The sequence below is a fragment of the Streptomyces sp. BE303 genome (assembly GCF_036290945.1).
GTDB lineage: Bacteria > Actinomycetota > Actinomycetes > Streptomycetales > Streptomycetaceae > Kitasatospora.
Map to the genome: position 1 here is coordinate 1 of NZ_JAQYWZ010000705.1, position 57,187 is coordinate 57,187.

General features: G+C 74.5%; 47 protein-coding genes and 1 riboswitch (1 of these 48 cut by a window edge). Of the genes, 28 read left to right on the forward strand and 19 right to left on the reverse strand.

Annotated features, from left to right (window positions below; translation table 11 throughout):
- The 5 genes from PUR56_RS17070 to PUR56_RS17090 all read left to right on the forward strand — a co-directional run.
- A partial coding sequence (locus PUR56_RS17070) for a class F sortase (protein WP_329949559.1) occupies nt 1-818 on the forward strand: 818 nt, incomplete at its 5' end.
- Between the two features lie 264 nt (nt 819-1,082).
- A complete protein-coding gene (locus PUR56_RS17075) occupies nt 1,083-2,009 on the forward strand; it encodes a hypothetical protein (RefSeq protein ID WP_329949560.1) in 927 nt (308 codons plus the stop codon).
- A 71-nt stretch (nt 2,010-2,080) separates the two neighbouring features.
- Nucleotides 2,081-2,824 (forward strand): response regulator transcription factor, encoded by a 744-nt coding sequence (locus tag PUR56_RS17080; protein ID WP_329949601.1) that lies wholly within the window; start codon nt 2,081-2,083, stop codon nt 2,822-2,824.
- Complete coding sequence (locus PUR56_RS17085; protein ID WP_329949561.1) at nt 2,821-4,095, forward strand: sensor histidine kinase; 1,275 nt, start codon at nt 2,821-2,823, stop codon at nt 4,093-4,095. Before PUR56_RS17080 ends, PUR56_RS17085 begins: the two co-directional genes overlap by 4 nt.
- A gap of 481 nt (nt 4,096-4,576) precedes the next feature.
- A complete protein-coding gene (locus tag PUR56_RS17090) occupies nt 4,577-5,920 on the forward strand; it encodes a hypothetical protein (protein WP_329949562.1) in 1,344 nt (447 codons plus the stop codon).
- Nucleotides 5,921-6,005: 85 nt separating this feature from the next.
- Here PUR56_RS17090 and PUR56_RS17095 read toward each other — a convergent pair whose 3' ends face one another.
- On the reverse strand, nt 6,006-6,626 hold the full coding sequence (locus PUR56_RS17095) for an acyl-CoA-like ligand-binding transcription factor (RefSeq protein WP_329949563.1): 621 nt from the start codon (nt 6,624-6,626) through the stop codon (nt 6,006-6,008).
- A gap of 115 nt (nt 6,627-6,741) precedes the next feature.
- On the opposite strand from PUR56_RS17095, the gene PUR56_RS17100 reads away from it, so the two are divergent.
- Nucleotides 6,742-7,782 carry an oxidoreductase gene (locus PUR56_RS17100; RefSeq protein ID WP_329949564.1) on the forward strand — a complete coding sequence of 347 codons (1,041 nt, stop codon included), beginning with the start codon at nt 6,742-6,744 and terminating at the stop codon, nt 7,780-7,782.
- Between the two features lie 20 nt (nt 7,783-7,802).
- Here PUR56_RS17100 and PUR56_RS17105 read toward each other — a convergent pair whose 3' ends face one another.
- The 7 genes from PUR56_RS17105 to PUR56_RS17135 form a co-directional block, all read right to left on the reverse strand.
- Complete coding sequence (locus PUR56_RS17105; protein ID WP_329883390.1) at nt 7,803-8,279, reverse strand: OsmC family protein; 477 nt, start codon at nt 8,277-8,279, stop codon at nt 7,803-7,805.
- A 377-nt stretch (nt 8,280-8,656) separates the two neighbouring features.
- The gene (locus tag PUR56_RS17110) at nt 8,657-10,135 is read right to left on the reverse strand and encodes a M6 family metalloprotease domain-containing protein (protein WP_329949565.1); all 1,479 of its coding nucleotides are present in this window, start codon (nt 10,133-10,135) and stop codon (nt 8,657-8,659) included.
- A 204-nt stretch (nt 10,136-10,339) separates the two neighbouring features.
- Nucleotides 10,340-11,740, reverse strand: a complete 1,401-nt coding sequence (locus PUR56_RS17115) for a cobyrinate a,c-diamide synthase (protein WP_329949566.1) — start codon at nt 11,738-11,740, stop codon at nt 10,340-10,342.
- A gap of 16 nt (nt 11,741-11,756) precedes the next feature.
- Nucleotides 11,757-12,362 carry a cob(I)yrinic acid a,c-diamide adenosyltransferase gene (cobO, locus tag PUR56_RS17120; RefSeq protein WP_329883393.1) on the reverse strand — a complete coding sequence of 202 codons (606 nt, stop codon included), beginning with the start codon at nt 12,360-12,362 and terminating at the stop codon, nt 11,757-11,759.
- A 6-nt stretch (nt 12,363-12,368) separates the two neighbouring features.
- A complete protein-coding gene (locus tag PUR56_RS17125; RefSeq protein ID WP_329949567.1) occupies nt 12,369-14,510 on the reverse strand; it encodes a putative cobaltochelatase in 2,142 nt (713 codons plus the stop codon).
- Between the two features lie 9 nt (nt 14,511-14,519).
- Nucleotides 14,520-16,034, reverse strand: a complete 1,515-nt coding sequence (locus PUR56_RS17130; RefSeq protein WP_329883395.1) for a cobyric acid synthase — start codon at nt 16,032-16,034, stop codon at nt 14,520-14,522.
- Entirely contained in the window at nt 16,031-16,999 is a 969-nt protein-coding gene (locus PUR56_RS17135; RefSeq protein WP_329883396.1) for a cobalamin biosynthesis protein, read from the reverse strand. Before PUR56_RS17135 ends, PUR56_RS17130 begins: the two co-directional genes overlap by 4 nt.
- Before the next feature lie 76 nt (nt 17,000-17,075).
- A riboswitch (cobalamin riboswitch) is annotated at nt 17,076-17,283 on the reverse strand.
- Between the two features lie 210 nt (nt 17,284-17,493).
- Here PUR56_RS17135 and PUR56_RS17140 point away from each other — a divergent pair.
- A complete protein-coding gene (locus tag PUR56_RS17140; protein ID WP_329949568.1) occupies nt 17,494-18,609 on the forward strand; it encodes an alpha/beta hydrolase family protein in 1,116 nt (371 codons plus the stop codon).
- 247 nt (nt 18,610-18,856) lie between these two features.
- Nucleotides 18,857-20,359 carry a hypothetical protein gene (locus PUR56_RS17145; RefSeq protein ID WP_329949569.1) on the forward strand — a complete coding sequence of 501 codons (1,503 nt, stop codon included), beginning with the start codon at nt 18,857-18,859 and terminating at the stop codon, nt 20,357-20,359.
- Between the two features lie 96 nt (nt 20,360-20,455).
- On the opposite strand, the gene PUR56_RS17150 is transcribed toward PUR56_RS17145, so the two are convergent.
- From PUR56_RS17150 to PUR56_RS17190, 9 genes are all read right to left on the reverse strand, one after another.
- Complete coding sequence (locus tag PUR56_RS17150) at nt 20,456-21,334, reverse strand: CDP-alcohol phosphatidyltransferase family protein (protein ID WP_380353877.1); 879 nt, start codon at nt 21,332-21,334, stop codon at nt 20,456-20,458.
- Nucleotides 21,321-22,013 (reverse strand): phosphatidylserine decarboxylase, encoded by a 693-nt coding sequence (locus PUR56_RS17155; RefSeq protein ID WP_329883399.1) that lies wholly within the window; start codon nt 22,011-22,013, stop codon nt 21,321-21,323. Before PUR56_RS17155 ends, PUR56_RS17150 begins: the two co-directional genes overlap by 14 nt.
- Nucleotides 22,014-22,480: 467 nt before the next feature.
- Nucleotides 22,481-23,683: an acyl-CoA dehydrogenase family protein gene (locus PUR56_RS17160; protein ID WP_329883400.1), complete on the reverse strand. Its 1,203-nt coding sequence runs from the start codon at nt 23,681-23,683 to the stop codon at nt 22,481-22,483.
- 149 nt (nt 23,684-23,832) lie between these two features.
- Nucleotides 23,833-24,336 (reverse strand): MaoC family dehydratase, encoded by a 504-nt coding sequence (locus PUR56_RS17165; protein ID WP_329883401.1) that lies wholly within the window; start codon nt 24,334-24,336, stop codon nt 23,833-23,835.
- Nucleotides 24,337-24,358: 22 nt separating this feature from the next.
- A complete protein-coding gene (locus PUR56_RS17170) occupies nt 24,359-25,330 on the reverse strand; it encodes an HpcH/HpaI aldolase/citrate lyase family protein (RefSeq protein WP_329949570.1) in 972 nt (323 codons plus the stop codon).
- Between the two features lie 25 nt (nt 25,331-25,355).
- Entirely contained in the window at nt 25,356-27,431 is a 2,076-nt protein-coding gene (locus PUR56_RS17175; protein ID WP_329949571.1) for a protein meaA, read from the reverse strand.
- The gene (ccrA, locus tag PUR56_RS17180) at nt 27,431-28,768 is read right to left on the reverse strand and encodes a crotonyl-CoA carboxylase/reductase (RefSeq protein ID WP_329949572.1); all 1,338 of its coding nucleotides are present in this window, start codon (nt 28,766-28,768) and stop codon (nt 27,431-27,433) included. Before ccrA ends, PUR56_RS17175 begins: the two co-directional genes overlap by 1 nt.
- 376 nt (nt 28,769-29,144) lie before the next feature.
- Nucleotides 29,145-30,053: a TetR family transcriptional regulator gene (locus PUR56_RS17185; RefSeq protein ID WP_329949573.1), complete on the reverse strand. Its 909-nt coding sequence runs from the start codon at nt 30,051-30,053 to the stop codon at nt 29,145-29,147.
- A 185-nt stretch (nt 30,054-30,238) separates the two neighbouring features.
- On the reverse strand, nt 30,239-32,014 hold the full coding sequence (locus PUR56_RS17190) for a 3-hydroxyacyl-CoA dehydrogenase family protein (RefSeq protein WP_329883406.1): 1,776 nt from the start codon (nt 32,012-32,014) through the stop codon (nt 30,239-30,241).
- 507 nt (nt 32,015-32,521) lie between these two features.
- Here PUR56_RS17190 and PUR56_RS17195 point away from each other — a divergent pair.
- The 3 genes from PUR56_RS17195 to PUR56_RS17205 all read left to right on the forward strand — a co-directional run bounded on the left by PUR56_RS17195 (nt 32,522) and on the right by PUR56_RS17205 (nt 36,999).
- Nucleotides 32,522-33,985 carry a glutamine synthetase family protein gene (locus PUR56_RS17195; protein ID WP_329949574.1) on the forward strand — a complete coding sequence of 488 codons (1,464 nt, stop codon included), beginning with the start codon at nt 32,522-32,524 and terminating at the stop codon, nt 33,983-33,985.
- Nucleotides 33,986-33,987: 2 nt separating this feature from the next.
- On the forward strand, nt 33,988-35,106 hold the full coding sequence (locus PUR56_RS17200; protein ID WP_329949575.1) for an amidohydrolase family protein: 1,119 nt from the start codon (nt 33,988-33,990) through the stop codon (nt 35,104-35,106).
- Nucleotides 35,107-35,511: 405 nt separating this feature from the next.
- Nucleotides 35,512-36,999, forward strand: coding sequence for a S8 family peptidase (locus PUR56_RS17205; RefSeq protein WP_329883409.1), 1,488 nt, complete (start codon nt 35,512-35,514; stop codon nt 36,997-36,999).
- A 147-nt stretch (nt 37,000-37,146) separates the two neighbouring features.
- On the opposite strand, the gene PUR56_RS17210 is transcribed toward PUR56_RS17205, so the two are convergent.
- Nucleotides 37,147-38,040, reverse strand: coding sequence for a HipA family kinase (locus PUR56_RS17210; protein ID WP_329949576.1), 894 nt, complete (start codon nt 38,038-38,040; stop codon nt 37,147-37,149).
- A 182-nt stretch (nt 38,041-38,222) separates the two neighbouring features.
- On the opposite strand from PUR56_RS17210, the gene PUR56_RS17215 reads away from it, so the two are divergent.
- The 9 genes from PUR56_RS17215 to PUR56_RS17255 all read left to right on the forward strand — a co-directional run bounded on the left by PUR56_RS17215 (nt 38,223) and on the right by PUR56_RS17255 (nt 49,411).
- Nucleotides 38,223-38,663 carry an SRPBCC family protein gene (locus tag PUR56_RS17215; protein ID WP_329883411.1) on the forward strand — a complete coding sequence of 147 codons (441 nt, stop codon included), beginning with the start codon at nt 38,223-38,225 and terminating at the stop codon, nt 38,661-38,663.
- Between the two features lie 237 nt (nt 38,664-38,900).
- Nucleotides 38,901-40,055: a glycosyltransferase gene (locus PUR56_RS17220; RefSeq protein WP_329949577.1), complete on the forward strand. Its 1,155-nt coding sequence runs from the start codon at nt 38,901-38,903 to the stop codon at nt 40,053-40,055.
- A gap of 333 nt (nt 40,056-40,388) precedes the next feature.
- The gene (locus PUR56_RS17225; protein WP_329949578.1) at nt 40,389-41,912 is read left to right on the forward strand and encodes a sugar transferase; all 1,524 of its coding nucleotides are present in this window, start codon (nt 40,389-40,391) and stop codon (nt 41,910-41,912) included.
- A gap of 63 nt (nt 41,913-41,975) precedes the next feature.
- Nucleotides 41,976-43,355 carry an O-antigen ligase family protein gene (locus PUR56_RS17230; RefSeq protein WP_329949579.1) on the forward strand — a complete coding sequence of 460 codons (1,380 nt, stop codon included), beginning with the start codon at nt 41,976-41,978 and terminating at the stop codon, nt 43,353-43,355.
- On the forward strand, nt 43,352-45,085 hold the full coding sequence (murJ, locus tag PUR56_RS17235; RefSeq protein ID WP_329949580.1) for a murein biosynthesis integral membrane protein MurJ: 1,734 nt from the start codon (nt 43,352-43,354) through the stop codon (nt 45,083-45,085). The genes PUR56_RS17230 and murJ overlap by 4 nt, the downstream gene beginning before the upstream one ends.
- The gene (locus tag PUR56_RS17240) at nt 45,075-46,250 is read left to right on the forward strand and encodes a polysaccharide deacetylase family protein (protein ID WP_329949581.1); all 1,176 of its coding nucleotides are present in this window, start codon (nt 45,075-45,077) and stop codon (nt 46,248-46,250) included. The genes murJ and PUR56_RS17240 overlap by 11 nt, the downstream gene beginning before the upstream one ends.
- The gene (locus PUR56_RS17245) at nt 46,247-47,362 is read left to right on the forward strand and encodes a glycosyltransferase (RefSeq protein ID WP_329883417.1); all 1,116 of its coding nucleotides are present in this window, start codon (nt 46,247-46,249) and stop codon (nt 47,360-47,362) included. Before PUR56_RS17240 ends, PUR56_RS17245 begins: the two co-directional genes overlap by 4 nt.
- 61 nt (nt 47,363-47,423) lie before the next feature.
- The gene (locus PUR56_RS17250) at nt 47,424-48,248 is read left to right on the forward strand and encodes a hypothetical protein (RefSeq protein WP_329949582.1); all 825 of its coding nucleotides are present in this window, start codon (nt 47,424-47,426) and stop codon (nt 48,246-48,248) included.
- On the forward strand, nt 48,245-49,411 hold the full coding sequence (locus PUR56_RS17255) for a GNAT family N-acetyltransferase (RefSeq protein WP_329949583.1): 1,167 nt from the start codon (nt 48,245-48,247) through the stop codon (nt 49,409-49,411). The genes PUR56_RS17250 and PUR56_RS17255 overlap by 4 nt, the downstream gene beginning before the upstream one ends.
- A gap of 33 nt (nt 49,412-49,444) precedes the next feature.
- Here PUR56_RS17255 and PUR56_RS17260 read toward each other — a convergent pair whose 3' ends face one another.
- Nucleotides 49,445-50,731 (reverse strand): glycoside hydrolase family 26 protein, encoded by a 1,287-nt coding sequence (locus PUR56_RS17260; protein WP_329949584.1) that lies wholly within the window; start codon nt 50,729-50,731, stop codon nt 49,445-49,447.
- Between the two features lie 360 nt (nt 50,732-51,091).
- Between PUR56_RS17260 and PUR56_RS17265 the strand changes: the two genes are divergently transcribed.
- From PUR56_RS17265 to PUR56_RS17300, 8 genes are all read left to right on the forward strand, one after another.
- Nucleotides 51,092-52,021, forward strand: a complete 930-nt coding sequence (locus tag PUR56_RS17265) for a hypothetical protein (protein WP_329883421.1) — start codon at nt 51,092-51,094, stop codon at nt 52,019-52,021.
- 211 nt (nt 52,022-52,232) lie between these two features.
- Nucleotides 52,233-53,831, forward strand: coding sequence for a ribosomal protection-like ABC-F family protein (abc-f, locus tag PUR56_RS17270; protein WP_329883422.1), 1,599 nt, complete (start codon nt 52,233-52,235; stop codon nt 53,829-53,831).
- Nucleotides 53,832-54,222: 391 nt separating this feature from the next.
- The gene (locus PUR56_RS17275) at nt 54,223-54,456 is read left to right on the forward strand and encodes a helix-turn-helix domain-containing protein (protein WP_030059940.1); all 234 of its coding nucleotides are present in this window, start codon (nt 54,223-54,225) and stop codon (nt 54,454-54,456) included.
- A 222-nt stretch (nt 54,457-54,678) separates the two neighbouring features.
- Complete coding sequence (locus PUR56_RS17280) at nt 54,679-55,485, forward strand: enoyl-CoA hydratase/isomerase family protein (protein ID WP_329949585.1); 807 nt, start codon at nt 54,679-54,681, stop codon at nt 55,483-55,485.
- A 156-nt stretch (nt 55,486-55,641) separates the two neighbouring features.
- A complete protein-coding gene (locus PUR56_RS17285) occupies nt 55,642-56,151 on the forward strand; it encodes an Asp23/Gls24 family envelope stress response protein (protein ID WP_329949586.1) in 510 nt (169 codons plus the stop codon).
- A gap of 55 nt (nt 56,152-56,206) precedes the next feature.
- The gene (locus PUR56_RS17290; protein ID WP_329883425.1) at nt 56,207-56,398 is read left to right on the forward strand and encodes a hypothetical protein; all 192 of its coding nucleotides are present in this window, start codon (nt 56,207-56,209) and stop codon (nt 56,396-56,398) included.
- Nucleotides 56,398-56,757 (forward strand): hypothetical protein, encoded by a 360-nt coding sequence (locus tag PUR56_RS17295; protein WP_329883426.1) that lies wholly within the window; start codon nt 56,398-56,400, stop codon nt 56,755-56,757. The genes PUR56_RS17290 and PUR56_RS17295 overlap by 1 nt, the downstream gene beginning before the upstream one ends.
- Nucleotides 56,758-57,011: 254 nt before the next feature.
- On the forward strand, nt 57,012-57,187 hold the 5' end (the start) of the coding sequence (locus PUR56_RS17300; RefSeq protein WP_329949587.1) for a DUF6286 domain-containing protein. 358 nt of this gene lie beyond the right edge of the window; 176 of the gene's 534 nt are visible here — the first part of the coding sequence; its start codon is at nt 57,012-57,014; the stop codon falls past the right edge of the window.

Consider the following 57,187-nt stretch of genomic DNA (forward strand, 5'->3'; position numbering starts at 1 on the left):
CGAGCGGCGGGCCCGGGGTCGACGAAGCGGCCGGCGGCGGCCGGCATGCCGGCCGGGCCGCCGGTCCGGCCGCCACCCGCGACGGCGGCCGCGGCCGGAGCAACGGGGGGCACCGGCGCCCCCGTTCCGACGGACCCGGTGCGGCAGGGCTGCGCCGCACCGCCTTCGGTGCGGCGGGCCTGATCTGCGTGGTCCTCGGTACCTCGATGGCGTTCAACAGCACCCGCACCCCGGTGGTGCGGGTGGAGACCTCGGCCCGCGAGGCCACCGGCCCGGCGGCCACCGCCCCGGCCACCTCCCCGACCGCCGCCCCGGGCGCCCCCACGTCCGCCGCACCCCGGAAGCCCTTCGCGGCGTCCGCGCCGACCCGCCTCCTCGTCCCGGCGGCGGGCGTCGACGCCCCGGTGCCCGGCCTCGGCCTGAACGCGGACGGGACGGTCGAGGTGCCGACCGTGGCCCGGGCCGACGAGGCCGGCTGGTACCGCAACGGCCCGACGCCGGGGGAGAACGGACCCGCCGTCCTGATCGGGCACTACGACACCGCGAACGGCCCGGCGGTCTTCCACAAACTGCCGAAGCTGCGGCCCGGAGACCTGATCCAGGTGCGGCGGGAGGACGGCAGCACGGTGGACTTCCGGGTCCGTTCGCTGCTCCAGGCGGCCAAGGACCGGTTCCCGACCGAGGCGGTCTACGGCGACACGGCAGCACCCGAGCTGCGACTGATCACCTGCGGCGGCCGGATCGGCGCGGACGGCCACTGGACGGACAACATCATCGTCGTGGCGGACCTGGCCGACCCGGCGGGTCCGGCCGGCTGACGGCGCCGTCCGGCGCACCGGGACAATGATCACCACGACGGACCGGCACGCGGGCCGCCGCGCTTCGACGGCCCGCGTGCCGGCGGCGGCCGTTGCCGTCGCACCCCGCCCGGCGGCCCGCAAGCCGCCGGGCGGAACCGCCGACCGCCGCCCCGGCGACCTACCACCGGCGACCTGCCACCGGGGACGAACCGGCGCATCGCCGCAGACCGCGCCGGACCGGACCGCGCCGGACCGGGCCAGACCAGGAGAAGAGAACCGACCGTGGCAGCACCGCCTCCACCTCGCCGCAGCCGGTTCGGCGCCGCACCACGGGCCGCCCTGGCCGCCCTCCTCGCCGTCCTCGCGCTCACCCTGCCGGTCGGCTGCGCCGCCCCCGGCGGCCTGCGCGACCACGGCGCGGCCCAGCCGGTGACGCCGCCCCCGGTGCCGCAGCCGCTCTGGCCCGGTCTGGCCACGGTGCCGCCGCCGACCGCGCCCGCGGCAGGCACGGGCCAGGCCCCGGAGCCGCCGCCCCAGCCCGTCCCGGACGTCACCGCCGCCGGGCGGGACATCATGTCCGTCGACGTCCACGGCCTGCTCGCGAAGGACCCCGGGGTGAGCCAGGACGAGCAGCGGGCCCTCAGCGCCTGTCCGGCCTGCGAGCTCCGCAGCCCCGAGTACCGCGACCTCACCGGTGACGGGCGCCCCGAGCTGATCCTCGCCGTCGGCACGGCGGGCACCGCCGGGCCGGTGGTCCTGCACGTCTACACCCTGACCGGCGAGGGCCTCGTGCCCGTCCTGCGGGTGCAGGCGCTGGCGAGGTTCAGCGCGGAGACCGTCGGTACGGACCTGCGGCTGCACGAGTCGACCAGCGTGTGGGTCCGGACCACCAGTCACTACCGCTGGGACGGCGTGCGCCTCGTCCTGGTGGAGCAGACGAGCCAGGACCTCGGTCCCGTGCCCACGCCGTCCAGGCAGCCCACCCCGGAGCGGCAGGTGCAACCGACGGTGGGACCGGTCGTCAAACCTCCCGTGACGCCCTCCGCCCCGGGGCCGGCCCCCTCCGCGCTCACCCCGACCGCGCGGCCCACGGCGGATTCCGGTGCGGCGCCGGCCTCCCCGCGTGCCGGTGCCACTCCGCCCGTGCCGGTACCCGCCCAGCCCGTCCGTCCGACGACCCCCGCGGCTCCCCCGGAGGCCAAGCCTTGAACCGCGCAGCGCCCACCCACCCGCACATCCTGATCGTCGAGGACGACGAGGTGATCCGGGAGGCGACCCGGATGGCCCTGGAACGCTACGGCTTCCCCGTCTCCACGGCCGCGGACGGCCTGGAGGGGCTGGAGGTGTTCCACGCCGTCCGCCCCGACCTGCTGCTGCTGGACGTGATGCTGCCGCTGCTCGACGGCGTCGGCCTCTGCCGGCGGATCCGGGAGGAGAGCCAGCTGCCGATCCTGATGATGTCGGCGCGCACCGACCCGGTGGACGTGGTGTCCGGCCTGGAGGCGGGTGCGGACGACTACGTGGTCAAGCCGTTCGAGAGCGCCGTGCTGGTGGCGCGGATCCGTACCGTGCTGCGCCGGATCCGGGTCGTCCCGGCCACGGAGGCCCCGGCGGCCCCCGCCGCGCCCGTCACCGGCCCCGACGCGTCCGTAGCCGCACCCGCCGCACCCGCCGCACCGGCAGCACCCGCCGCCGCGCCGGCCGCCGCAGCCGCCGCCCCGGCGCCGAGGGCTGCCGTCCGCAGCTTCGACGGCATGGAGGTGGACACCGACTCCATGGAGGTCCGGGTCAACGGCCGGCTGGTCCCGCTGACCCCGACCGAACTGCGGCTGCTGCTGGAGTTCACCGCCGCGCCCGGCATCGTGCTGGAGCGGTCGAGCCTGCTGGAGCGGGTGTGGGACTACGAGTGGGGCGCCGACACCCGCGTCGTCGACGTCCACGTGCAGCGGCTGCGCGCCAAGATCGGCGGCGGGCGGATCGAGACGGTCCGCGGCTTCGGCTACAAGTTCCGGCGTCCCGAATGACGCTGCGCCGACAGATCGCGACCGCCGTCGCCGCCATCTCCGTCCTGGTCGCGGTGGCGGTCGGGCTGCTGGTCCACCAGGCGATGGTCCGTCAGCACGTCGACCAGGCCCGCCGTTCGGCGCTCACCGCGCTCGACTCGGCCCTCGCGTCCTACAAGCGCGGCGAGCCGGTCGGCGGCGGCACCGCGCTGGACGACCCGGCGACGCCGGACCGGCTGCGCGCCCTCGCGGCGGCCGGCCGGCACGGCTCGCAGCTGGCGGCCGGACCGCAGGGCGGCGAGTCGATGTGGGCGGCGGGAGGCGTCCACGGCGGGGTGCTCTCCGTCCGGGTCGACTTCACGCAGGACCGGCGGGCGATCGCCGACCTGGACCGGATCATCCTGATCACCGTCGTCGCCTCGGTCTTCACGACGGTGCTGGTCGGGGTGCTGGTCGCGGACCGGATCAGCCGGCGGCTGCGGACGGCGGCGACCGCTGCCCGGGGCATCGCCGCCGGGCGCACGGACACCCGGATCGGGGAGCTGGTCGACGGACGCGACGAGGTCGCCGACCTGGCGGCGGCCGTCGACCTGATGTCGCGGGCCCTGCACCGCCGGCTGGAGGACGAGCAGCGGTTCACCGCAGACGTCGCCCACGAGCTGCGGACCCCGCTGACCGGGCTGGTCACCGCGGCCGAACTGCTGCCGCCCGGCCGCCCCACCCAGCTCGTCCGGAACCGGGTCCAGGCACTGCGCTCGCTGGTGGAGGACCTGCTGGAGGTGTCCCGGCTGGACGCGGACGCCGAGACGCCGGACCTGTCGGCCGTGCCGCTGGAACGGGCGGTGCGCCGCACCGTCACGCTCACCGGCCTGGACGTGGCGGTCGAGTTGACGGACACGGCGGCCGGCGCGTCGGTGCGCACCGACCTGCGCCGGCTGGACCGCATCCTGGGCAACCTGCTGGTGAACGCCGACCGGCACGGCGGCGGCACGGTCCGGCTGCACGTCGACGGTTCGCGGATCACCGTCCGCGACCACGGACCGGGCTTCCCGGACGAACTGCTCAGGGACGGGCCGCAGCGCTTCCGCACCAGCGTGCGCGAGCGGGGGAAGGGGCACGGTCTCGGCCTGACGATCGCCCGGGGCCACGCCCGCGTGATCGGCGCGGAGCTGACGTTCGCCAACCACCCCGACGGCGGGGCGGTGGCGACCCTGGTCCTGCCGCCGGCGACCGCACCCGACCGGGACGGGGAGCCCGAGCCCGGGTCGGCAGGGCAGCGGCAGGGGGCCTGAACCCGCCAGGTCGGCGGCCACCATCACCCCGACGGGGCGGCCCCGGAGGCTCGCTGGAGTGCGCCTTCCGGCTCGGCCGCACCGGGACCGCTAGCTGATCCGTCATGGAGAACGGCACCGACCTCTACGGCCCCGCGCTCGGCTCCCCCCGCCACTGAGCCGGCGGAGCCAGGGGGAGCCGGGCGGAGCCGGGGGAGCCGGGGGGAGCCCGGCACGGTGAGGCGCGGGAGGGGCTCGGGACAGCTCCGGGAGGGGCTCCGGCAGGGCTCGGAAGAATTCTTCGCACCCACTGCAACCACTTCGCGCCCCACACGTCTTAGGTGATGTGAGGCCGGAAGAGCCACTCCCCCCAGGCGGGGTGAGGGCCGCTCGTGGGCGAATCAGTCCTCGTGAGCCGGTCGAGCCACTCAACGCATCCAGTCGCTGCGGCGTCGACGCTGTCCTCGGCATGCCCGCAGACCACGTGTTCCAGGGGGGAACCATGTCCAGCACCATCCCGGTCCGACGCTCACGCCGTACCCTCGCCGTCGCCGCGGCGGTCGCCGCCCTGGCCGGCTCGCTCATGCTTCCTGCGCAGGCCGCCTTCGCCGACAGCCCCGACTACGTCAAGGGCGCGAAGCTGTCCGTCCAGGCGCCGGCCGTCATCGGATTCGGCGGGCAGCCGGTGAGGTTCACCGAGAGCGTCACCAACACCGGCGAGAGGGCCACCAACTTCAAGCTCAACCTGCTGGTGACCGCTGCGGTGGGCGCGCCGCAGCACTCCCTCACGATCGACTACAAGGACCCGGCGAGCGGTGCGTGGAAGCCGGTCGAGATGGCGTACCACCACGGGGAGAACGGCACCTCCTACGACGGAACGGTCAGCGGCATCACCGTGGCCGTCGGCAAGACGGTCAAGGTCGACCTGCGCATCGGCGCCCCCGTGGACCGGCCGAACGACGGCGGGAGCAACGCCGGCTTCCAGTCCCTCAAGCTGCGCTCCGCCGTGGGCTGGGGGCAGTCGGGGGTCCTGCTGGCCGAGAACTTCAGCACGATCAAGGTCGCCACCCCCACCTCTTCGCTGGCCCACGTGCCCGCCACGGCGGTGGCCGGCGGCGCGCCGATCGAGTTCGACGCTGTCCTGTCCAACTCCACGCCGTCCTCCTACGTCGGTCTCGGCAGCGCGCTCTTCGTCGGTGACCACGCCACCGTGCAGGTGCGCAGGGCGGACGGGACGTGGACCACGCCGACGAAGGTGTCCGGCGGACTCCCGGGGGACCCGCCCGGCGTCTACCTCCAGGGTCGCGATGCCACCGTCGGCGCCGGGAAGACCACGGTGACCAAGGTGCGCGTCTCGTACGACAGGAGCACGCCGCCGGGGGTCGCGACGCTCAACCCGTGCCTCTTCGTCAATGCGGGCTCCCCGTTCCGCGGAACCGCCCGGTGCGGCAAGGCGGCCACCGTCAAGGTCGTCGCCCCGGGCACGGGCACCTCCGGCGCGGGCACCTCCACCCCGGCGCCGACCAAGTCCCCGACCAAGGCGCCTGCCAAGTCGGCCACCCCGGCTCCGACCAAGGCGGCGCCCGCCAAGCCCGCCACCCCGGCCCCGGGCAAGGAAGCCCCGGGCAAGGACGTCTCGGTGAAGAGCCCGGCACCGACCGCCTCCGCGTCCCCCACCGCGGCTGCCGCCGCGCCGGGGACCGCCGCCCCGACCGCGCCGGTCGACGGTGAACTCGCCGCCACCGGCTCCGGGTCCACCCTGGTCCCGGCTGCCGCCGCCACGGCGCTCGCCGCGCTCGGCGCCGGTGCGCTGCTCCTCGCCCGCCGCCTGCGCCGCCAGGCCTGAGCCGCCGGCCGACCCGTGCCCGCCCCGTCACCGACGGGGCGGGCACGGGCTCTTGCGGGGCCGGGGGAGCGGCGGAGGCGGGGCGTCAGACCGTGTCGAGTGACGGTGCGTCGAGTGACGGTGCGAGGACGGCGAAGGCCCGGTCGGTCAGGGCGGTCGGATCCGCGGTGCCGTCGCTCTCGCTCCAGCGCTCCAGTACCGCGCCGAAGGCGGTGAGCGCCATCCCCGCGGCGAGGCGCGGGTAGAGGTCGGTGCGGGCGTCGAGTCCGAGCCGTACCGCCAGCTCCTCCGTCAACTCGTCGCGCCAGTGGTCCTGGTGTTCCAGGAGCCGGGCGAGCAGGGCCGGCGTGCGCAGGATCAGCTGGACGACCCGCAGCGCCCGGTCCCCGCGGTCGCCGCAGTGGGCGAGCGGGGCGCCGACCGCCGCGCGCAGCGCCGCCGAGGGGCGCTCGTCGGCCGGTCGGGCCGCCAGGCCCTCGCGGATGCCGGTGCCCAGATCGGCCAGGAACCGGACGACCACGTCCTCCTTGGACGCGAAGTACCGGAAGAACGTCCGCTTGGACACGCCGGCGTCGGTCGCGATGTCGTCCACGGTGACGGCGTCGAACCCCCGGGCCGTCAGCAGCTGGAACGCGGCCTCGGTGAGCTCGTCCACGACGAGCTGCCGCTTGCGCTGGGCCAGGCTGACGGCGGGGCGGGAGGTCATGCCGTGATGGTACGGCATGTCACCGGCGGCACCAAGACGCGATCCGTTACCAAGTGACGTAATGACACCAGGGCGCGCCTTGACACTCGGTGACGCCGAAGCCAGCATGTGTCACATGACAGGGGAACCGGAAGGACGTCCGGAGTCGGTGTCGGAGCGGCCGAGGCCGCAGCAGCAGCAAGGGCGGTGGGGCGCCGTGGACATCCCGGACCAGACCGGCCGGGTCTTCGTGGTCACCGGAGCCAACGGCGGTCTCGGGCTGGCGACCACCAGGGCACTGGTCCGCAGGGGAGGGCACGTCGTCCTCGCCGTGCGGGACGAGGAGAAGGGACGCAGGGCGGCGGACGCGGTCGTCGCCGGCCTGCTCGCCGAGAGCGCGGACACCCCCGACACGGCCTGGGACGTCACCGACACCCGGGCACTGGAGGCCCGGCTCGAAGTCCGCCGCCTCGACCTGGCCGACCTCGACGCCGTCCGGGCCTTCGCCCGGGGGCTGCGCGCCGACCGTCCGAGGCTGGACGTGCTCGTCAACAACGCGGGCGTGATGGCCCCGCCCCGGACGCTCAGTGCCCAGGGCCACGAGCTGCAGTTCGCCGCCAACCACCTCGGCCACTTCGCGCTCACCGGGCTGCTGCTCGGCGCGCTGGCGGCAGCGCCCGACCCCCGCGTGGTCACCGTCAGCTCGGTCAACCACCGCAAGGGGCGCATCCGCTTCGACGACCTCGACGGTGCCCGCGCCTACGCGCCGATGGCGTTCTACGACCAGTCGAAGTTCGCCAACGCGGTGCACGCCCGGGAACTGCACCGGAGGCTGGTCGCCGCAGGCAGCCCGGTCCGCAGCCTGCTGGCCCACCCCGGCTACGCCGCCACCGGTCTCCAGACCGGCGCGCCGACCGGCCTCGTCCGGCTGCTCTTCGGCCGGATCCTCCGGCCGCTCGCCCAGACGGCGGCCGACGGCGCACTGCCGCAGCTGTACGCGGCGACCGCCCCGGACGTGCGGGGTGGTGAGTTCCTCGGCCCGGACGGGCGCGGCGAGCTGCGCGGCGCCCCGGTCCGCGTCCCGTTGGCCCCGGCGGCGGCCGATCCCGGGACCGGCCGCCGCCTCTGGGCGCTGTCGGAGGAACTGACCGGGGTGCGGTACGGGCTTCCGGCCTGACCGCGCCGCCGCCCGGTCCGTCAGGCGGGCTGCGCCACCGTCACCGCCGGCTCGTGCCGGACCGGGAAGTTCACCGAGTTGGCGATGTAACAGGCCCGGTGCGCGTCGGCGTGCAGGGCGAGTGCCTTCTCCGTCATCCCCTTCTCGGCGACCTCGACCCGGGGGTGCAGCACCGCCTCGGTGAAGTGGCCTCCTTCGGCGGTCTCGGCCATCGTGCCGGTCGGGCGGTCGGTGTACGCGGTGACCACGACGCCGTTCACCGCGCACAGGTGCAGGTACCAGAGCAGGTGGCACTGGGAGATCGAGGCGAGGAGCAGCTGCTCGGGGTTCCACCGGGTCGGGTCGCCCCGGAAGGCGGGGTCGGAGGAGCCGGGGATGGGCGGGCGCCCGTCCGCCGCGACCTCGTGGTCCCGGCGGTAGGAGCGGTAGTCGCTGGTGCCGGTGCCCTGGTTGCCGGTCCAGGTGATCTCGGCGGTGTAGGTGTGCAGCTTGGCCATCGGGTGCCTCTCCGAGCGGAGGTCGGTGGGGATTCCGGCACCCAGTCAACAACAGCCCCCGGCGGTCCCGTTCGGCAGGGACCCGCGACCGCGGGCCGGTGACCCGTCGCCCGTCGCCCGTCGCCCGGCCCGGACGCGCGGTCCCCGGGCCGGGGTCCGGCCGGCCGTGTGCGCCGGACCCCGGCCGTGGTCGCCGCCGCTGCCCGGTCCGGCCTCACCTCTTGCGCCGGGCGCGGCTCCGCCGGAGCCACCGTCGGAGCCGCACGGGCGGCGCGTCGGGCGGGGGCGGCGATCACTTGGTGCGGCAGTGGTCCTCCTGAACGGTCCTCCTGAACGGTCCTCCGGACGGGTGCGCGCGGGTGCGCGCGGCCACGGCCTCACTCGACGGTGACGTCCACCTCCATCCGGTCCGCCCCGGGTGTGCCGGAGACGGCGAGGGTGACGCCGCTCCAGGTCCCGTCGGGCAGGTCCAGCGGCGGCTTGGTGTTCTCCCCGATGCTGGAGTTGTCGAGCGACGGGTAGAGGTCGTCCGCGTCGCCGCGTTCGTCCGCGCCGAAGATCTTCGCCAGGTCACGCCGGCCGTCGGCCTGGAGGAGCTCGATGGCGAGCCGGCGCTCGTCGTTGACGTTGTCGATGGCCTCGTCGACGACGTAGGCCGCGATGCCCTCGTCGGGCAGGAACTCGTCCTGGCCGCTCTGGCGGCGGTACTCGACGACGATGTACTGGCTCTCCCGCATCCGCCCCGGGTTCGGGTTGCGGACGAACAGCGAGTCGCCGCCTTCGGCGACGGGCCGCAGGGAGATGCCCGCGGTGGTGCCGTCGATCTCCTGCGGGGTGGCCCAGCCGTGGAACATCCGGAGCATGCTGTTCGGGTAGACCGGGGTGGTGCCCTTGTTGCCCCAGGAGCCGCCCGCCATCAGGCAGTAGTTCCCGAGACCGTTGGAGACGGTGGTGGTGACGCGTCCGGTGTCGTAGAAGTCGGCCCAGCGGGCGGCCAGGTGGCCCCATTCGTGGGCGCAGACGCCGACCTTGCAGTCCTCGGGGACGGTCAGGAACGTCTGCACCCGCAGGTTCGGTGCGACCTTCACCCCGTTCTCGCCGGGCGGGTTCCACTTGAGGCTCCACAGGTTGCCCGGCTGGTCGGACTCCCGGAGCTCCTCGGCCCCGCGGCCCGCGTGGACGATGAACAGCGCGGTGACGAGGCCCTCGTCGAGGGCGTCGAAGCCGCCGGTGAAGTCGATGCCCTCCCGGAGCGCGATGTCGAGGGTGTCCGCGGCCATGCCCTGGGCGTTCCCGGGCGGGTCGCCCATGCCGGACCGGTTGTCGGCGTAGAAGGAGAGCGGGTGCGGCAGGCGGAACCAGCCGTGCACCTCGCCCTGGACGTCGATGCCGTGCGCGGTCGGGCGGGCGGGGTCGAAGCCGCTGATCCGCCGGTAGTAGTCGCGCATCGAGCCGGTGGCGAAGGTGCCCGCGCCGAAGAGCAGCTGCTCGAAGTGTTCGACGGTGTGGGCGGGGTCGTGCGGCCGGTCGGGGAAGTCGACCAGGAGGACGAGGGTGCGGATCTCGCCCTTGAGCTTCCTGGACGGACGGGTGATCAACTGGGCCCCGGTGCTGGGACCGGGGCGGACGGCCCCGTCGTCGAGGCCGATGAGGTTCTCGCCGCGGCGCTGGGAGCGCCAGACGTAGTAGTACTGCTCGAAGGTGATGTCCTGCGGCAGCCGGCGGGTCCTGATCAGCTCCCGGTAGTGGGCACGGAGGGCGGCGAGGGCGTCGGGTGACATCGGCACCGGGCAGGGGTGGTGGTCGTCGAGGGAATGGTGGGGGCGGTGATGCAGCGGGGTTAAGGTGTGACGCATAGTGACGGCTCCTTAGAGCCTGTTCACCCCGCGGGGGCGTGTTCGGCGCCCCGCCGAGTGGGCGGTCGCCGGCAATCGGTCGGCTCGCCGAGTGGGTCGGGTCTGGCCGGTACCGGTCGCGAATGGGGCGATATGTGGTTATCAGTCCCTATTTTGACGCCCCGGGCGGTGAAAGCACCAGGGTCGAAGGGGGGTCGGTTCCCCTCAGTTCGCCCGGTGGGCCGCCGCGGCGGCCGCGAACGAGGCGGCGAGCTGCGGAGATCCCGCCCAGTGCAGATGCAGATACGAAGCGTGAACGTTTCCGGCCGCGAACCCCTCCGTGCGCGGGCCGGTCGGCAACCGCCAGCCCCAGGCGGCCCGTTCGCCGGCCCCCGGCTCGCAGACGGTCCGGTGGAACTCGTGCCCGCGCACCCGGGTGCCGGTCGGTGCGAGCGGCGAGTCGTGCAGCGCCACCGCCTCCCGGTACCCGAGGGTCAGCCGCTCGGTCATCCGGGCCGCGGTGTCCAGCACGCCGCACATCGGCAGGCCGTCCAACTCGCGGCCGAGGTAGAGCAGTCCGGCGCACTCGGCGGCGACCGGCCCGCCCGAGGCGGCGAACGCGGCGATCGCGGAACGGAGTTGCCCGTTCGCGCTGAGTTCCCGGACGTACAGTTCGGGGAACCCGCCGCCGATCACCAGGCCCGCCGTGCCCTCCGGCAGCCCGTCGGCGTGCAGCGGGTCGAACGGGACCACCTCGGCGCCGGCGGCGGTCAGCAGCTCGGTGTTCTCCGCGTACGAGAAGGAGAACGCGGCGCCGCCGGCCACCGCGATCCGCGGCGCCCCCGCCCGCGGCGCCCCGGCCACCGGAACGCCCGCCGCCACGAGCTCGGCCATCTCCGCGGCGGGGTCCCACGGCTCGGCGTCCAGCGGCGGCGCGGTCCGCGCCAGCGCCAGCACCGCGTCCAGGTCCACCGAGGCGGCGACCAGCTCGCCCATGTCGGCGACCGCCCGGAGTGCCTCCGCCGAGCGCTCCACGGCCGGGATCAGGCCGAGGTGGCGGGACGGCGTGGCGACCGCCGCCGAGCGCCGGACCGAGCCCAGCACCGGCACGCCCGAGCCCTCCTCCAGGGCCTCGCGCAGCAGCTGCTCGTGCCGGTCGGAGGCGACCCGGTTGAGGATCACCCCGGCCAGTCGGACCTCCGGGTCCCAGGACGCGAAGCCGTGCACCAGCGCGGCCACCGACCGGGACTGCGACGAGGCGTCCACCACCAGCACCACCGGTGCCCGCAGCAGCTTGGCGACGTGCGCGGTGGACGCCAGCTCGCCGCGCCCCGAGGCGCCGTCGTACAGGCCCATCACGCCCTCGACCACCGCCACGTCCGCACCGGCCGCGCCGTGCAGGAAGAGCGGCGCGATCCGTTCCGGCCCGCACATGAACGCGTCCAGGTTGCGGCCCGGCCGCCCGGCCGCCAGCCCGTGGTAGCCCGGGTCGATGTAGTCCGGGCCGACCTTGTGGGGGGAGACGGCCAGCCCGCGCGCGGCGAGTGCCGCGATCAGGCCGGTGGCGACGGTGGTCTTGCCGGCGCCGGAGGACGGCGCCGCGACGACGAGACGGGGGATGTTCACGTTCAGGGTTTCCGGTCTACCACTCGATACCGCGCTGGCCCTTGCGGCCGGCGTCCATGGGGTGCTTGACCTTGGTCATCTCGGTGACCAGGTCGGCGAAGCCGGTGAGCGCCTCGGGCGCGTACCGGCCGGTGACGACGACGTGCTGGCTGCCCGGGCGGTCCTTCAGGACGGCCACCACCTCCTCCGGGTCCACCCAGCCCCAGTGCATCGGGTAGGTGAACTCGTCCAGCACGTAGAAGCGGTAGGTCTCGGCGGCGAGGTCGCGCTTGACCTGCTCCCAGCCCTCCTTGGCCGCCGCCTCGCTGTCCATCTCCATCTCGGAGGAGCGCTGGATCCAGGACCAGCCGGAGCCCATCTTGTGCCAGTCGACCGTGCCGCCCTCGCCGGAGGCGCCGAGCACGCGCAACGCGTTCTCCTCGCCGACCTTCCACTTGGCGGACTTCACGAACTGGAACACCCCGACCGACCAGCCCTGGTTCCAGGCGCGCAGCGCCATGCCGAAGGCCGCGGTGGACTTGCCCTTGCCGGGGCCGGTGTGGACGGCGGTGATCGGCATCGTACGGCGCTGGCGGGTCGTCAGGCCGTCGTCGGGGACACTCTCGGGAACACCCTTGGGCATGTCGGCTCAGGCCGCCTTTCGCGTAGTGGTGGTGGGGCGGTTGTCGCGGACGAGGGAGGCCACGCCCTCGGCCCGCAGCTCGTCCAGGGTCACGGCGGTGGCGCGGAGCCGTGCGGCCAGCGTGCGGGCCAGGCCGAGCCGGACCGGTCCGGACTCGCAGTCCAGCACCACGCTCGCCACGCCCTGCCCGGCCAGCAGCCCGGCCGCCCGGTGCGACTGCGCGACGGCGTCGCGGGCGCCGGTGGCCCGGCCGTCGGTGACCACGACCAGCAGCGGGCGGCGGTCGGGGTCGCGCAGCCGCTCGACCCGCAGCACCTCGTGGGCGCGGAGCAGCCCGGCGGCCAGGGGGGTCCGGCCGCCGGTGGGCAGGGTCTCCAGCCGGGCCGCGCCGACCTCGACCGAGGAGGTGGGCGGCAGCGCCAGTTCGGCGGACCCGCCCCGGAAGGTGATCATGCCGATCTTGTCCCGGCGCTGGTAGGCGTCCATCAGCAGGGACAGCACCGCACCCTTGACGGCGGTCATCCGCTGCCGGGCCGCCATCGAGCCGGAGGCGTCGACCACGAACAGCACCAGGTTGGACTCCCGTCCCTGGCGGACCTGTTCGCGGAAGTCGTCCTTGTGCAGCACCAGGGCGCGGGACGCCCGGCCGCGCGCCACCTGGTGCGGTGCGGCGGCCCGCAGGGTGGCGCTCAGGTGCAGCCGGGCCAGCCGGCCCTGCGGGCGGCGGGACCTGATGGTGTGGCCGCCGTCGGTCTCGGCGGGGGAGCGGCGGCCCTGTGCGCCGCGCCCGGTGCCGTCGACGGCGAACAGCCGGGTCCGGTACGGGTCGCCGGCCGCGACGGGCGCCGACTCCCGGGCGGGGGAGGGGTGCTGGGCCGGGACGGGCTGCGGGAGTGCCGGGTCCTCGTCGGGGGAGGTGGCGTCGGCGCCGGCGGGCGGGCCGTCCGGGCCGGTCGGCTCGGGGGCGCCGCCACCGCCGTCGGGGCCGGGTCCGTCGCCCTCGGGGCCGTCCGGGCCGTCCCCGGGGTCCGGGTCGGGGTCCTCGTCCGACTCCCGGGCCTCGGCCCGCCCCTCCGCGAGGGCCTCCTCCTCGTCCTGCCGGGCCTGCTCCTCGCGGGCCTCTTCCTGCTCCTGCCGGGCCTGCTCCTCCAGCGTCCGGTCCAGCAGCTCCTCGTCCAGCCCGGGCGCGTCGAAGGGGTTGCGCCGGCGCCGGTGCGGCAGCGCCAGCTGCGCGGCCTTGCGGACGTCCTCCTCCAGCACCTCGGTGCGCCCGGACCAGGCGGCCAGCGCGACGGCGGTGCGCGCCATCACGATGTCCGCGCGCAGCCCGTCCACCTCGAACGCGGCGCAGACGGCGGTGATCCGGCGGAGTGCCGCGTCGGTCAGCTCCACCTTCGGCAGCAGCTTCCGGGCGGTGGTGATCCGCAGGGCGAGCGCCCGCTCGTCCTCCTCGAACCGGTCGGCGAAGCCCGCCGGGTCGGCGTCGTAGGCGAGGCGGCGGCGCACGACCTCGGCCCGCTCCACCGGCTCCCGGGTGGCGGCGATCTCGACGGTCAGGCCGAACCGGTCGAGCAGCTGCGGCCGCAGCTCGCCCTCCTCCGGGTTCATCGTGCCGACCAGCAGGAACCGGGCCGCGTGCCGCACCGAGACGCCCTCGCGCTCGACGTACGAGCGGCCCATCGCGGCGGCGTCCAGCAGCAGGTCCACCACGTGGTCCTGGAGCAGGTTGACCTCGTCGATGTAGAGCACGCCGCGGTGCGCCTGCGCCAGCAGGCCCGGCTCGTACGCCTTGACGCCCTCGGCGAGCGCCCGCTCCAGGTCCAGCGAGCCGACGATCCGGTCCTCGGAGACGCCGACCGGCAGCTCGACCAGCCGGGCCGGTCGCGAGGACGCCCCGGCGCCGGCGTGCGCGCCGTCCGGGCACTGCGGGTCGGGCGCGGCCGGGTCGCAGGCGAAGCGGCAGCCGTCGACGGTGGCGATGGACGGCAGCAGGCCGGCCAGCGCGCGCACCATGGTCGACTTGGCGGTGCCCTTCTCGCCGCGGACGAGCACCCCGCCGACCGCCGGCGAGACCGCGTTGAGCAGCAGCCCGAGCCGTAGGTCGGCCATGCCGACGATCGCGGTGAACGGGTAGCGGACGTCACTCATGATTCTCGCTCACGATTCTCCCCAAGGGGCCCCGGGCGGCAGGAACGGCAGCGATCCGGCCGCCGGCACCCCGCCTTCGATCAGCTTCCACAGTGCGTCGGTGTCCGCGTGTTCCTCGATCAGCTCCCCCAGTCGGTCCAGCCGGGCCTCGCGCGCCGCCGCGAACGAGGTGTCCGGCGCGGGGACGAACGCCCGGCCGGCCGATGCGGCGACGTCGCGCAGCAGTTCGCGCCGGAAACCGTCGTTCTCCAGCGCGCCGTGCCAGGTCGTCCCCCAGACGGAGCCCACCCGGCAGCCGTCCAGGAAGGGGGTGCCGCCCTCGACGGTGACCACGCCGTGGTGGATCTCGTAGCCCTCGACCCGCTGCCCGTACGCCTCGCCGACCGGCCGGCCCAGCACCTTCTCGACGCCGAACCGGACGTGCGTCGGCAGCAGGCCGAGCCCCTCCACGGCGCCGGCCTTCGACTCGACCTCGTCCACGACGGTCCGCGCCAGCATCTGGTAGCCGCCGCAGACGCCGAGGACGGGACGGCCCTGCGCCGCCCGCGCCTTCAGCGCCGTCTCCAGGCCGCGCTCGCGCAGCCAGGCGAGGTCCGCGACGGTGGCCCGGGTGCCGGGGAGCACGACGAGGTCGGCGTCGGCCAGCTCCTCGGGCCGGGTGGCCCAGCGGACCAGCACCCCGGGCTCCTGGGCCAGCGCGTCCAGGTCGGTGAAGTTCGACAGCCGGGGGAAGCGCACCACGGTCACCCGCAGCACGTCCGCGCCGAGCGGCCCGCGGCCGGCCGTGCGGTCGACCACGGTGGACAGGTCGAGCGAGTCCTCGGCGTCCAGCCAGAGGTCGGGCAGCATCGGCAGGGTGCCCAGCACCGGGCGGCCGGTCAGCTCGCGGAGCATCTCCAGCCCGGGGGCGAGCAGTCGCGCGTCACCGCGGAACTTGTTGACGAACCAGCCGGCCACGTGCCGCTGGTCCTCGGCCGAGAGCAGCGCCAGCGTCCCGTACATCGCCGCGAACACCCCGCCCCGGTCGATGTCCCCGACCACGACGACCGGCAGCCCGGCGGCGGTGGCCAGGCCCATGTTGGCGATGTCCCGGTCCCGCAGGTTGATCTCGGCGGGCGAGCCGGCGCCCTCGCAGATCACCACGTCGTACCGGCGGCGCAGGTCCGCGAGGCACTCCAGGGCCCGCTCCAGCAGCACCGGCTTGCGGTCGCGGTAGTCCAGCGCGCCGACCTCGGCGACCGCCCGGCCGAGCAGCACGACCTGGCTGCGGCCGTTCGCGCCGGGCTTGAGCAGCACCGGGTTCATGGCCGCCTCGGGCTCCACCCGGGCGGCCTGCGCCTGCATCGCCTGCGCGCGGCCGATCTCGGCGCCGTCCGCGGTGACGAAGGAGTTCAGCGACATGTTCTGCGCCTTGAACGGCGCGACGCGGACGCCCTGACGGGCCAGCCAGCGGCAGATGCCGGCGGTGACCACGCTCTTCCCGGCGTCCGAGGTCGTCCCGGCGACCAGCAGTGCGTTGCTCATGCCCCACCCCTTCTCCTGCTCAGGGCCGCCCGGAGCAGCAGATGCCCGGCGACCGTCGTACCCAGCGCCAGCGCGCCCACCCGTCGGGAGAGCACGCAGGCCCGCTCGATGTCGTCCACCCCGACCGGCCGGAGCCCCTCGCCGAGCACCGGCCGGTGCTCGACGCGGTCGCCGTACCGGAGCGTCCCGCCCAGGCGGACGCCGACCGCACCGGCGAAGGCCGATTCGGCCTGGCCCGCGTTCGGGCTGGGGTGTGCGGAGCCGTCCCGCCGCCAGACCCGCCAGGCGGTGCGCGGTTCGGGCGCGGCGGCGACGGTCAGCAGCGCGGTCAGCCGGGCGCCCGGCCAGCCGGCCACGTCGTCCAGCCGCGCGGAGGCCCAGCCGAACCGGGCGTACCGGGGCGAGCGGTGGCCGACCATCGCGTCCAGGGTGTTGACGGCGCGGAACGCCAGCAGGCCCGGTGTGCCCGCGAGCCCGCCCCAGACCAGCGCGTTGACCACGGCGTCGGCGGTGTTCTCGGCGACCGACTCGACCACCGCGCGGGCCAGCTGGGCCTCGTCCAGGGTGCTCGGGTCGCGGCCGCACAGGTGCGGCAGCCGCTCCCGGGCCGCCGTCAGGTCGCCCGCGGCGAGCGAGCGGCCGATGGTCCGGGCCTCCCGGGTCAGCGAGGTGCCGCCGAGCACGGTCCAGGTCGCGGCGGCGGCCAGGGCGGCCCGCCCGAGCGGCCGGCGGCCGAGCAGCCGGTCGGCGGCCACGGCGCCGGCCGCGACGGTGCCCACGCAGAGCGCCGTGTAGGCGGTGCCGGTGGCGCGGTCGTCGCGCCAGATCCGCCGTTCCAGCCGGTTCGCGGCGGTGCCGAAGACGGCGACCGGGTGGCCGCGGCGAGGATCGCCGAGCCGGGTGTCGGCGAGGTATCCGGCGACTGCGCCCGCGGCGAACGCGGCGGCGCGGGTCAGCGGACGCACGGCGGGGTGCGGTGGCGGGTCGTCGCGGCCGGGGCAGGCTGCATCGCGTGGGTGTCCTCACTCAGGGTCCGCGCCCTGGATCGACGTACCGGGGGCGAGAGTCTCCTGGCTTCCGGGTCGGACGCACGCCCGGGCCTTCCAGCGGCTTCTGACGGCTCGCCGTGGCATTGTCCGGACGTGCTCCCCGGTGACAGTGGCGGGACCGCGCCGGACTCGCACCGGCTTCCTCTGCTTGCCTCCGTATGGCTGAAGGATCCCATCACGCCCCCGAACCGGGAGTCAACCGAGGTCACGGAGCGTTCGGTCACACCGCCGGTCCTCGTGCGGCCCGCGCGCCGGCCCCGCGCGGGCCCGCCCCGGAGGCTCGCGCCCCGGTGTGACGTTGCTCCCGATCTGACACGGACGGCCGTGTCCTACTGGCCACCGGCCGCCGCCGCTAGTGGACTGGGGCCAGAACACCCTCCGGCACCGGGACTTAACTGCGGGGAGCGAGTATGCGTTGGGGAATCGCGGCCACCGTGGCCGCCGCCGCCGTCGGTACGGGGGCGGCCGTGCTGGTGATCGGCCGGCGGGCGTCCGAGCGGATGGTCCACCCGGCCGTCGCGGCCCGGGCGAGGTCCGGCCCGGTGCAGGTCCTGACCCTCGGCGCGGGGCGGGTCGGCTTCACCCGCGGCCCGGAGAGCGAACGCCCCGGCCGCTGGGCCGTGGAGTGGGGAGAGGACGGGCACGCGGTCGTCGGCGAGGTCCTTCACAGCGACGGGAAGGGCGTCACCCGCCGCCTGCTCCGGGCGGACCGGGGCACCCTCACGCCCGGTACCGAGGTCCGCTTCACCCCCCGGGTCCATCTCGGGGACCCGACGACCGCGCTCGGGATCCCGTTCACCGAGACCGCCGTCGAGGGCGAGCTGGGTGCGCTGCCCGCCTGGCGGCTGGACGGCGCGCGGGGCACCTGGGTGATCCTGGTGCACGGCCCCGGCGCCGACCGCTCCCAGGCTCTCCCGGTGCTCCCGCTGCTCCGGCGGCTGGCCCTGCCGGTGCTCGCCGTCAGCTACCGGGGCGACGCGGGTGCGCCGGCCTCCCCGGACGGCCTCGGCCACTTCGGCGAGACCGAGTGGCGCGACGTCGAGGCGGCGATCCGGCGCGCGCTGGACAGCGGCGCCGGCAAGGTCGTCCTCTACGGCTGGTCGCTCGGCGCCACCACGGCCCTGCAGGCCGCCGCCCGCTCCGGCTGGGCAGGCTCGATCAGCAGCCTGATCCTGGACTCGCCGGTGCTGGACTGGCCGGCCGGCGCGCGGCGCGGTGCGGCCCGGGCCGGCTACCGGGGCGTGGCCGCCGAACTGGGCGCGCTCGCCGCCGAGGGACGCACCGGCCTGGATCTGGCCGACTTCGCGCGCCTCGCCGACGGCACCGACCTGCGGGTCCCCACCCTGGTGCTGCACGGCCCGGACGACCCGGTGGCCCCGTTCCGCGCGGCCGAGCGCCTCGCCGGGAGGCGCCCGGACGTGGTCAACCTCCAGGCCTTTCCCGGCGGTGACCACGCCGCACTCTGGAACACCGACCCGGAGCGCTACGAGGAGACCCTCCGCCGTTGGCTCACGCCCTTCCTCTGAGCGCGCCCGGCCCGGTCCACCCGGCCGCGGCGGCTCCCCGGTCGCCGCGGCCGCTTCCCCTCTCCCTTTCCTCCCCGCTTTCCCTTCCCTCCCTCCCCGGTCACGAGTGGCATGGACCCGCCACTAAGATCAAGCCAGTCGGTTTGGCCTCTGTTGCCCGATCTTGTGGAGGCCCCGCGCCCGCCGCCCGGCCCGCGCGTGCAACCGGATGTGACAGATGGCCGGTACAAGGGGAAGACTGCTCGACGTGACGTCTCGGAACCCGCGCGACCGTGATGCCCCGCTCCCGCCGACGATCGGTACCGGTGCGACGGTGACCCGTCTCCCCGGAACTGCCCACCGCCCCGCCGGCGCCAGGCCGGGGGCCTCCGGCGTACCCCGCCGACGAGGCCCGGCCCCCGCACCCGGCCGCGGCCGGGTCCCCGTGCCGGAGGGCTTCCCCGCACCCGCCGAACTCGCCCCGCTGGCCCGCCGCATGCTGGTCGACGCCGTCCGGATCGCCCGTTGGGCCGGCGACCTCGACGAGGTCGACAAGCGCGGCGAGCTGCTCCCCGACGACGCCCGGGCCGCCGGCCGCGCCCTCGCCATGACGGTGGGCGCCGCGGCCAATGCCTGGGGCCAGGCGCTGCTGGTCGGCCTGGTCGAGGCCAGGGACGGCGGCGCCGTCCCCGGCTGGCGCCTGCACGCCTGGGAGCACGACGACGAGGCGGTGGTCCGCGGCTGGTCGGCACTGTTCGACGCCTGGACCCTGCTCGCCCCGGTCCCGCCCGCCGCCCTGCGCGGCGTCTTCGCGGTGCTCGCCGGGCAGGCCGTCGACCAGGCCCCGCAACTGCTCTCCTTCCTGCACCTGGTGGACGGCCCGGTCGCCGACATGGAGCTGCTGGAGCTGCTCCGGCGAGGTCTGGACGAGCGCCGGGTCGGCGGTGGCGAGAGCACCTTCGGCCTCTCGCCCGTCCCGCACGCGGCCTCGGCGATCTCCGCGGTCCGCGGCACCTGCCGCGAGCCGCAGATCGACACCCCGGCCTCGCCCGCCGACGTGGCGGCCGTCCTCGACTGGATGCTGGACGGCCTCGCCGCCGTCGGCGCCCTGGTCCGCCGGGACAACGCCGCCGACCTGTCGCCGCTCGGGCACTGGGCGGTGCGGGCCAAGCTGGAGGAGATCTGCACCGTCGCGCAGACCGCCGCCGGCCACATCGAGCAGAGCGCGCCGGAACTGCTGAGCGCCTGCGCCGACTACTCGCCGGGCCCGGCCCGCGCCGAGTACCGCGCCTGGCTGGCGGCCCGCCCGGCCGACCGGGCGGTGGCCGAGCTGCTGGAGGCGGCGCAGGGCGAGGACGCGCTGGTCCGCGGCCTGGCCTTCGAGGCGCTCCGGGTCGCCGGCTCCACCGCCGAGCAGGCCGTCCGGGCCGCCGTCGACGAGCCGGTGCTGCGCCCGTACGCGCTCCTCTGGCTCGCCGAGCGCTCGGACGAGGGGGTCTCGCCGGCCGACGTGCTGGGGGCGGAGGACGCCGCCTGGCTCTGGGTGGACACCGCCGCCGCCGTGCTGGACCACGGGGAGACGGAGCTGCTGGTCGGCCACGTCGAGGGCGCTTCGGCCGGTGACCCGGTGCGACTGTTCGCCCGGGCCCGGCAGTCCGGACACCCGCGGGCGGCCTCGGTGCTGACCGCCGTCTCCGGCGTCCACCCGGACCCGGCGGTGGCCCGCGCGGCGCGCCGTTCGGCCTTCAGCGTCCACCGCGGCGGCGCCTGAGCGGTCCGCCCGGGATCCCCCGGCGCGGCGCACGACATGACGAAGGGCCCGGATCCCTGGGGGATCCGGGCCCTTCGTCATGCGTCTCGTCGGTCGTCAGCCGATCCGGGACTCCGCGCGGCGTGCCCGCACGTCCCCGACCTTCTGGCCCACCTTGCGGCGGATGACCAGCAGCGGGGCCATCGCGGCCAGCGCGATCTGGCCGAACGCGCCGATGTGCAGCAGGTAGTCGCCGCCCTTCAGGCCGGTCGCCCAGGCCGCCAGGCAGCCGATGGAGAGCACGATCCAGCAGAGCGTCGCGGTGGCCAGCAGCCCCTGCGGCTTCGGGTACTCGATCCGGCTGACCATCAGGTACGCCACGCCGAAGATGGCGAGCAGACCGGGCAGGAACGGCGGGTCGAGCAGCACGATGGCGATCACCGTCATCGCACCCATCGGGCAGGGCATGCCCTGGAACACCCCGGGTCGCATCTTCACGGCGGAGAAGCGGGCGAGCCGCAGCACCACCGCGAGCAGCACGGTCAGCGCGATCAGCGCCGAGAGCCGGCTGTTGGAGCCCGGCGAGACCATGCCCCAGACGGCGACGAAGTAGGCCGGCGCGATGCCGAAGCTGATCAGGTCGGCCAGGTTGTCGAGTTCCGCCCCGAGGGCGGAGGAGCGCAGCTTGCGCGCCACCAGCCCGTCGAAGAGGTCGCACATCGAGCCGATCAGCAGCAGCGTCACCGCGGTGGCGGCACTGTGCTTGTCCGGCGCGGCGCCCGGGTTGGTGATGTGCGGGACGAGCACCCCGGTGGTGATCGAGTAGATCGCCAGGAAGCCGCAGACGGCGTTCCCCAGGGTCAGGAAGTCGGCGGTGGAGAGGTGCTGCGGCGAACGCGGAGCACGCAGCTCGCGGTCGCGTGCCCAGCGGCGGCGGCGCAGCGCCGTCTCCTCGTCGTCCAGGCCGACGATCGTTTCAGGATCAGTCACGGTCAAGGCGCGTCACCCCGGCTGTGGTCTTCTGGCCGACCTCGACGCCGACCTCGACGCCGGCCGGCAGGTAGGTGTCGACCCGGGAGCCGAAGCGGATCAGACCGATCCGCTCGCCCTGCTCGACCTTGGTACCGGCGTCGACGTACGGCACGATGCGACGGGCCACGGCCCCCGCGATCTGCACCATCTCGATGTCGCCGAGCTCGGTGTCGAAGTGCCAGACGACCCGCTCGTTCTGGTCGCTGTCCTTGTTGAAGGCGGGGACGAAGCCGCCGGGCACGTGCTCCACGGAGGTCACCGTGCCGGGCAGCGGTGCGCGGTTGACGTGGACGTTGAGCGGGCTCATGAAGATCGCGACGCGGGTGCGGCCGTCCGGCCACGCGTCGATGCTCTGAACCACGCCGTCGGCGGGGGAGATCACTCTGCCCGTGCCGATCTCACGCTCGGGGTCGCGGAAGAACCACAGCATGCCGGCGCCGAGCGCACAGGCGGGCACCGCCGCCAGGGCCCACGTGCCGTTGCGCCGGGTGAGGGCGGTGGTCACGGCGGCCGTGGCGAGGGTGGGGACGAACCAGGGGGTGGCTCCGCGCGCGATGGTCACGCGGGGTCGCCGACCGGCCGCCGGAGCTGCGAGGGCATCGCGGTCCGTGACGGAGGTGTGAGGGGACGGGCTGATGGGCATCGAAAACCTTTGTCGCGGGGGATCATGGCCGCTGGACGGGGGCCACCGCGGGATCGGGTAATAGAGGGACGTCTGCTGTCCCGGTGGATGCTATCGGGAGCACACGGTGGGTGGGCAACCCGCCTGCTCGTTCATGTGTCCTGCTGGAGGCGCCGGTGCGCCTCTGTGTATACGACCGTAGCTCGCCCCCGTCCGGTTCCCAAGGGACCGGGCAGAGCTGGTGACACTTGTCTCAGCAGAGTGTCCGGCAGGGCATGCCGGAGCGGCCCCGGGGCGCGTGACGGCAGTCGTACGCCCCGGGGCCGCTCCGAGGGCCGTGCCGGGCCCGGGCGGACCAGGCGCGGGACCGGTGCACGGCCCGGTGCCGGGACGGGCCCGCACGCCCGTCGACCGGCCGTCCTCGGACCGTCCGCCCGGCGTGCCGCAGGTCACGCGGCACGGGTCGGGTACGACGGAACGGGTCGGGTTCACTCCGCGATGCGGTACTCCTCCAGCAGTCGGCGCCCGACGATCATCTTCTGGATCTCCGCAGTACCTTCACCGATCAGCAGCATCGGGGCCTCCCGGTAGAGCCGCTCGATCTCGTACTCCTTGGAGAAGCCGTAGCCGCCGTGGATGCGGAAGGAGTCCTCGACGACCTCCTTGCAGTACTCGGAGGCGAGGTACTTGGCCATGCCGGCCTCCAGGTCGTTCCGCTCGCCGCCGTCCTTCTTGCGGGCGGCCATCACCATCATCTGGTGCGCGGCCTCGACCTTGGTGGCCATCTCGGCGAGCTTGAACTGGATCGCCTGGTGCTCGGCGATCTTCTTGCCGAAGGTGCTCCGCTGCTGGGCGTAGGCGATGCCCAGCTCGAAGGCGCGCCGCGCGACGCCGCAGCCGCGCGCGGCCACGTTGACCCGGCCGACCTCGACGCCGTCCATCATCTGGTAGAAGCCCTTGCCCGGGACGCCGCCGAGGACCCGGTCGGCCGGGATCCGGACGTCCTGGAGGACCAGCTCGGTGGTGTCGACGCCCTTGTAGCCCATCTTCTCGATCTTCCCGGGCACCGTGAGGCCGGGGACGGTCGGGTTCGGGCCGAATCCCGCCGTCTTCTCGATCAGGAAGGTGGTCATGTTCCGGTACGGGGTGGAGCCGCCCTCGTCGGTCTTGCAGAGCACCGCGACCAGGGTGGACGTGCCGCCGTTGGTCAGCCACATCTTCTGGCCGTTGAGGACGTAGAAGTCGCCGTCCCGGACGCCCTTGGTGGAGATCGCGGCGACGTCGGAGCCGAGGCCCGGCTCGGACATCGAGAAGGCGCCGCGGATCTCGCCGGCCGCCATCTTCGGCAGGAAGTAGTCCTTCTGCTCCTGGGTGCCGTGCGCGTTGATCATGTGCGCCACGATGAAGTGCGTGTTGACGATGCCGGACACCGACATCCAGCCGCGGGCGATCTCCTCGACCACCAGGGCGTAGGTGAGCAGCGACTCCCCGAGGCCGCCGTACTCCTCGGGGATGGTCAGGCCGAAGAGCCCGAGCTGCTTCATGCCCTCGACGATCGCGGTCGGGTACTCGTCCTTGTGCTCCAGCTCGGTCGCGACCGGGATGATCTCCTTGTCGACGAACTCGCGCACGGTGGCGAGGATGTCCCGCTGGATCTCGGTGAGGCCGTCGGTCTGTGCGAGGCGTCCCATCGTGCGGCTCCTGTCATGCCTGAAGAAGAAGAGGGTGGGGGTACGGGGGCTCCGCGGGCGTGACTTCCGCGGAGCCCCCGTGTACCGGGTGGGGCCACGGCCGATGACGGCGGCCGGCCCGTCCGGGGTCCTTGGGGGGCGGGCCGTGCTCAGGCCGACGGGGTGGGGCGGCCGGGCTGCTCCCCGCCGCGCGCGGTGGTGTAGGTCGCGGTCGGGACCATCACCTTGCGGCGGAAGAGGCAGACGACCGTGCCGTCCTGCTTGTAGCCCTTGGTCTCGACGTACACGATGCCGCGGTCGTCCTTGGACTTGGACGGCCACTTGTCGAGCACGGTGGTCTCGCCGTAGATCGTGTCGCCGTGGAAGGTCGGCGCGACGTGCCGCAGCGACTCGATCTCCAGGTTGGCGATCGCCTTGCCGGAGACGTCCGGGACGGACATGCCGAGCAGCAGCGAGTAGACGTAGTTGCCCACGACGACGTTCCGGCCGAAGTCGGTGGTGTGCTCGGCGTAGTGGGCGTCCAGGTGGAGCGGGTGGTGGTTCATGGTGAGGAGGCAGAAGAGGTGGTCGTCGTACTCGGTGACCGTCTTGCCGGGCCAGTGCTTGTAGACCGCGCCGACCTCGAACTCCTCGTAGGTGCGTCCGAACTGCATGATCGATGGTTCCTTACCGGTCTCAGGCCTGCGGGGGCTCGAACTTGGAGGTGCGGCGGAAGCCCGCGGCCCGGCCCTTGCCGGCGATGACCAGCGCCATCTTGCGGCTGGCCTCGTCGATCATCTCGTCGCCGAGCATCGCCGAACCCTTGGCGCCGCCCGCCTCGGAGGTGCACCAGTCGTAGGCGTCGAGGATCAGCTCGGCGTGGTCGTAGTCCTCCTGGGAGGGCGAGAAGAGCTCGTTGGCGGCGGCGACCTGGTCCGGGTGGAGCACCCACTTGCCGTCGAAGCCGAGGGCGGCGGCGCGGCCGGCCACCTCGCGGTAGCCCTCCTGGTTGCGGATCTGGAGGTACGGGCCGTCGATCGCCTGGAGGTCGTTGGCGCGTGCGGCCATCAGGATGCGCATCAGGATGTAGTGGTAGGCGTCGGCCGGGTAGCCGGGCGGCTGCTCGCCGACCACCAGGGACTTCATGTTGATCGAGGCCATGAAGTCGGCCGGGCCGAAGATGATGGTCTCCAGCCGGGGCGAGGACTCGGCGATCGCGTCGACGTTGATCAGGCCCTTGGCGTTCTCGATCTGCGCCTCGATGCCGATCCTGCCGACCTCGAAGCCCATGGTCTTCTCGATCTGGGTGAGCAGCAGGTCGAGCGCCCTGACCTGCTCGGCGTCCTGGACCTTCGGCAGCATGATGCAGTCGAGGTTGGGGCCGGCGCCCTCGACCACGGTGATCACGTCGCGGTAGGTCCAGTGGGTGGTCCAGTCGTTGACCCGGACGACCTTGGTCTTCGTGCCCCAGTCGCCGTTGTTCAGGGCGTCGACGATGGTGTGCCGGGCGCTCTCCTTGACCAGCGGGGCGCAGGCGTCCTCCAGGTCGAGGAAGACCTGGTCGGCGTCGAGGCCCTGGGCCTTCTCCAGGAACCGCGGGTTGGAGCCGGGCACGGCCAGGCAGGAGCGGCGGGGGCGCAGACGGTGGGGGGCGGCGGGAGTGCTCATGAGGGGTGGTTGGTTCCTTCCGGGGTCAGCTGCTGGACGCGGCGGTGCAGGACGTCCAGGGCTGGAGCCTGTTGGCCAGCCGGATCTCGTCCACGATCCGGCCGATGATGGTCGTGATGCCGAAGTCCTTCGGGGTGAACACGGCGGCGATGCCGGCGGCCTTGAGGGCCTCGCCGTCCGCTGCCGGGATGATGCCACCCACGATCACCGGGACATCCTCCACCCCGGCCCGGCGGAGCCGGTGCAGGACGTCGGGCACCAGCTCGGAATGGGCACCGGAGAGGATCGACAGGCCCACGCAGTGCACGTCCTCGGCGACGGCCGCCGAGACGATCTGCTCCGGGGTGAGCCGGATGCCCTGGTAGACCACCTCGAACCCGGCGTCGCGGGCCCGGACGGCGATCTGCTCGGCGCCGTTGGAGTGCCCGTCCAGGCCGGGCTTGCCGACCAGCAGGCGCAGCTTTCCGGCGCCCAGCTCGGCGGCGGTCGCGGCGACCGCCTCCCGGACCGCGGCCAGTTCGCCGCCGGGTTCGGCGGTCACCGCGACCGGCGCGCCGCCGACGCCGGTGGGGGCGCGGTACTCGCCGAAGACCTCGCGCAGGGCGAACGCCCACTCGCCGGTGGTGACCCCGGCGCGGGCACAGACCAGGGTGGCCGGCATCAGGTTGTCGCCGGTGGCGGCGACGGTCTTGAGGTCCTCCAGGGCCCGCAGTGCCGCGGGCTCGTCGCGCTGCCCGCGCCAGGCCTCCAGGGCGTTGAGCACGGACTGCTCGGAGGCCGGGTCGACGACCATGATCGCGGTGTCGAGGTCGGCCGTGAGCGGGCTCTCCTCGGTCGTGTCGAAGCAGTTCACCCCGATGATCCGGTCCTCGCCGGACTCGATCCGGGCCCGGCGGGCGGCGTGCGAGGCGACCAGGTTGGACTTGAGGTAGCCGGACTCGACGGCCGGGATGACCCCGCCCATCTCCAGCACCTTGGCGATCTCGGCCTCGGCGCCGGCCAGCAGGTCGGCGGTCTTGGCCTCGATCACCTCGGAGCCGTTGAAGATGTCCCCGTGCTCCAGCAGGTCGGACTCGTAGGCGAGCACCTGCTGGATCCGCAGCGACCACTGCTGGTCCCAGGGGCGGGGCAGGCCGAGCGCCTCGTTCCAGGCGGGCAGCTGGACGGCGCGGGCGCGGGCGTCCTTGGAGAGCGTGACAGCGAGCATCTCCAGCACGATCCGCTGGACGTTGTTCTCCGGCTGGGCCTCGGTCAGGCCGAGCGAGTTGACCTGGACGCCGTAGCGGAACCGGCGCTGCTTGGCGTCCTCGATGCCGTACCGCTCCCGGGTGACCTTCTCCCAGAGCCGGCCGAAGGCGCGCATCTTGCACATCTCCTCGACGAACCGCACGCCGGCGTTCACGAAGAAGGAGATCCGGGCGACCACCTCGCCCATCCGCTCGGCCGGCACCTGGCCGGAGTCGCGGACGGCGTCCAGCACCTCGATCGCCGTGCACATCGCGTAGGCGATCTCCTGGACGGGGGTGGCCCCGGCCTCCTGGAGGTGGTAGCTGCAGATGTTGATCGGGTTCCACTTCGGGATGTTCCCGACGGTGTAGGCGATCATGTCGGTGATCAGGCGCACCGACGGCCCGGGCGGGAAGACGTGCGTCCCGCGCGACAGGTACTCCTTGACGATGTCGTTCTGGGTGGTGCCGGTGAGCTTGGCGATGTCGGCGCCCTGCTCCTCGGCGACCACCTGGTAGAGCGCCAACAGCCACATCGCGGTGGCGTTGATCGTCATCGAGGTGTTGGTCTGTTCGAGCGGGATCCCGTCGAACAGGGCCCGCATGTCGCCGACGTGACCCACCGGCACGCCGACCCGGCCGACCTCGCCGCGGGCGAGGATGTGGTCGGAGTCGTAGCCGGTCTGGGTCGGCAGGTCGAAGGCGACGGAGAGGCCGGTCTGCCCCTTGGCGAGGTTCTTCCGGTAGAGCGCGTTGGAGTCGCTCGCGGTCGAGTGGCCGGCGTACGTGCGCATCAGCCACGGCCGGTCGCGCGGCACGCGCCCGCCCGCCGCCGCCGTCGGCGCGCCCTCCGGCCCGCCCGCCCGGGCAGTCATCAGACGTTCCTGAAGCGGTTGATGGCCGGCAGGTGCTTCTCGCGCAGTTCGGCGTCGCGCACGCCCAGACCCTCCTGCGGGGCCAGGCAGAGCACGCCGACCTTGCCCTGGTGCTTGTTCTGGTGGACGTCCAGCGCGGCCTGGCCGGTCTGGTCGAGCGAGTACACCTTGGAGACCGTCGGGTGGATCTTGCCCTTGGCCACCAGGCGGTTGGCCTCCCAGGCCTCCCGGTAGTTGGCGAAGTGCGAGCCGACGATCCGCTTGAGCGACATCCACAGGTAGCGGTTGTCGTACTGGTGCATGAAGCCGGAGGTGGAGGCGCAGGTGACGATGGTGCCGCCCTTGCGGGTGACGTACACCGAGGCGCCGAAGGTCTCGCGGCCCGGGTGCTCGAAGACGATGTCGACGTCCTCGCCGCCGGTCAGCTCGCGGATCCGCCCGCCCAGGCGCTTCCACTCGCGCGGGTCCTGGGTCTGCTCGTCCTTCCAGAACCGGTAGCCCTCGGCGGAGCGGTCGATGATCGCCTCGGCGCCCATCGCCCGGCAGATCTCGGCCTTCTGGTCGCTGGAGACCACGCAGATCGGGGTGGCGCCGCCGGCCAGGGCGTACTGGGTGGCGTACGAGCCGAGGCCGCCGCTGGCGCCCCAGATCAGCACGTTGTCGCCCTGCTTCATGCCCGCGCCGTTCCGCGAGACCAGCTGGCGGTAGGCGGTGGAGTTGACCAGGCCGGGGGAGGCGGCCTCCTCCCAGGTCAGGTGGGCCGGCTTGGGCATCAGCTGGTTGGTCTTCACCAGCGCCAGCTGGGCCAGGCCGCCGAAGTTGGTCTCGAAGCCCCAGATCCGCTGCTCCGGGTCCATCATCGTGTCGTTGTGGCCGTCGGAGGACTCCAGCTCGACCGAGAGGCAGTGCGCGACGACCTCGTCGCCGGGCTTCCAGGCGTTGACCCCGGCACCGGTGCGCAGCACCACCCCGGCGAGGTCCGAACCGAGCACGTGGTACGGCAGGTCGTGGCGCTTGGTGAGCGGCGAGAGCCGGCCGTAGCGCTCCAGGAAGCCGAAGGTGGAGACCGGCTCGAAGATCGAGCTCCACACCGTGTTGTAGTTCACGGCGCTCGCCATGACGGCGACCAGGGCCTCGCCCGGGCCCAGCTCGGGCAGCGCGACGTCGTCGAGGTGGAGTGACGTGCGAGGGTCCTTGTCGCGGCTGTCGAGGCCCGCGAACATCTGCTCCTCGTCCTTGTGGAGCGTCACCGCTCGGTAGGACTCCGGCAGCGCCAGGGCGGCGAAGTCCGCCGGGGTGCTGTCGGGGCTGAGGATCGCGTCGAGGATTTCCTTCATGGCTGCCTCCGAAGGCGTACCTGTGTGAGGGCACAGGGCGTCTGGGGGAGCCGGGCGCGGACACCGGCTTCGCTGGGTTGGGTGGTGGGTGGAACGTGGCTGGCGGGCCGGCCTGCGGGCCTGGCCTTCAGGGCGTCGTTCCCGGGGTGTGGGAACGCCGGTACGACGGCGCGCCGAGGTGGGGAGCCGCGGCGCCGCGACTGGTTGGTAACAAGGTAGTGGCACCCTGTGCCACGCGTAAAGACACCGGGTGTCACGAATTTCCGGCGCGCCGCACCGGCGTTCACGTGTCACTCGGCGGGCATGGGGGAGGGCCCGTACCGACATGTCGGTACGGGCCCTCAATTACCTCGTTGACCTGCGAAAACTATCGGCCTCAGGCCCGCCGGGCGCCTTCCAGGGCGGCTCTGATCGAGTCCACCACCACCTCCAGCGGGGCGTCGGTGCGGGCCACTGTGATGAGGACCTCACCGCCGGGGCTGGCACTCAGTGCGCTGGCGACGGCCGCCTCCGACCCCACCCCGCTGGCACCGGGTGCCACCAGGGCCCCGCGCCGGCGCGCGCCCGGCGCGTTGGACGCCCAGAAGGTCCGCCGGGTCACCTCGAACGAGTGGTCCAGCTGCGCCTCCACGTCGCCCCGGCCGCCGGCCCTCAGCCAGCGCCGCAACACGTGGTTGTGGGCCGCGACGACGGCCGCCGCCGACACCTCGGCCAGCATCGAGTCGTCCTCGCCGCCGCGCTGCCAGCCCGCCGGGATCTCCTCGCCGGGGTCGAACCGACCCAGCAGGTACCGGGTGAACAGCCGCTCGTACCGCGCCACCACCGCGATCTCCCGCTCGCGCAGCGCGGGCACCTGACGGATCAACTGGTACCGGGCCACCGAGACCGCGGGGGTGGAGGCGTACATCCGCAGCACCTCCTTGATGCCCCGGCAGACCACGTCCAGCGGGTGCTCCTCGGGCTCGGCGCTGGCCAGCAGGTCGGCCACCCGGACCAGGGTGTCGTCGTGGTCCGGGAAGATCGCCTCCTCCTTGGACCGGAAGTAGCGGAAGAAGGTCCGCCGGGCCACCCCGGCCGCCGCCGCGATCTGGTCGACGGTGGTCTCCTCGTAGCCCTGCGAGGCGAACAGCTCCATGGCGGCGGTGGCCAGGTCCTGGCGCATCTGCTGCCGCTGCGCCGCCGCCCGGCGGCTGCCCGGGCCCCCTTCCTGCCCCACCGGGCCGGCCGCCCGGGCGTCGCGCGGGAGGACGGACTGCTGCGGGGAGACTGCCTGAACCCGATCCATGGCCGGAACGCTACACGTCCCGGGGGCCGGGGCAGGGGGCCTTCCCCGGCGCACGGGGGCGACCGGGCCGGTCACGGCCGGTCTGGGCCAGCGGCCGGAGACGGCCCCCTGCCCCCAGGCGGACCGGTCCGGTCCGGGCGGCGGGTGCCCGGGCTGTCCGGGCTGCCCGTAGGACGGTTGTGCGGTCACCGGCGTGCGTGGTCGCGGAAGCCGCGGCCGGTCTTGCGGCCCAGACAGCCGGCCGCCACCAGGTGCTCCAGCAGCGGAGCCGCCGCCAGGCCCGGCTCGCGGAACTCCTGGTGCAGGACCTGCTCGATGGTCAGCGAGACGTCCAGGCCGACCACGTCCAGCAGCTCGAACGGGCCCATCGGGTAGCCGCAGCCCAGCTTCATCGCGGTGTCGATGTCGTCCACCGTCGCGTAGTGCTCCTGCAGCATCCGCACCGCGTCGTTCAGGTAGGGGAAGAGCAGCGCGTTCACGATGAACCCGGCCCGGTCCCCGCACTCCACCGGGTGCTTGCGCACCTCGGCGCACAGCTCCAGCACGGTCGCGGTGACGTCCGGCGCGGTCAGCACCGTGGACACCACCTCGACCAGCTTCATGGCCGGCGCCGGGTTGAAGAAGTGCATCCCGATCACGTCCTGCGGCCGGGAGGTGGCCGAGGCGCAGCTGATCACCGGCAGCGAGGAGGTGGTGGTGGCGAGCACCGCACCCGGCTTGACGATCTTGTCCAGGGTGGCGAACAGCTCGCGCTTGACCGCCAGGTCCTCGGCCACCGCCTCGACCACCAGGTCCACCTCGGCCAGCTCGCCGTACTGCCCGACCGGCGTGACCAGCGCGAGCGCCGCGTCCCGCTGCTCCGCGCTCAGCCGGCCCCGGGTCACCGAACGCTCCAGCGACCGCGCCAGCTGCGCCTTGGCCTTGTCCGCCTTCTCCTGGCTGCGGGCGGCCAGCAGCACCGGGCGGCCCGCCTTGGCGAACACCTCGGCGATGCCGGTGGCCATCGTCCCCGAACCACAGACGCCGACCGTGCGGACCGTCCGGCCCGGCACCTTCGGCAGCGCCGGACCGTCGGCCGCGTCGACCGGCCTGGAGGAGCCGGGCGCCGCGTAGGTGTAGAAGCCGCGGCCGCTCTTGCGGCCCAGCAGGCCCGCCGAGACCAGCTGGCCGAGGATCGGCGCGGGGGCGTGCAGCCGGTCCCGGGACTGCTCGTACATGGCCTCCAGGACGGTCCGGGCGGTGTCCACGCCGATCAGGTCGAGCAGCGCCAGCGGGCCCATCGGCAGGCCGCAGCCGAGCCGCATCGCGGCGTCGATGTCCTCCCGGGTGGCGTACTTGGACTCGTACATCGCGGCGGCCTGGTTCAGGTACGCGAAGAGCAGGCCGTTGACCACGAAGCCGGCCCGGTCGCCGGCGGCCACCGGCTCCTTGCCGAGGTCCCGGGCGAACCCGGCGGCGTCCTCGGCCACCTGCGGGGAGGTGAGCACGGTGCGGACCACCTCGACCAGCTTCATGGTGTGCACCGGGTTGAAGAAGTGCAGGCCGAGCACCCGCTCCGGGCGGGCCGTGGCGGCGGCGATCCGGGTCACCGAGAGCGCGGTGGTCCCGGTGGCCAGCACCGTCCCCGGCGGGCAGATCCGGTCCAGCTCGGCGAAGAGCTCCCGCTTCAGCTCCAGTTGCTCGGGCACCTCCTCGACGACCAGGTCGGCGTCGGCGGCGGCCTCCAGCGCGTGGCCCACCGAGATCAGGTCGAGCAGCGCGGTGCGCTCCTCGGGGGTGAGCCGCTCGCGGGTCACCGCGTACGCCGTGGCCTCCTGGATCCGGGCCAGTGCCCGGGCGGCCTGCTCCTCGTCGGCTTCGATGCCGATCACCCGGCGGCCGCTCCTGGCGACGGCGACCGCGACGCCGGCACCCATCGTGCCGAGGCCGACCACGGCGACCGTGGGAAAGGGACGCTCCATCTGTCCTGACTCCTTGTCATGGGAAGCCCGCGCGCGCTCCGGCGGACGCGCCGACGGAGGGGGGTCCGCGCGCGGGGGCTGGGGAGATGACGGTTGCGGCCACCGCGCAGCCGCCGGTCCGCTCCGGCGGTGCTGCGGGTGTGCCGTGGTACTCAGGCGCTCGGCGTGAAGGAAGCGACTCTGAAGCAGAGAAGAGAAAAGGAGGGAAACCCCGGCCTTCGTCCGCGATCCGCGAAAACGGCCGGTGGGTGAACACACCGTTCCGGTGCCGTCCGGTCCGCGCGGTCCCGCGCGCCGGTCGACGCCCCCGCCGGTGCGGCTCCCGAAGCCCGGCGGTGATGCGTGCCGACACTGTAGCCGAGCTACTCGCCGGTAGGAAGGGGGTGGGAGCCGGTATTTCGCCGCCGGGACCGCGTCGCCGGAACGGGTGACGGAGGGGACGGACGTCCGTTCGGACCACCCGATAGGGGAATTACGCGAGGTGGTGCGGCCGGGCAGCATGGGGGCATGAGCACCGGAACCGTGACCGCGGGTCGTGGCGAGCCCGCCGCCGAGCAGGAGCCCGCCGCCGAGGACGCCGGCCGGCCGGCCGGCGTCGCGCTGCCGCCGAGGGCCGACCGGGCGGAGCGCGGGGAGCGCGCCCGGGCCGCGGTCGAGCGGCTGCGGGCCGCCGAGGTCGACGCGGTGGCCGTCACCTGGGTGGACAACGCCGGCATCGCGCGGGTCAAGGCCGTGCCGTTGACCGGCCTGGTGCACGCCGCGCAGTGGGGCGTCGGCACGGCGCCCTGCTTCGACGTCTTCCTGGCCGACGACACCATCGTCTCCAGCCCGCTGACCGGCGGCCCCACCGGGGACCTGCGGCTCTACCCCGACGTCGACCGGCTCGTCCCGCTCGCCGCCCAGCCCGGCTGGGCCTGGGCGCCGGGTGACCGGTACACCCAGGGCGGCGCCCCGCACCCGGGTTGTCAGCGGCTCTTCGCCCGCCGGGCGGTCGCGGCGGCGGCCGAGCGCGGCCTGGGCCTGAAGGCCGGGATCGAGATCGAGTGGGTCGTCGCGCTGGCCGGCCCGCCGGAGGAGGAGCCCCGGTACCCGACGGCCGGCGCCGCGTACGGCCTGCAGCGGCTCACCGACCTCTCCGGGTACCTGCGCGAGCTGCTCCGCGCCCTCGCCGAGCAGGGGCTGACCGTGCTCCAGATCCACCCCGAGTACGCGGCCGGCCAGTTCGAGGTCTCGGTCGCCCCCGAGGGCCCGGTCGAGGCCGCCGACACCTCGGTCCTGGTCCGGCAGACCGTCCGCGCCGTCTCGGCCCGGCACGGACTGCGGGTCTCCTTCGCCCCGGTGGTCGAGGCCGGCTCGGTCGGCAACGGCGGCCACCTCCACCTCAGCCTCTGGCGGGACGGCCGCAACCTCGCCCGCGGCGGGTCCGGCCCGCACGGGCTGACCGCCGAGGGCGAGGGCTTCCTCGCCGGGGTGCTCGGCGCGCTGCCCGAGCTGCTGGTGCTCGGCTCCTCCAGCCCGGCCGGCTACCTGCGGCTGGTCCCCTCGCACTGGGCCGGTGCCTACCGGTGCTGGGGCCTGGAGAACCGGGAGGCGGCGCTCCGGCTGGTGACCGGTTCCACCGGCGAGCGCTCCACCGCGGCCAACGCCGAGATCAAGTGCTTCGACGCCACCGCCAACCCCTACCTGGCGCTCGGCGGGGTGCTCGCCGCGGGCCTCGCCGGCCTCGACCGGGGGCTCACGCTGCCGCCGGAGGTCACCGGTGACCCGGCGCAGGCCGAGCCCGGCACGGTCCCCAGGCTCCCCGCCGGACCGGCCGAGGCGCTCGCCGCCTACCGGCGGTCGGCGGTGCTCCGGGAGGCTCTCGGCGAGCCGCTGTACGAGGCGGTGCTGGCGGTCCGTCTGGCCGAGAGCGAGCAGTACGCGGGCGCCACCCCCGAGCAGCTGGTGGCGGCGACCCGCTGGCGGTACTGACGGTGCCCCCGCCGGACGTCCCCGCGCTGGTCGACCACCACTGCCACAGCGTGCTGACGGCCGAGCTCGCCGACGAGGACCTGGCGGGGCTGCTCACCGAGTCCGACCGCCCGCCCGCGCCCGGCACCTCGCCGTTCGACAGCGCGCTCGGCCTCGCCGTCCGCCGCTGGTGTCCGCCCGCGCTCGGGCTGCCCGCGCACGCCCCGGCCGAGGAGTACCTGGCCCGCCGGCGGGAGCTGGGCGCGCCGGAGGCGACACGCCGGCTGCTGGCGGCGGCCGGGCTGGAGACCTGCCTGGTCGACACCGGGCTGACCGCCGCCGCAGGCCGTTCCCTGCTGCCGCTCGACGCGTTCGCCGAGGCGGCCGGCGTCCGGGTCCGTGAGGTGGTCCGGCTGGAGCGGATCGCCGAGGCCGTCGCGGGCCCGGCGGGTGGCTGGGCGCGGGCGGTGCACGAGGCGCTGGCCGCGGCGGCGTCCGGCGCGGTCGCCGTGAAGTCCGTGCTGGCCTACCGGACCGGCCTGGAGGTGCCCGCCGAACGCCCCGGCCCGGCCGAGGTGGCGGCGGCCGCGGGGGAGTGGCTGCGGGCCGGGGGCGGCCGGCTGACCGACCGGGTGCTGCTGCACCACCTGCTCTGGACGGCGGTGGACGTCTGCGCCGACCTCGGCCTGCCGCTCCAGCTCCACACCGGCTTCGGTGATCCGGACCTCACCCTGCACCGGGCCGACCCGTCGCTGCTGGCGGGCTTCGTCCGGGCCGCCGAGCCGACGGGTGTCCCGCTGGTCCTGCTGCACGGCTACCCGTACCACCGGCAGGCCGCGTGGCTGGCGCACGTCTTCCCGCTCGTCCACACCGACCTCGGGCTGACCGCCTCCTACGTCGGCCCCCGGGTGGCGACGGTGCTCGGGGAGATGCTGGAGCTGGCGCCGTTCGGCAAGCTGCTGTTCTCCTCCGACGCCTACGGCCTGCCGGAGCTGTACCTGGTCGGCGCGGCCCAGTTCCGGCACGGCCTGGGCACCCTGCTGGACGGCTGGCGGGCCGACGGCGCCTGCACCGCGGCCGACGCCGAGCGCCTCACCCGCCGGGTGGCCGCCGGCAACGCCCGACGGCTGTACGCGCTCTGAACGGCCGGCGGGGCGTGAGGTCCGTCGCGCCGGTCCCGGACGGGCGGAGCCCGGGGCAGGGGTGACCGCGCCCGCCGCCCGGGGGGTCGACGGACATGGCTGTGCCGAGCCCTCCCGTGGTGTCGATCAGGACCCGATGGATCATGCCAGTCCGCGGCGGCCCGTGACGGTTGTTCGAACAGAATCCTTCGTCACACGGATCCGGTGCGGGCACGAAGGCCGGTTATTCACCGTATGGATTGACGAGGTGTCGCTCGCCCCGGAGCCGCAACCTTCGCAAGTGACCGAACGGTGTCGATTAGATGACTACCCCTTGCGGATTACGACACATGTTCACTAGCGTCCCGATCATTCCAGTGCACCTGCCAACCGCAGTTGCATGACGACTCGGGAGGGCCAACCCCTATGAGTGTTCCTCGGATCAGCCGGACCCGGTTCGCGGCGGTGGGCGTCGTCCTCGCCACCGCCGGCGCCCTCGCGCTGCCGGCCGGCACCGCCTTCGCCGCCGGTGCGGAGTCGACGACCGGTCCGCTGCTCAGCTACGTCGTCAACACCAAGGCCAACCACGGCCAGGTGCAGAAGGTCGAGACCGCGGTCAAGACCCTCGGCGGCTCCGTCGTGTACTCCTACGAGCAGATCGGCGTGGTGATCGCCCGCTCGACCGACACCCAGTTCGCCGCGAAGCTGCGCAAGGCCAAGGGCGTCGAGTCGGTCGGTGCCAGCCGCACCAAGGGCATCACGGCCTCCGAGGACCGGACCGCGGAGGTCGCCGCCGCGCCGACCGCCGCTCCCGCCGCCGGCGAGGAGCCCTACTGGGCCAACCAGTGGGACATGCGTCAGATCGGTGTCGACAAGGCCCACAAGCTGTCCCTGGGCAGCCGCAACGTCACCGTCGGCGTCCTGGACTCCGGCATCGACGGCACCCACGAGGACCTCGCCGCGAACGTCGACGCCTCGAAGTCGGTCTCCTGCATCGACGGCGGCAAGCCGAACACCGCCTGGGACGCCTGGCAGCCCGGCGTGGACGGCGCCCACGGCACCCACGTGGCCGGCACCATCGCCGCCGCCAAGAACGGCAAGGGCATCGAGGGCATCGCCCCGAACGTCAAGCTGGCCGCGGTCAAGGTCGTCGACGACGGCGGCTTCATCTACCCGGAGTACGCCATCTGCGGCTTCGTCTGGGCCGGTGAGCACAAGTTCGAGGTCACGAACAACAGCTACTTCGTCGACCCGTGGATGTTCAACTGCCAGGAGGACGCGGACCAGGCGGCGATCACCACCGCCGTCCGCCGCGCCGTCGAGTTCTCGCAGCGCAAGGGCGTCCTCAACGTCGCCGCGGCGGGCAACGAGAACATCGACCTCGCCCACAAGACCAAGGACGTCGCGAGCCCGGACGACACCACGCCGGCCGAGCGCCCGATCAACCAGAACTGCCTCAACCTGCCGACCGAGCTGGACGGCGTCGTGACGGTCTCCTCGGTGGGCGTCAAGGGCGACAAGTCGTACTACTCCAGCTACGGCAAGAACAAGGTCACCGTCGCCGCCCCCGGTGGCGACCGGATCTACCAGATCCCGGACACCCCGGACAAGAACGGCCGCGTGCTGTCCACCATCCCGGGTGGCGGCTACGGCTACATGCAGGGCACCTCGATGGCCTCGCCGCACGCCGCCGGTGTGCTCGCCCTGCTGGCGAGCACCTTCCCGTGGGCCAGCCCGGAGGAGCTCACCGAGCTGATCACCAACCAGGCCGAGTCGCACGCCTGCCCGTCGGGCCCGTACAACCCGGGCGGCACCGGCGTCTGGGCCGCCACCTGTGAGGGCGGCGTGGACGACAACGGCTTCTACGGCGCCGGCATCATCAACGCCGAGAAGGCGGTCCAGTGGTGGCGCTGAGCAGCTGACCCGCTGATCGGCCGCTGAACCCCCGAAGGGGGCGGGACACCAGTCCCGCCCCCGTTCCGCGTGTCCGCCCCCGTTCCGCCCCCGTTCCGCGCCCGGGCGGCGTGCCGAGCCGTCCGGCCCGGCGCGCCACCGGGCCGCTCACTCGACGTGCTGCTCCCAGGCGGTCTCCACCGAGGGCTTGCCGTGCAGGTCCGGGACGTCCTGGAGCCAGGCGGGCCGGCCGGCCCTGGTCCGGGCGGCCCGCCGCTGCTCGGTCTCGCGCAGCTGGTCGGGCGTGGCGAACCCCTCCGGCAGCCACTGCGCGGAGCGCGCGGCCCGGGCGGCCAGGTGCGCGACGTAGGCGCCGCGCAGCTCCGCCACCGAGTCGAAGCCGGGCTCGCCGGCCAGCCACTCGTCCGGGACGAGCGCCAGCACCTCCGCCAGCAGTCCGGCGGTGACCAGCGGCCCGAGCTCCTCGTCGGCGAGCCGGACGTCCGGCCGGTACCCGCCGAGGGCGTGCGCGCTCAGGTCGTACCGCTTGCCGACGGCGGACGCGGCGGCGGACCAGCGGTGGTGGAAGATCAGCGCGGCGCCGTTGTCGATCAACCAGAGGGCGCCGTGCCAGACCATCAGGTTGGGGTTGTGCACGGTCCGGTCGACGTTGCCGGTCAGCGCGTCCAGCCAGACGACCCGCCCGGCCAGGACCGGGTCGACGTCGATCATGCCGGGCCTGAAGTCGCGGGCGCCGGGCAGCAGGTCCATGCCGAGGTTGATCCCGCGACTGGACCGCAGGATGTCCTGGATCTCGGCGTCCGGTTCGCCGTCGGCGACCGCCGGGTCGAAGTCGACGAGTCGCAGCTCGGGCACCGGCAGGCCGAGCCGCCGGGCCAGCTCGCCGACGATCACCTCGGCCACCAGCGCCTTGCGGCCCTGCGCGGCCCCGGAGAACTTGACCACGTAGGTGCCCAGGTCGTCGGTCTCCACGACACCGGGGACGGAACCGCCGGCCCGCAGGGGGTCGACATAGCGCACTGCTGTCACCTGATCGAGCACACCTGCCACCCTAATGCCCGCCCCCGGAGACCAGGGCGGCGGCCGGTGCGGCGGGGCTCCTGTGATTGGCTTGCCGGTGGCCCGGACGATCGCGCGCCACCGGGGACCACACGGACCGGACGGCCGCGGCACGCGCCGGGCGACTCCACCACACCGGACGACCTGACGAGGAGAGCACGACCATGGGACAGGTGCAGGCCACCACCGAGCGGGTCTACGACGCGGCCCCCGAGCGGGTGTACGAGGCGCTGGCCGACTACCAGGTGACCCGCCCCAAGCTGCTGCCCGAGCAGTACAGCGAGTACGAGGTCCGGGTCGGCGGCACGGGCGCGGGCACCCAGGTGCACTGGAAGCTGCAGGCCACCGAGAAGCGGATCCGCGACTGCCTGTTCACCGTCTCGGCGCCGCAGCCGGACCAGCTGGTGGAGCGGGACGCGAACTCCACCATGGTGATCACCTGGACCGTCTCGGCGGTCGGCGAGGGCCGGTCGAAGGTCACCGTCACGGCGTCCTGGCGGGGCGCGACCGGCATCGGCGGCTTCTTCGAGCGGACCTTCGCCCCGAAGGGCCTAAACCGGATCCACGACCAGGTGCTGGCCAACCTGGCCGCCGAGGTCCGCTGACGCCCGACCCGACCCCTCACGACCGGTCCCGGGCCGGCCCGTCACGACCCGCCCCGGGCCGTGACGGCCCCGGGCGCGACGGCCCGGGCCTGCTGAAACCGTCCTTCGGCTCGCTCGGGATTTCGACCGGTCCGTCCACCCGTACGAGCGGAAAGCCGTACGGGTGGACGCCCGCCACGTGCGGGTGACGGCGGCCCCGCGGCACGGTGCGCCCACCCTAGGCTCGCCGCCGTGCATATGACGATCCTTCACATTTCGCAGCCCGTCGACGGCGGGGTCGCCCGCGTCGTCGTCGACCTCGTCCGGGGCCAGCGCGAGGCCGGCCACCGGGTGCTGGTCGCCTGTCCGCGCGGCGGCCGGCTGGCCGAGGAGGCCGGCGCGGTCGGCGCGCTGGTCCTGGACTGGCCGGCCCGGCGCTCGCCCGGCCCGGCCACCGCCGCCGAGGCGTGGCGGCTGCGCCGGATCGTCCGGGCGGCCGCGCCCGACATGGTCCACCTGCACAGCGCCAAGGCCGGGCTGGCCGGCCGGCTCGCGGTCCGGGGCGCCGCGCCGACCGTCTTCCAGCCGCACGCCTGGTCGTTCGCCGCCGTGGACGGCGCGCTGGCCGCCGCGACCCTGCGCTGGGAGCGGTACGCGACCCGCTGGGCGCACCGGCTGCTCTGCGTCTCGGTCCAGGAGCGGGCCGACGGTGTCGCGGCGGGCCTGCACGCCGACTGGGCGGTGGTGCCCAACGGTGTCGACGTCCGCCACTACGCACCGGCCGAGCGCCGGGCCGCCCGGGTCATGCTCGGCCTGGAGCTGGACGCCCCGCTCGCGGTCTGCGTGGGCCGGCTCTGTCGCCAGAAGGGGCAGGACGTGCTGCTCGACGCCTGGCCGGAGGTGCAGCGCCGGGTGCCGTCGGCCCGGCTGGCGCTGGTCGGCGGCGGGCCGGAGGAGGCCCGGCTGGCCGCGGTCGTCCGGGAGTCGGCCGAGCCGGCCCGGGTCCGGCTGGTCGGGGACGTCGCGGATCCGCGGCCGTGGCTCGCCGCGGCCGACCTGGTGGTGCTGCCCTCGCGCTGGGAGGGCATGGCGCTCGCCCCGCTGGAGGCGATGGCCTCCGGCCGTGCGGTGCTGCTGACCGACGTTCCGGGGGCCCGTGAATGCCTGCCGCCGGTCGAACGGAAGTCCGCCGTGGTACCGCCGGAGGACGCCGCCGCGCTCGCCACCCGAATGGCCGAAGCATTGTCCGATCCGATCGAGTGCGAGCGACGCGGCGCACGCCTGCGTGAGCACGCGGCGGCTCGCCATGATGTTCGCTCGGTGGTCGAACAGGTGGACGCGCTCTACCGGGATCTCCTGGGGGCCGGTCCTGCGGCCGGGCGCCGCCGCGCCCGTGTCCCGCAGCGGATCTGATCGTTTCACATGCCGTGAATGCCCGCCGGTCCGGCGCTGTCGTATTCGCACCCTCAGCCGGTTGTGGGTGAGGCGTGAAATCAGAAATACCTATTAATGGGCGGCTGGAATGAAATGGCAAGTCGACTTCCAGCATTCCGGTCGGCGTTCGGTATTGTCTGATTTTGCCTGCTTCATTTCGATTTCACGCCGGGAATTCGCGAGAAATCCGAAAGCCGCCAGCGGTGGCAGGTGCAGTCAGGACCGCGCCCACCGGGTCGGGACGGCCGCCCCGGGCCAACCGGTGCCGGACCGCCGTCACCCCGGGCACACAGCAGGGGAGTTCGTGCGCTGATGACCATTGACCACGACAGCGTGCCACGGCCCGGCCGGCCCCTGTCCGGCCAGCGCAGGCCCGCCACCGGGCTGCTCGACCGCCCGGCAGGGACCGCCCAGACCCGCAGCGCCCCGGCGGCCAGGCGCCGCCGCCGCCCGGTCCGCTCCCGGATCGCCCTGCCCGTCGCCCTGGTCGTCGTCGACGCCTTCGCCCTGTGCACCGCCACCGGGATCGCCAACCGCGCCCTCGACCCCGCCGTCCGGGTCGCGCCGCTGCTCGGCGTGGCCGCCCTGCTGCCGCTGCTGCTGCTCCTCAACCTAGCCGGCGGCCTGTACCGCAGCCGGCTCACCCTCTCCGTCCTCGACGAGCTGCCCGCGCTGACCGTCCGGGCCGTCGTCGCCACCGCCTTCGCCGTCACCCTGGCCGGCTGCCTCGAAGGCCACTGGCCCGACTCCGGTCCCGCCACCCCGGCCCGGCTGACCGTCCTGCTGGGTACCCAGCTGCTGCTCGCCGTCTGCGTCCGCGCGGTGCTCTACCACCTGGTCCGCCGGATCCGCCGCAGCCGCCCCAGCCCCGTGCTGGTGCTCGGCGCCGGCCGGCTCGGCCGGCGGGTCGCCGCCGCCCTCAGCGAGCGCGGCGAGTACGGGATGCGCCCGGTCGGCTTCCTCGACGCCGACCCGGCGCTGCTCGCCGGCGACACCGACCTGCCCGTCCTCGGCGGCCGTGAGGTCCTGGAGCGCGAGATCCGGCGCCACCGCGTCCACCACGTGGTCGCCACCGCCGGCGCCGCCGACGAGGCCGAGACCGCCGCCGCCCTGCGCGACGCCGCCCGGCTCGGCTGCCAGGTCTGGCTGGTCCCCGCCCTGCGCGAGTACGGATCGCTCGGCGCCGGACGGCTCGCCGGCGCCGACCACCTCTGGGGCTTCCCCTGTCTGCGCGTCGGGCGCGCGGCGATGCGCCGCCCCGGCTGGACCGCCAAGCGCACCCTGGACGTCACCGCCGCCGGGCTCGGCCTGCTGCTGCTCGCCCCCGTCCTCGTCCTCTGCGCGCTCGCGGTCCGCTTCGACACCGGCCCCGGCGTGCTCTTCCGCCAGCAGCGCACCGGCCTCGACGGACGGGTCTTCACCGTCCTCAAGTTCCGCACCCTGCGGCCCAGCAACGAGCACGAGTCCGCCACCCGCTGGAACATCTCCCAGGACCACCGGATGGGCGCCGTCGGCCGGCTGATGCGCCGCAGCTCCCTGGACGAGCTCCCGCAGCTCTGGAACGTCCTGCGCGGCGACATGAGCCTGGTCGGCCCGCGCCCCGAGCGCCCCTACTTCGTCATGCGGTTCAGCCAGGCCTACCCCGAGTACGCGGACCGCCACCGCGTCCCGGTCGGCCTCACCGGCCTCGCCCAGGTCAACGGCCTGCGCGGGGACACCTCGATCGAGGACCGGGCCCGCTTCGACAACCGCTACATCGAGAGCTGGAGCCTCTGGCAGGACGTCAAGATCCTGTGCCGCACCGCGGTCCTGATGCTCCACCCGGACGGGAGCTGACCCAGCGTGGCCCTGACCCTTGCCACACCTCCCCGCCCCGCACACCTCTTACGGCGTGCGGGGGTGCTCCTCCAGGACCGCCCCGCCCTGCTCGCCGCCGCCACCGTGCTGCTGGTCTGCGTCCCCACCGGGGAGAAGGACGTGGCCGCCGCCGTCCACGTCACCGCCGCGGACCTCGCCTCGCTCGCACTGGTCGCCCTCACCGCCGTCAACCTGCTGCGCGGCCGGACGCCCGCGATCGGCCGCGCCGACGCCGTCCGGTTCGGCGCCGTGGTCGCCGCCGCGGCCGTCGCCACCGTGGGCTCGATCGACCCGGCCACCAGCCTCACCGGCTTCGTCCGGCTCACCCAGGTCTTCGTGCTCGTCCCCGCCGCCGTGCTCTGCTCCCTGCGCGACCGCACCGACCAGCGCCTCGTCCTCGGCTCCTTCGTGGTCGCCGCGCTGGTCCAGGGCGTCGTCGGCGTCCACCAGTTCCTCACCGGGACGGGCGCCTCCTACACGGGCCGGCCGATCCGCGCCGTCGGCACCTTCGGGGCGCTGGACATCATGGCGATGTCCACCGTGGTCGCCTACGGCCTGCTCGCCGCCCTCGCCCTCGCCCTGGGTGAACGCGGCCCGGCCGGCGACCCCCGGCTCCGGCGGGCGCTGTTCACGGCCGCCGCCTTCCTGACCTTCCCGCTCGCCGTCTCCTTCAGCCGCGGCAGCTGGATCGCCACCGCCGCGGCCGCCGCCGTCCTGCTGCTGCGCGCCGACGCCCGGCTCGCCGTGCGCAGCGCCGTCCTCGGCCTGGCCGCCGCCGTGGTCCTGGTCGGCGGCCTCGGCCTCGGCGGCTCCGGTGTCACCGCCCGGATCAGCTCGATCGGCTCCGTCTCCGAGGCCCCCGACCAGTCGGTCTCCGACCGCTACGACCTGTGGGCCACCGCAGGGCGGATCTGGCAGGACCACCCGTTCTCCGGCGCCGGACCCAAGGCCTTCCAGCAACTGCGCGACAGCCACGCCCCGTTGCGGCTCTCCTCCGGCAGCGACGCCGCGGACGCCACCATCGGGTTCCAGCGCGAACCGCTGCTCTCCCCGCACAACATGTACTTCCTGGTGCTCAGCGAGCAGGGGCTGACCGGCATCGTCGCCTACGGTGTGCTCTTCCTCGGCCTGCTCCTCGGTTGCCTCCGGCACGCCCGCGGCCCGGGTCTGGCGGCGCTCGCCCTGCTCACCTGGGTCCTGGTCGACTTCCTCTACGCCGACATCGGCGGCACCACCACCGTGCTGACCTCCGTGGTCCTCGGCCTCGCCGCCCGAGCCGCCAGAGCCCCCCGAGCCGCCAGAGCCCCCCGCGGCGCCGGAGCCCCCCGAGCCCCCCGCGGCGCCGGAGCCCCCCGAGCCCCCCGAGCCGCCAGAGTCGCCGGAGGCCCCCGCGGCGCGGGCCCGGAGGCGGCGGCCCGATGAGCACCGACCAGCCCACCGCGCTCACCCCGGCCCTGCCGGCCCCCCGGTCCGCGCCCGCCGACCCCGCCGTCGCCGACCCCGCAGCCGCCCCCCGGCGCGGCTTCCTCGCCAAGGCCTTCGGCGTCACCGCCGTCCTCAGCGCCGCCGGTTCCGCCCTCGGCCTGCTCCGCGACCTCCTGCTGGCCCGCTACTTCGGCGCCAACCAGGGCACCGACGCCTTCCTGGTCGCCTGGACCGTCCCCGAGACCGCCGCACCGCTGCTGATCGAGGACGCCATGTCCTTCCTCATGGTGCCCGCCTTCGCCCTCGCGCTGGTGCTCCGCGAGGAGAACCCCGACGGCCCCGACCCGGTCCGCCAACTGGTCCGCGCCACCCTGCCCTGGCTGCTGCTCGCGCTCTCCACGCTCTCCCTCGGCGCGGCCCTCGGCGCCCCCTGGTTCGTCGACGTGCTGGCCCCGGGCCTGGCCAACCCCGGACTCGCCGTCACCTGCACCCGGATCACCGCGATCACCGTGCTGCCCTTCGGCGTGGCCGGCTACCTCGCCGCGGCCCTGCGCGCCCACCACCGCTTCACCGCCCCGGCCGGGATCTACGTCGCCTACAACGTCGGCATCCTCGGCGTCCTGCTCAGCTGCCACGCGATCTGGGGCGTCCGCTCCGCCGCCCTCGGCGTAGCCCTCGGCAGCCTGCTGATGGCGGGCCTGCTGATCGTCCCCTTCCTGTACGGGCTGCGCACCGGACCGGGCGCCCGCCCCGCCCGCGACCGCCGCCCCCGCAGCAAGGCCCTCGTGCTGATCCCGCTCGCCCTGCTGCCGGTCGCCGCCTTCACCCTGACCCGCCAGTCCCAGGTCTTCATCGAGCGGTTCCTCGGCTCCGAGCTGCCGGCCGGCACCATCTCGCACCTCAACTACGCCGCCAAGGTCTCCCAGCTCGCCATGACCGCCGGCATCCTGATCTGCACCGTCACCTTCCCCCTGGTCGCCCGGGCGCTCGCCGCCGGCGACCTCACCGCCGCCCGCGACCGCGTCGAGAAGGACCTGGGCCAGGCCGCCGCCGTCGTCCTGCTCGGCACCGCCTTCCTGCTCGCCTGCGCGCCGTCGGTGGTCGCGCTGCTCTTCGAACGCGGCGCCTTCGGCCCCCGGGACACCTCCGCCACCGCCGCCGTCATCCGCGTCTACAGCTTCGGCCTGCCCGCGCAGGCGCTGATCGGCGTGATGATCCGCCCCTACTTCTCGCTCCGCCCGGTGGTCCGCCGGGCCGGCGACCCCAGCCCCGACGACGGCGGACGCCGGCTGCTCGACTGGTACCCGGCCGCCGCGATGGCGTTCGGCCTGGTCGTCACCGTCGTCGGCGGTCTGCTCGCCACCCCCCGGTTCGGTGCCCCGGGCCTGGCGGCCGGGAACGCGGTCGGCATCACCGCCACCGCGGCGCTCCTGCTGCACGGCCTGGTCCTGCGCGGCATCCCGCTGCGCCTGCGCCTCGTCCTCGGCGGCCACGCCCGGCTGCTGGCCTCCGCCGCCGGCGCCGTCGCGCTCGGCACCCCCGTCGCCGGCCTCACCGCCGACCCCCTGCTCTCGACCCTGTGCGGGGGCCTCACCGTGGCGCTGGTCTTCGCCGCCCTGGGCACCGTCCTCGGCGCCCGCGAGGTGCGCGGACCGGTCCGCGCCGCAGCCCGGGCCCTGGGCCCGTCACCTGTCGCCGATGAAGGGAAGCCTCCCCATGGACGCTGAACGGGGATTCGTCCGGCCGGTCCTGTCGGGCGTCCGCCGCCCCGCCGCACCCGGTGCGCCGGCCGCGGTCGGCCCGCACACCGACGCACCACGGCCGGGCACCCGCCGACCACCGGCACAGCTGCCGAGGAGCCGCCGCCCGATCGCCGAGGCGCCCGCACCGGATCCCTCCTCGCCGTGGATCCTGATGTACCACTCGGTGGCCGTCGAGGACGAGGACCCCTACCAGCTGACCGTCAGCCCCGAACGGTTCGCCGAACAGATCGCCTGGCTGCACCGGTGCGGCCGGCGCGGCGTCTCGGTCCGCGAGCTGATGCGGGCCAGGGCCGCCGGCCGGGACGACAAGCTGGTCGGCCTCACCTTCGACGACGGCTACGCCGACTTCGGCCGCTACGCCGTACCGATCCTTCAGGCCTACGGCTTCACCGCCACCGCCTACGTGGTCGCCGACCTGCTGGGCCGGGCCAACGACTGGGACACCGAGGGCCCGCGCAAGAAGCTGCTCACCGTCCAGGAGGTCACCGACCTCGCCGCGGCCGGCTGGGAGATCGGTTCGCACGGCCTCGGCCACCGGGCGCTGTCCGGCCTGCCCGCCGACGTGCTCGCCGACCAGACCCGGGAGAGCCGCCGGGCCCTGGAGGAGATGGTCGGAGGTCCGGTCACCGGCTTCTGCTACCCGTACGGCGCCGTCGACCTGGCCGCCACCCACGCCGTCCGGGACGCCGGCTACGACTACGCCTGCGCGATCGCGCACTCCCCGCTCACCGGCAGGTACGCGTTGCCGCGCTGCTACGTCGGCGACCGCGACGGCGCCTGGCGGCTGCGCGCCAAGCGCGGCCGGCACCGCCTCCGCGACACCGTCACCGAACTGCGCCGTACCCGTCTCGCCGCCCGCACCCGCCCCGAGCGCCCCGAGCGTCCGGACCAGGCCGAGCGCCCGGTCCGGGCCGACCGTACGGACCGTGCGGACCGCCCCGAGCCGAAGGTCCGCGCCGCCGAGGGCGACCAGCGGCCCGGGAACGACGCGGTCGCACCCGTCCGGCGGTCCGGCGAACCCGGCGGGGCCCGGACGCACCTCCCGCCCGCCGGACCCGCGGACGGTGCCGCCCGCGGGTCCGAGCGCCCCGGCGGAGAGCGGGCGGGCCACGGCAGGGCCGCCCGATGAAGGTGCTGCACATCGTCACCGGCCTCGCCTCGGGCGGAGCCGAACGCCAGCTCCAGCTGGTGCTCCGGTACCTGCCCGCGCACCAGCACTGCGAGGTCCTCGCGCTGACCAACCCCGGCACGGTCGCCGCCGCCCTGCGCGCCGAGGGCGTCACCGTGCACCACCTCGGCATGCGCGGCAACCGGGACGTCGGCGCGCTGCCCCGGCTGGCCCGCCTGATCCGGGCCGGCCGCTACGACGTGGTGCACACCCACCTCTACCGGGCCGGACTGTACGGCCGGCTGGCCGCCAGGCTGGCCGGGGTCCGGGCCGTGGTGGCCACCGAACACTCGCTGCACGCCGGGGTGATCGAGGGCCGGCCGGTCACCCGCGGCGTCAAGGGCCTCTACCTGGCCGCCGAACGGCTCGGCACCACCACCGTCGCGGTCTCCCGGCAGGTCGCCCAGACCCTGCACGGCTGGGGCGTCCCGCCGGGCCGGGTGGAGCTGATCCCCAACGGCATCGACGCCGACCGCTACCGCCGGCAGGATGCGGACCGGGCTGCCACCCGCGCCCGGCTGCGCGCCGAACTCGGCCTGCCGCCCGGGAGTTGGGTGGTCGGCGGAGTCGGCCGCCTGGTCCCCGGCAAGCGCTTCCCGGTGCTGCTGGAGGCGCTCGCCGAACTCGACGGCGCGGCCCGCCTGGTGCTGGTCGGCGAGGGTCCGGAACGCGCCGCGCTGGAGCGCCGGGCCGCCGAACTCGGCGTCCGCGACCGGCTTGTGCTCACCGGCGAGCGTGACGACGTCCCCGACCTGCTCACCGCGCTGGACGTGCTCGCCGCGCCCTCCACCGAGGAGACCTTCGGACTCGGCGTCCTGGAGGGGCTGGCGGCCGGCCTCCCGGTCCGCCACAGCGCCTGTCCGGCCCTGGACGAACTGCCGCCCAGCGCCGCCCCGCAGGCCCGCCGGATCCCGTCGGACGCCGCCGCGTACGCCACCGCGCTGGGCGAGCTGCGCCACCTCAACGACCACAGCACCGACCCGCTGCCCCGGCCCCCCGCGGTCGGCCACTACGACATCGTCCGGGTGGCCGCCGACCTCGGCGCCCTCTACGACCGCCTGGTCCCCGCCTGAGCCGGCAGCTCCCCAGTCGCCGGGCCGCCGGCCGGGCGGCCCCCGTATCCAAGGAGTCCCGATGACCGAACCGCGCCGAAGCGCCCGTCTCCTGGTCCGCCGCTGGTGGCCGCTGGCCCTCGCGGTGCCCCTGGGTGCCGCCGCCGGCGCCGGGTACGCCGTCGTCGCCCACCCCTCGTACGCCGCCGACTCCTACGTGATCGTGGTGTCGGAGAACCCGGGGGAGAGCGCCACGGCCGTCAACTTCGCCCAGGCGTACGGCCGGCTGGCCGGCCGGCCGCAGGTGCTCGCGGCAGCCGCCGCGGAGACCGGGCACAGCCGGTCCGAGCTGGAGGCCCTGGTGCACGGCACCACCTCGCCGGACGCCCCGATGATCGAGATCACCGGCACCGGGGCGGACCCGCAGGAGGCCGTCCTGACGGCCGACGCGGTGGCCCGCTCCCTGGTCGCCTTCGCCAACGGCAGCACCAAGGAGACCGGCGTCCGGCTGGTCCCGCTCGCGGCCGCCGCCGAGCCCGAGCGGCCCACCACCCCCTCCGGGCGGCTGGACGTGGCGGTCGGCGGTGCGGCGGGCGTGCTGATCGGCGCGCTGGTGATGATGACCCGCCGCCGGAGCGACAGCGCCGCCGGCCCCGCGGCCGGGGCGGCGCCCGTCCCGACCGCTCCGCGCCCGCGCACCGCCCAGCCCGGGGCGGAACCCGTGGCCGACCCCGGCCCGGAGCCCCGGCCCGCGGCCGGGACCGAGGTCACGGCCGCGTCCGGGACCGGCGACACGGCGGCCCGGGCCGGAAAGCCGGACCGGGCCGGAAAGGCCGGGCCCGCCGCGGACGCGGCTCCGGCCGAGTCGGAGAACAGGACCAAGACCGTGGCCGGGAGCGGACGATGAGCACCGAGGCAGCCGCCCCGACCACGGGACTCCCCGCCCAGGCGTGCGCACCGCGCTGGACCACCGAGCTGCGCCGCGAGGACGACGCGCTCGACACCCTCGCCGAGGAGTGGGACGACCTCGTCACCCGCTGCCGGACCGCCACCTTCTTCCAGGCCGCCGTCTGGCAGCGTTCCTGGTGGCGCAACTACGGACGCCCCGGCGCCCTGCTGGTGGTCCTGGTCCGCCGTGACGGCCGGCTGGTCGGCGCGGGCGCGTTCCAGCGCCGCGGCGGCCCGCTGGGCGGCCTGGCCGGCCTCGGTGACGGGCTGATCGACTTCACGGACATCCTGCTCGACGACTCCTGCGCCGACCGCGCCGCCGCCGAGTTCGCCGCCGCGCTCCCGCTCACCCGCCCCTGGCACAGTCTGGACCTGCGCGAGGTCCACCCGGAGGCCGCCGTCCAGCGGGTCTTCGCGCACTGGCGCGGCCGGCGCCGGCGGTTCACCGACTCGCTCTGCCAGTACCTGCCGGCCGTCCCGATGGAGCAGCTGCTCAAGCGGGTGCCGGGCAAGACCGCCCAGCGCAGCCGGGTCAAGCTGCGCAAGATCGCCGAATCGGGCGTGGAGGTGCGCTCGACGCCCCCGGCGGAGGTGCCGGAGGCCCTGGCCGGGCTGCTGCGGCTGCACTTCCTCCAGTGGGCCGACCGCGGGGTCACCCCGGAGCACCGCACCGAGCGGTTCGCCCGTCACCTGGACGAGTCGACCACCGGCCTGGTGGCCACCGGCCGGGCCGCCGTCCACCAGTACTGGCTGGACGGCGAGCTGGTCGCGGTCAACCTGCTGCTGCTCTGCCCGTCCTTCGGCGGCCTCTACATGTACGGCGCGCACCCGAGGCTGCGCGAGCGGCTGGACATCGCGGGCCTGCTGTTCGGCGCCGCGCTGGACGAGACGGTCGGCGCGGGCATCCCGGTGCTGGGCCTGCTGCGCGGCCAGGAGCCGTACAAGCAGCGCTGGCGGCCGGACCGGCTGCCGAACCAGCGGCTGCTGTTCGGCCCGCGCGGCCCGGCCCCGGCCGCCGCGGTCCGGTGCGGCGCCGTCCGCTCCCGGCAGGCCGCGGTGCGCGTGCTCAGCAGCCGGCTGCCGAAGCTGAAGGAGTCCCTGCTCGCCCGCCGCCGGAGCTGAACGGGCACTCCGGGGGCGTCTGCCGGACACGTCCTAGCGCCGCGCGGGGGCGGCGGTCGGCGAGACGCTCGGCGAGGGACCGGCCGACGGGCTCGGTGAGGGGCTGGCCGACGGGCTCGCCGTGGCGGACGGCGGCGCGGAGGCCGCCGCCGAGGCCGAGGCCGGGGCCGGGGTGATGGGCGAGGCCGGGGGACCGGTCGGTGCGCCGGCCGGCGCCGGCGGTGCGGACGGCATCGTGGGCGCCGCCGGTGCCGGGGGCGCCGTCGGCGCGGCCGCGGCCGGTGCCCCCGGGGAGCCGCCCATCAGCTGCCGGAACCGGGCGCTGGACCGCGGGTTGCGGTCGCACTGCCAGAAGCCGTGCGGGCAGTAGTCGGTGACCGTCTGGTAGGCGGTGTCGTGGGTGCGGATCCACTCCACCATCCGCTGCACGAACTCCGGGTTGTCGCCGTTCCGGAACAGCCCCCACTCCGGGTACGAGACCGGCTTGCCGCGCTTGGCGGCGAACTCCACCTGGTCCAGCAGCCCGTACGGCTCGTGCACGTAGTCGTCGAAGGTCGCGCCGGCCGGCTGGTCGTAGCTGTCCATGCCGATGATGTCCACCACGTCGTCGCCCGGGTAGCACTTGGTCCACGGGATCGCGTCCAGCCCGCGGTTGGGCGTGAAGTCGAAACGGAACCGCTGCCCGGGCACCGACCGCATCACGGTGACGATCCGTCGCCAGTACGTCTTCCAGGCCGCGGGGTCGGGCTTGCAGCGGTGGGTGTAGGTGACCCCGTTCATCTCCCAGCCGAGGGTGAGGACGGTGTCCGCGCCGCCGAGCGCCACCAGTCGGCGGGCCAGCTTGAGGAAGTGCCGGTCGAAGTCCCCCCGCGCGCCCTGGGCGAGCAGCTTCGCGACCTCGCCGTCCGGCACGTTCGCCTCGTTGGGGACGAGCATCGGCACGCCGAGGACGAGCGTCCGGGACGGGTCCGCCTGGCGCCACTGCGACCACATGCCGAGCACCATCGCCTCGCCCTCGACGTCGGCCCAGCCGTTGCCCGCCAGATAGGTGTGACCGACCTGGAGGTTGGCGTTGTTGAGCCACTGCGCGTAGCGGCCGATCTGCGGGATGTACCGGTCCCAGGAGCCGACGAACGCCCCGAACGGGGGCTCGTGCTTGGGCCGCTGGACGACCGGGCGCGGTGCGGCGCCGCGCGGCGAGATGGCGTCGGAGGAGAGCGCGTGCCGTTCGGTCTGGCTCAGCGGGGTGCCGGCGGGGACGCTGGCGGTGGTGAGCAGCAGCAGGGCGGCGGCGGCCAGCGCCAGGCGGCCGAATCGCATGGTCTCTCCTCGGGCGGGGGCCTCGGTGGGGCAGGGCGGAGGGCGACGCAACGTGACGCCCCGATTGCCGACAGTAGGCCCGCCGGGCGGAGGAAAAGCCGAATGTCACCCTAAAGTGGGCGCTATTCGAACGCCGTCCGGCGGTGTGCCGTGTATCACCTCTGTAACAGTCCCGGAGGCCCGGGGAGCCCTACCCGCGCCCCGGGCCCGGGCGGGGCCCGGGGCGCCGCCGGGCCCGACGGCGCAGGTCGGTGGGCGGCGTCGGCCGGCCCGTGCGAAACCGGCCGGCGAGGTTCCGCCGTCCGGCCGTACGGAGAGGTCCGGCTGACTCGCGCGGGCGGTGAAAGGTACGCTCCGCCCGTGTCCTGGAAGTCGCGCGCCCTCAGCCCCCGATCGATCCTGCCTGCCCTGGCGGTGCTGCTGGTCCTTGTGGCGGGCGCGGCCGCGCACGCCAACAAGCCGGTTCCGTTCGGTGACCGGGTGGCCGCACCGGGCGCCTCGGACGCGAGCCCGGACGCCGTGAAGTCCCTGGACGCGGCCGACCTCGACCTGAGGGTCGGACCGGGCCTGGAGGCGTACCACAAGGCCACCGGGGAGCACGCCTGGTCGTACCAGCGGGAGGGCGCCACCGCGCTCTACCTGTCGATGGCGGGCGAGAACGCCGTGGTGGTCTGGGACGACGGCCTGGTCACCTCCGTGCGGCCCGGCGACCACGAGGTGCGCTGGCACCGCGCGGTGCCCGGCCTGGCCGACTGGCTGCGCGCCGACGGCGAGCCCGGCGCCGACAAGCGCACCGAGGAGCAGCGCAAGCAGCTCGCGACCGAGCGGGCGGCGGCCTCGCTGCGGACGGTCCAGCAGTCCGCGCCCTGGGTGGCGGTGGTCACACCCAATCTGACGATGGGCTTCCGCGACGCCGACGGGGACCTGCGCTACAACTCCAAGCCGGCCGGCAACTGCGTCTACGACCCGACCCGTACGGTGGCCAGCGACTTCGCGGTGCTGGTTCCGCGCAGCTGCTCCAACAGCAGCGGCCAGTCGGTCTCCGGCGGGATCTCCGGCTACCGGCTGGACAGCAGCGGCTGGCAGCTCAACGCCGGCCCGGGCGTCTCGATGAAGGCGCTGGACGGCCGCCGGGTGCTGATCTCGGACGGCCCGATCGTCGCTCCCAAGGTCTTCGACACCCGCGCGGCCGCGCCCGAGGCCGCCTGCGGCAGCCCGGCCGAGCCGTTCGCCGCCGTCCGCCCGGAGGGCAGCTGCGCGGCGCCGGCGGACGGGCAGCAGCCGCGGTAGTCGGCCCTCCCGGTACCCCCGGCCGGTAATCCCTCGGGGTTCGCTCGCGCGGCCCGGTAGACTTGCCGTCATGGCTGTTCTCTCCGTGCACTAGCGGGCGAGCGGCGCCGCGCCGTGCGGTCCGCCGAGCCTCCGCCGACGCCCTTCACCCGCCGTCCCGGCCCGTGCCCCGTCCGGGCGCCCGCCCACGCCCCAGGAGTAGTCCCCAGCCATGATTTCCGCCAACGCCCTTGAGCTGCGTGCCGGTGCCCGGATCCTGATCGAGTCGGCGAGCTTCAAGGTCGCCCCCGGCGACCGGATCGGCCTGGTCGGTCGCAACGGCGCCGGCAAGACCACGCTCACCAAGGTGCTGGCCGGCGAGGGCATCCCCGCCTCCGGCACGGTGACCCGCTCGGGCGAGGTCGGCTACCTGCCGCAGGACCCCCGCACCGGCGACCTCGACGTCCTCGCCAAGGACCGCATCCTCTCCGCCCGCGGCCTCGACACCGTGCTGAAGAAGATGCGCGAGAACGAGGACCGGATGGCGAACGGCAAGGGCGCCACCCAGGAGAACGCGATGAAGAAGTACGCGCGCCTGGAGACGGAGTTCCTGACCAAGGGCGGGTACGCGGCCGAGGCCGAGGCCGCCACCATCGCCGCCGCGCTGGGCCTGCCGGACCGCATCCTCAACCAGGAGCTGCACACGCTCTCCGGTGGTCAGCGCCGCCGCGTCGAGCTGGCCCGGATCCTGTTCTCCGACTCCGACGTGCTGCTGCTCGACGAGCCCACCAACCACCTCGACGCGGACTCGATCGTCTGGCTGCGGGACTTCCTGAAGACCTACAAGGGCGGCTTCATCGTGATCTCGCACGATGTCGAGCTGGTCGAGACGGTCGTCAACAAGGTCTTCTACCTGGACGCCAACCGCTCCGCGATCGACGTCTACAACATGGGCTGGAAGCAGTACCAGCAGCAGCGCGAGGACGACGAGAAGCGCCGCAGGCGCGAGCGGACCAACGCCGAGAAGAAGGCCGCGACGCTGAACGCGCAGGCGGACAAGATGCGCGCCAAGGCGACCAAGACGGTGGCCGCGCAGAACATGGCCCGCCGCGCCGAGAAGCTGCTCTCCGGCCTGGACCAGGTCCGGCAGAGCGACAAGGTCGCCAAGCTGCGGTTCCCGGACCCGGCGCCCTGCGGCAAGACCCCGATGACGGCGCGCGACCTGTCGAAGTCCTACGGCTCGCTGGAGATCTTCGCCGGCGTGGACCTGGCCATCGACCGCGGTTCGCGCGTCGTGGTGCTCGGGCTCAACGGTGCGGGCAAGACCACGCTGCTGCGGATGCTGGCCGGGGTGGAGAAGCCGGACACCGGCGAGGTGATCCCGGGCCACGGCCTGAAGGTCGGTTACTACGCCCAGGAGCACGAGACCCTGGACCCGGAGCGGACGGTGCTGGAGAACATGCGCTCCTCCGCGCCCGACACCGACCTGGTGCAGATCCGGAAGATCCTCGGCTCGTTCCTCTTCTCCGGCGACGACGTCGACAAGCCGGCCGGGGTGCTCTCCGGCGGTGAGAAGACCCGTCTCGCGCTGGCCGCGCTGGTGGTCTCCAGTGCCAACGTGCTGCTGCTCGACGAGCCCACCAACAACCTGGACCCGGCCAGCCGCGAGGAGATCCTCGGCGCGCTGCGCGAGTTCAGCGGCGCGGTCGTGCTGGTCACCCACGACGAGGGCGCGGTCGACGCGCTCCAGCCGGAGCGGATCATCCTGCTGCCGGACGGCGTGGAGGACCTCTGGAGCCCCGCCTACAACGACCTGGTCACGCTGGCCTGATCCCGCCGACCTCCCGATGCCCGGTCGCCCGTACGGACGGCCGGGCATTCGGCTGTCCGTCTGGCCGGAACTAGACATTCCCTCCACATTTTGGACCAGAAAAACTAGTCCCTTCGGCGTGTCCGGGAATGAAGAGGTCCCGCATTCCGTTTAAGGAGCTTCCGTCGGCCCGCCACTCGATCGTGGCCGGGCCGACGCTGCTGATCAGCCCTTTCTCGCCGGACGGCGGTATTCGTCCGGGGGCGTGCACTCTGCGTGAGCGCCCTTGTGCGCTCGGATCACTACCGAAGGACCGCGCATTCCCGACATGGACCTTGTCGAATGGGTGGCCAGGACGCGGTGGATGGGTGATCATGGGAATCTGACCGAGCAACGCTACGAGGAGGCACGGGTGGCCGAGACTCTGAAAAAGGGCAGCCGGGTAACCGGTGCCGCGCGTGAGAAGCTCGCGGCCGATCTCAAGAAGAAGTACGACTCCGGGGCGAGCATTCGCGCTCTCGCGGAGGAGACCGGCCGCTCGTACGGCTTCGTGCACCGGATGCTGAGCGAGTCCGGAGTGATTCTCCGGGGCCGCGGCGGTGCCACGCGGGGCAAGAACAAAGCTACTGCCGGGGCAGGTTCCTGACGCTCCGTCGGTCAACGGGCGGATGACTCGGCGGCAGGGCGCCGGCCGGGGAGGCGACCGAGCGTCGTCCACTCCCCGGTCCGAGTGAACCGGCCGCCGATCGTCATATCCGCGACCGGCGCGCGGGCGGGCCGTCCGCCGCTCCGTGCTGCCCCCTGCCGTCGCTCCACCAGTTTTGTTACTCTCCGGTAGCCAAGCATCCTCGCCACCGGAGGTCCCCTCATGACCGCTCCCGCCACCGATCCGCAGACCCAGAGCCGGGAGCGGGACGGCGTCCGCCTGGAGATCGACGGCGCACTCGCCGTCGTCACCCTCTGTCAGCCCGAGCGGCGCAACGCCCAGTCGCCCGCCCTGTGGCGCGCCCTGTCCGCCGTCGGCCGCGACCTGCCCGGCACCGTCCGGGTGGTGCTGCTCCGCGCCGAGGGCGTCTCCTTCTCGGCGGGCCTCGACCGTGCGATGTTCACCCCCGAGGGCATCCCCGGCGAGCCCAGCTTCCTCCGGCTCGCCGCCGCCGAGCCCGAGGAGCTCGACGGGATCATCGCCGGTTACCAGGAGGCCTTCAGCTGGTGGCGCCGCCCCGACCTGGTCACCATCGCCGTCGTCCAGGGCCACGCGGTCGGCGCCGGCTTCCAGCTCGCCCTCGGCTGTGACCTGCGGGTGGTCGCCGACGACGTGCAGTTCTCCATGAAGGAGACCTCACTGGGCCTCGTCCCCGACCTCGCCGGCACCAAGCCGCTCACCGAACTCGTCGGTTACGCCCGGGCGCTGGAGATCTGCGCGACCGGGCGCTGGGTCGGCGCCGAGGAGGCCGCGGCGATCGGCCTGGCCAACCTGGCCGTCCCCGCGGGCGAGCTGGACGCCGCCGCCCGCGACCTCGCCGCCGCTCTGCTGGCCGCACCGCGCAACGCCGTGATCGAGACCAAGGCCCTGCTCCAGGGCGCCGGTGGCCGCTCCTACGACGAGCAGCGCTCGGCCGAACGGGCGGCCCAGGCCCGCCGTCTGCGCGACCTGGCCGGCATCGGGGACTGACCGGCCTCCCCGGCCGGCGAAGGCCCTGCCCCCGAGGTGACCTCGGGGGCAGGGCCTTCGCCGTACCGGCCGGTTCCGGGGGCGGGATTCGTGGCGAAATGCCAGAGTTGGAGCGATTTGCGATATAGCTGGAGCCGTACGACGGGAGATGAGCCCATGCCTGACACTCCGACGCCCGCCACCCTGCACAAGAACCTCTCCACCGGTGCCTCCACCGGTGGCTCCTCGACCGCCGGCCTCGGCGGGGCCGCCGGTGAACGCGGTCGCACCGCGCTCGCCGTCGGCGTGGTCGAGAAGATCGCCGGGATGGCGGCCCGCGAGGTGACCGGCATCCACTCCCTCGGCTCCGGGCTCGCCCGCACCTTCGCCGCGATGCGCGACCGGGTCCCCGGCGGGCGCGGCAACATCGGGCGCGGCATCAAGGCGGAGGTGGGGGAGAAGCAGACCGCCATCGACATCGCGCTGGTCGTCGAGTACGGCGTCGTCATCCCCGAACTGGCCCGGCAGGTACGGGAGAACATCGTCGACGCGGTCGAGCGGATGACCGGGCTGGAAGTCGTCGAGGTCAACATCGCCGTCAACGACGTCCACCTGCCCGACGAGCCGGACATCGAGGAGGAGGAAGAGGAGCTTCCCTCCTCCGGCCAGCGGCCCAAGCTGAAGTAGTCCCTGTGCGGCAGCACGCCCGGAGCGGCGGGCGGCGGAAGACGAGGTGGAACGGATGAACCTGGCCCTCATCGGCCTGGTGGTGGGAATGGCCCTCGGCTTCGCCGGCTACTTCGGCGGGTTCGCGGCGTTCCTGCTGGTGGCGGCCCTCGGGGTGGTCGGCTTCGTGGTCGGCCGCCTGCTGGAGGGCGACCTCGAACTCGGTGACCTCGGCGACCTCCTGCGCGGCCGCGACCGGCGCCGCTGATGGCGGCCCTCGTCCCGGCGCCCGCCACCCGCGAACCCGGCGCGCGCGGCCGGCTGCGCATCGCCGACCGCGTCTACGCGCGGATCGCCGCCCGGGCGGCCGGTGAGGCGCTCGCCGAGGTCCGGCCGGGCCGGAGCGGACCGGGCGGGCCGCCGAAGGTCTCCGTCACCGGCCCCGCTTCGCCCTCCGCCGCCGTCACCGTCAGGGTCGCCGTCGACCTGCCGTTCCCCGCCGACCTCGCCGCCCTCGCCCGGGCCGTCCGCGACCGGGTGGCCGCCCAGGTCGGTGCGCTGACCGGGACCCGGGTGGCCGAGGTGGTGGTCGTGGTGGAACGGCTCGTCACCGAGGGCACGGGATGACCGGGCCGGCGGAGGGGGAGCCGGGGACGCCGCCCGTGGAGCCCGCCGTACCGGCGGAGGCTGCCGGGGCGGCGGAGTCCGGAGGGCATGCGGAGTCCGGAGCGCATGAGGGGCTTGGGGGTCCTGAGGGGCCTGCGGGGCCCGCCCTGCCGGCGGAGGCCGGTGCGGTCGGTGCGGCCGGGGAACCGGCTCCGGAGCCCGGGCCCGCCGCGGTCCGGGTGCCGCGGCTGCGGGCACCCCGGACCACGGCCGCCGTGGTGGTCGCGACGGTGGTCCTGGTGGCCGCGGTGGCGCTGCTCTACGACGTGGTCGCCGTCCGCACCGGGCACGCCGCCCGCCGCTGGCGTGCCGAGATCGCCGACGAACTGGCCACCCGGCACCTCGACGACACCTGGGTGCTGCTCGGAGCGGGCGCGGCCACCCTGCTCGG

What these genes read in the sequence shown, in the direction of transcription:
- PUR56_RS17085 (WP_329949561.1), top strand. Translation starts at nt 2,821, where the DNA reads ATGACGCTGCGCCGACAGATCGCGACCGCCGTCGCCGCCATCTCCGTC.
- PUR56_RS17165 (WP_329883401.1), bottom strand. Translation starts at nt 24,336, where the DNA reads ATGCAGTTCGGACGCACCTACGAGGAGTTCGAGGTCGGCGCGGTCTAC.
- PUR56_RS17175 (WP_329949571.1), bottom strand. Translation starts at nt 27,431, where the DNA reads ATGACTGCCCGGGCGGGCGGGCCGGAGGGCGCGCCGACGGCGGCGGCG.
- PUR56_RS17245 (WP_329883417.1), top strand. Translation starts at nt 46,247, where the DNA reads ATGAAGGTGCTGCACATCGTCACCGGCCTCGCCTCGGGCGGAGCCGAA.
- PUR56_RS17195 (WP_329949574.1), top strand. Translation starts at nt 32,522, where the DNA reads ATGAGCACCGGAACCGTGACCGCGGGTCGTGGCGAGCCCGCCGCCGAG.
- PUR56_RS17255 (WP_329949583.1), top strand. Translation starts at nt 48,245, where the DNA reads ATGAGCACCGAGGCAGCCGCCCCGACCACGGGACTCCCCGCCCAGGCG.
- PUR56_RS17240 (WP_329949581.1), top strand. Translation starts at nt 45,075, where the DNA reads ATGGACGCTGAACGGGGATTCGTCCGGCCGGTCCTGTCGGGCGTCCGC.
- PUR56_RS17170 (WP_329949570.1), bottom strand. Translation starts at nt 25,330, where the DNA reads ATGAGCACTCCCGCCGCCCCCCACCGTCTGCGCCCCCGCCGCTCCTGC.
- PUR56_RS17095 (WP_329949563.1), bottom strand. Translation starts at nt 6,626, where the DNA reads ATGACCTCCCGCCCCGCCGTCAGCCTGGCCCAGCGCAAGCGGCAGCTC.
- PUR56_RS17220 (WP_329949577.1), top strand. Translation starts at nt 38,901, where the DNA reads ATGACGATCCTTCACATTTCGCAGCCCGTCGACGGCGGGGTCGCCCGC.
- PUR56_RS17080 (WP_329949601.1), top strand. Translation starts at nt 2,081, where the DNA reads ATGGCCCTGGAACGCTACGGCTTCCCCGTCTCCACGGCCGCGGACGGC.
- PUR56_RS17280 (WP_329949585.1), top strand. Translation starts at nt 54,679, where the DNA reads ATGACCGCTCCCGCCACCGATCCGCAGACCCAGAGCCGGGAGCGGGAC.
- PUR56_RS17155 (WP_329883399.1), bottom strand. Translation starts at nt 22,013, where the DNA reads ATGCCCATCAGCCCGTCCCCTCACACCTCCGTCACGGACCGCGATGCC.
- abc-f (WP_329883422.1), top strand. Translation starts at nt 52,233, where the DNA reads ATGATTTCCGCCAACGCCCTTGAGCTGCGTGCCGGTGCCCGGATCCTG.
- PUR56_RS17140 (WP_329949568.1), top strand. Translation starts at nt 17,494, where the DNA reads ATGCGTTGGGGAATCGCGGCCACCGTGGCCGCCGCCGCCGTCGGTACG.
- PUR56_RS17185 (WP_329949573.1), bottom strand. Translation starts at nt 30,053, where the DNA reads ATGGATCGGGTTCAGGCAGTCTCCCCGCAGCAGTCCGTCCTCCCGCGC.
- PUR56_RS17190 (WP_329883406.1), bottom strand. Translation starts at nt 32,014, where the DNA reads ATGGAGCGTCCCTTTCCCACGGTCGCCGTGGTCGGCCTCGGCACGATG.
- PUR56_RS17215 (WP_329883411.1), top strand. Translation starts at nt 38,223, where the DNA reads ATGGGACAGGTGCAGGCCACCACCGAGCGGGTCTACGACGCGGCCCCC.
- PUR56_RS17260 (WP_329949584.1), bottom strand. Translation starts at nt 50,731, where the DNA reads ATGCGATTCGGCCGCCTGGCGCTGGCCGCCGCCGCCCTGCTGCTGCTC.
- PUR56_RS17285 (WP_329949586.1), top strand. Translation starts at nt 55,642, where the DNA reads ATGCCTGACACTCCGACGCCCGCCACCCTGCACAAGAACCTCTCCACC.
- PUR56_RS17130 (WP_329883395.1), bottom strand. Translation starts at nt 16,034, where the DNA reads ATGAGCAACGCACTGCTGGTCGCCGGGACGACCTCGGACGCCGGGAAG.
- PUR56_RS17110 (WP_329949565.1), bottom strand. Translation starts at nt 10,135, where the DNA reads ATGCGTCACACCTTAACCCCGCTGCATCACCGCCCCCACCATTCCCTC.
- murJ (WP_329949580.1), top strand. Translation starts at nt 43,352, where the DNA reads ATGAGCACCGACCAGCCCACCGCGCTCACCCCGGCCCTGCCGGCCCCC.
- PUR56_RS17125 (WP_329949567.1), bottom strand. Translation starts at nt 14,510, where the DNA reads ATGAGTGACGTCCGCTACCCGTTCACCGCGATCGTCGGCATGGCCGAC.
- ccrA (WP_329949572.1), bottom strand. Translation starts at nt 28,768, where the DNA reads ATGAAGGAAATCCTCGACGCGATCCTCAGCCCCGACAGCACCCCGGCG.
- PUR56_RS17090 (WP_329949562.1), top strand. Translation starts at nt 4,577, where the DNA reads ATGTCCAGCACCATCCCGGTCCGACGCTCACGCCGTACCCTCGCCGTC.
- PUR56_RS17100 (WP_329949564.1), top strand. Translation starts at nt 6,742, where the DNA reads ATGACAGGGGAACCGGAAGGACGTCCGGAGTCGGTGTCGGAGCGGCCG.
- PUR56_RS17250 (WP_329949582.1), top strand. Translation starts at nt 47,424, where the DNA reads ATGACCGAACCGCGCCGAAGCGCCCGTCTCCTGGTCCGCCGCTGGTGG.
- PUR56_RS17160 (WP_329883400.1), bottom strand. Translation starts at nt 23,683, where the DNA reads ATGGGACGCCTCGCACAGACCGACGGCCTCACCGAGATCCAGCGGGAC.
- PUR56_RS17105 (WP_329883390.1), bottom strand. Translation starts at nt 8,279, where the DNA reads ATGGCCAAGCTGCACACCTACACCGCCGAGATCACCTGGACCGGCAAC.
- PUR56_RS17295 (WP_329883426.1), top strand. Translation starts at nt 56,398, where the DNA reads ATGGCGGCCCTCGTCCCGGCGCCCGCCACCCGCGAACCCGGCGCGCGC.
- PUR56_RS17225 (WP_329949578.1), top strand. Translation starts at nt 40,389, where the DNA reads ATGACCATTGACCACGACAGCGTGCCACGGCCCGGCCGGCCCCTGTCC.
- PUR56_RS17290 (WP_329883425.1), top strand. Translation starts at nt 56,207, where the DNA reads ATGAACCTGGCCCTCATCGGCCTGGTGGTGGGAATGGCCCTCGGCTTC.
- PUR56_RS17205 (WP_329883409.1), top strand. Translation starts at nt 35,512, where the DNA reads ATGAGTGTTCCTCGGATCAGCCGGACCCGGTTCGCGGCGGTGGGCGTC.
- cobO (WP_329883393.1), bottom strand. Translation starts at nt 12,362, where the DNA reads ATGCCCAAGGGTGTTCCCGAGAGTGTCCCCGACGACGGCCTGACGACC.